Annotated in this window: 48 protein-coding genes and 1 tRNA gene (2 of these 49 cut by a window edge); 16 read left to right on the top strand and 33 right to left on the bottom strand. The window is 35.9% G+C overall.

What is annotated here, in order from left to right:
* A protein-coding gene (locus tag K5X82_11570) for a hydroxyisourate hydrolase (GenBank protein ID QZT35931.1) crosses the window boundary here: on the bottom strand, positions 1 to 225 show its 5' portion. It extends 210 nt beyond the left edge of the window; the window shows 225 of its 435 coding nt (coding positions 1–225); it begins with the start codon at positions 223 to 225; the stop codon falls past the left edge of the window.
* Positions 226 to 511: 286 nt separating this feature from the next.
* Positions 512 to 1,312: a hypothetical protein gene (locus K5X82_11565; GenBank protein ID QZT35930.1), complete on the bottom strand. Its 801-nt coding sequence runs from the start codon at positions 1,310 to 1,312 to the stop codon at positions 512 to 514.
* A gap of 899 nt (positions 1,313 to 2,211) precedes the next feature.
* Between K5X82_11565 and K5X82_11560 the strand changes: the two genes are divergently transcribed.
* Both K5X82_11560 and K5X82_11555 read left to right on the top strand, forming a co-directional pair.
* A complete protein-coding gene (locus K5X82_11560) occupies positions 2,212 to 2,406 on the top strand; it encodes a cold-shock protein (GenBank protein QZT35929.1) in 195 nt (64 codons plus the stop codon).
* Positions 2,407 to 2,759: 353 nt separating this feature from the next.
* On the top strand, positions 2,760 to 3,209 hold the full coding sequence (locus tag K5X82_11555; GenBank protein ID QZT35928.1) for a cold shock domain-containing protein: 450 nt from the start codon (positions 2,760 to 2,762) through the stop codon (positions 3,207 to 3,209).
* Between the two features lie 672 nt (positions 3,210 to 3,881).
* On the opposite strand, the gene K5X82_11550 is transcribed toward K5X82_11555, so the two are convergent.
* Both K5X82_11550 and K5X82_11545 read right to left on the bottom strand, forming a co-directional pair.
* A complete protein-coding gene (locus K5X82_11550) occupies positions 3,882 to 4,742 on the bottom strand; it encodes a hypothetical protein (GenBank protein ID QZT35927.1) in 861 nt (286 codons plus the stop codon).
* Between the two features lie 12 nt (positions 4,743 to 4,754).
* A complete protein-coding gene (locus tag K5X82_11545) occupies positions 4,755 to 5,195 on the bottom strand; it encodes an ATP-binding protein (GenBank protein QZT35926.1) in 441 nt (146 codons plus the stop codon).
* Between the two features lie 760 nt (positions 5,196 to 5,955).
* Between K5X82_11545 and K5X82_11540 the strand changes: the two genes are divergently transcribed.
* On the top strand, positions 5,956 to 6,249 hold the full coding sequence (locus K5X82_11540) for a hypothetical protein (GenBank protein ID QZT35925.1): 294 nt from the start codon (positions 5,956 to 5,958) through the stop codon (positions 6,247 to 6,249).
* 60 nt (positions 6,250 to 6,309) lie between these two features.
* On the opposite strand, the gene K5X82_11535 is transcribed toward K5X82_11540, so the two are convergent.
* The 5 genes from K5X82_11535 to K5X82_11515 all read right to left on the bottom strand — a co-directional run bounded on the left by K5X82_11535 (position 6,310) and on the right by K5X82_11515 (position 11,130).
* Complete coding sequence (locus K5X82_11535; protein QZT35924.1) at positions 6,310 to 7,155, bottom strand: DUF6430 domain-containing protein; 846 nt, start codon at positions 7,153 to 7,155, stop codon at positions 6,310 to 6,312.
* Between the two features lie 9 nt (positions 7,156 to 7,164).
* Complete coding sequence (locus tag K5X82_11530) at positions 7,165 to 7,737, bottom strand: TIR domain-containing protein (GenBank protein ID QZT35923.1); 573 nt, start codon at positions 7,735 to 7,737, stop codon at positions 7,165 to 7,167.
* Between the two features lie 884 nt (positions 7,738 to 8,621).
* Positions 8,622 to 9,608 carry a virulence RhuM family protein gene (locus K5X82_11525; GenBank protein ID QZT35922.1) on the bottom strand — a complete coding sequence of 329 codons (987 nt, stop codon included), beginning with the start codon at positions 9,606 to 9,608 and terminating at the stop codon, positions 8,622 to 8,624.
* The gene (locus K5X82_11520) at positions 9,605 to 10,084 is read right to left on the bottom strand and encodes an N-6 DNA methylase (protein QZT35921.1); all 480 of its coding nucleotides are present in this window, start codon (positions 10,082 to 10,084) and stop codon (positions 9,605 to 9,607) included. The genes K5X82_11525 and K5X82_11520 overlap by 4 nt, the downstream gene beginning before the upstream one ends.
* A 972-nt stretch (positions 10,085 to 11,056) precedes the next feature.
* Positions 11,057 to 11,130 (bottom strand) — tRNA-Ile (locus tag K5X82_11515).
* Positions 11,131 to 11,361: 231 nt separating this feature from the next.
* Between K5X82_11515 and K5X82_11510 the strand changes: the two genes are divergently transcribed.
* The 3 genes from K5X82_11510 to K5X82_11500 all read left to right on the top strand — a co-directional run bounded on the left by K5X82_11510 (position 11,362) and on the right by K5X82_11500 (position 13,790).
* Entirely contained in the window at positions 11,362 to 11,709 is a 348-nt protein-coding gene (locus K5X82_11510) for a LytTR family transcriptional regulator DNA-binding domain-containing protein (GenBank protein QZT35920.1), read from the top strand.
* A gap of 507 nt (positions 11,710 to 12,216) precedes the next feature.
* On the top strand, positions 12,217 to 12,840 hold the full coding sequence (locus tag K5X82_11505) for an HAD-IA family hydrolase (protein QZT35919.1): 624 nt from the start codon (positions 12,217 to 12,219) through the stop codon (positions 12,838 to 12,840).
* A 758-nt stretch (positions 12,841 to 13,598) separates the two neighbouring features.
* Positions 13,599 to 13,790 (top strand): hypothetical protein, encoded by a 192-nt coding sequence (locus K5X82_11500; GenBank protein ID QZT35918.1) that lies wholly within the window; start codon positions 13,599 to 13,601, stop codon positions 13,788 to 13,790.
* Positions 13,791 to 13,884: 94 nt separating this feature from the next.
* Here the strand turns inward: K5X82_11500 and ispG are convergent, their stop codons facing one another.
* Positions 13,885 to 15,741, bottom strand: a complete 1,857-nt coding sequence (gene ispG, locus K5X82_11495; GenBank protein QZT35917.1) for a (E)-4-hydroxy-3-methylbut-2-enyl-diphosphate synthase — start codon at positions 15,739 to 15,741, stop codon at positions 13,885 to 13,887.
* Positions 15,742 to 16,131: 390 nt separating this feature from the next.
* Between ispG and K5X82_11490 the strand changes: the two genes are divergently transcribed.
* Together K5X82_11490 and metK are read left to right on the top strand one after the other, a co-directional pair.
* Positions 16,132 to 17,037 (top strand): ATP-binding cassette domain-containing protein, encoded by a 906-nt coding sequence (locus K5X82_11490; protein ID QZT35916.1) that lies wholly within the window; start codon positions 16,132 to 16,134, stop codon positions 17,035 to 17,037.
* Positions 17,038 to 17,296: 259 nt separating this feature from the next.
* Positions 17,297 to 18,556 carry a methionine adenosyltransferase gene (gene metK, locus K5X82_11485; GenBank protein ID QZT35915.1) on the top strand — a complete coding sequence of 420 codons (1,260 nt, stop codon included), beginning with the start codon at positions 17,297 to 17,299 and terminating at the stop codon, positions 18,554 to 18,556.
* Between the two features lie 59 nt (positions 18,557 to 18,615).
* Here metK and K5X82_11480 read toward each other — a convergent pair whose 3' ends face one another.
* Positions 18,616 to 19,644 (bottom strand): NAD-dependent epimerase/dehydratase family protein, encoded by a 1,029-nt coding sequence (locus K5X82_11480; GenBank protein QZT35914.1) that lies wholly within the window; start codon positions 19,642 to 19,644, stop codon positions 18,616 to 18,618.
* Positions 19,645 to 19,900: 256 nt separating this feature from the next.
* On the opposite strand from K5X82_11480, the gene K5X82_11475 reads away from it, so the two are divergent.
* From K5X82_11475 to K5X82_11465, 3 genes are all read left to right on the top strand, one after another.
* Positions 19,901 to 20,482 carry a hypothetical protein gene (locus K5X82_11475; GenBank protein QZT35913.1) on the top strand — a complete coding sequence of 194 codons (582 nt, stop codon included), beginning with the start codon at positions 19,901 to 19,903 and terminating at the stop codon, positions 20,480 to 20,482.
* A gap of 104 nt (positions 20,483 to 20,586) precedes the next feature.
* Positions 20,587 to 21,000, top strand: coding sequence for an OsmC family peroxiredoxin (locus K5X82_11470; protein QZT39125.1), 414 nt, complete (start codon positions 20,587 to 20,589; stop codon positions 20,998 to 21,000).
* Between the two features lie 3 nt (positions 21,001 to 21,003).
* Entirely contained in the window at positions 21,004 to 21,444 is a 441-nt protein-coding gene (locus tag K5X82_11465) for a pyridoxamine 5'-phosphate oxidase family protein (protein QZT35912.1), read from the top strand.
* A gap of 81 nt (positions 21,445 to 21,525) precedes the next feature.
* On the opposite strand, the gene K5X82_11460 is transcribed toward K5X82_11465, so the two are convergent.
* Positions 21,526 to 22,500: an ROK family protein gene (locus K5X82_11460; protein QZT35911.1), complete on the bottom strand. Its 975-nt coding sequence runs from the start codon at positions 22,498 to 22,500 to the stop codon at positions 21,526 to 21,528.
* Between the two features lie 180 nt (positions 22,501 to 22,680).
* Here K5X82_11460 and K5X82_11455 point away from each other — a divergent pair, with 180 nt between their 5' ends.
* Positions 22,681 to 23,301, top strand: a complete 621-nt coding sequence (locus tag K5X82_11455) for an HAD family phosphatase (GenBank protein ID QZT35910.1) — start codon at positions 22,681 to 22,683, stop codon at positions 23,299 to 23,301.
* Positions 23,302 to 23,395: 94 nt separating this feature from the next.
* On the opposite strand, the gene K5X82_11450 is transcribed toward K5X82_11455, so the two are convergent.
* The 6 genes from K5X82_11450 to panC all read right to left on the bottom strand — a co-directional run bounded on the left by K5X82_11450 (position 23,396) and on the right by panC (position 30,393).
* Positions 23,396 to 24,532 (bottom strand): hypothetical protein, encoded by a 1,137-nt coding sequence (locus tag K5X82_11450; GenBank protein QZT35909.1) that lies wholly within the window; start codon positions 24,530 to 24,532, stop codon positions 23,396 to 23,398.
* Positions 24,533 to 24,923: 391 nt separating this feature from the next.
* Positions 24,924 to 25,217, bottom strand: coding sequence for a hypothetical protein (locus tag K5X82_11445; protein ID QZT35908.1), 294 nt, complete (start codon positions 25,215 to 25,217; stop codon positions 24,924 to 24,926).
* A 78-nt stretch (positions 25,218 to 25,295) separates the two neighbouring features.
* Complete coding sequence (locus K5X82_11440; protein QZT35907.1) at positions 25,296 to 27,134, bottom strand: Ig-like domain-containing protein; 1,839 nt, start codon at positions 27,132 to 27,134, stop codon at positions 25,296 to 25,298.
* Positions 27,135 to 27,594: 460 nt separating this feature from the next.
* On the bottom strand, positions 27,595 to 28,968 hold the full coding sequence (gene radA, locus K5X82_11435) for a DNA repair protein RadA (GenBank protein ID QZT35906.1): 1,374 nt from the start codon (positions 28,966 to 28,968) through the stop codon (positions 27,595 to 27,597).
* A 212-nt stretch (positions 28,969 to 29,180) separates the two neighbouring features.
* Positions 29,181 to 29,531, bottom strand: coding sequence for an aspartate 1-decarboxylase (locus K5X82_11430; GenBank protein QZT35905.1), 351 nt, complete (start codon positions 29,529 to 29,531; stop codon positions 29,181 to 29,183).
* 25 nt (positions 29,532 to 29,556) lie between these two features.
* A complete protein-coding gene (gene panC / locus K5X82_11425; GenBank protein ID QZT35904.1) occupies positions 29,557 to 30,393 on the bottom strand; it encodes a pantoate--beta-alanine ligase in 837 nt (278 codons plus the stop codon).
* Between the two features lie 214 nt (positions 30,394 to 30,607).
* Here panC and K5X82_11420 point away from each other — a divergent pair, with 214 nt between their 5' ends.
* The 3 genes from K5X82_11420 to glmS all read left to right on the top strand — a co-directional run bounded on the left by K5X82_11420 (position 30,608) and on the right by glmS (position 34,892).
* Entirely contained in the window at positions 30,608 to 31,426 is an 819-nt protein-coding gene (locus K5X82_11420) for a glycogen/starch synthase (protein ID QZT35903.1), read from the top strand.
* Positions 31,427 to 31,445: 19 nt separating this feature from the next.
* Positions 31,446 to 32,924, top strand: a complete 1,479-nt coding sequence (locus K5X82_11415) for a DUF4270 domain-containing protein (GenBank protein ID QZT35902.1) — start codon at positions 31,446 to 31,448, stop codon at positions 32,922 to 32,924.
* 129 nt (positions 32,925 to 33,053) lie between these two features.
* Positions 33,054 to 34,892: a glutamine--fructose-6-phosphate transaminase (isomerizing) gene (gene glmS, locus K5X82_11410; protein ID QZT35901.1), complete on the top strand. Its 1,839-nt coding sequence runs from the start codon at positions 33,054 to 33,056 to the stop codon at positions 34,890 to 34,892.
* 251 nt (positions 34,893 to 35,143) lie between these two features.
* Here the strand turns inward: glmS and K5X82_11405 are convergent, their stop codons facing one another.
* Entirely contained in the window at positions 35,144 to 36,427 is a 1,284-nt protein-coding gene (locus K5X82_11405; GenBank protein QZT35900.1) for an IS1380 family transposase, read from the bottom strand.
* Positions 36,428 to 36,567: 140 nt separating this feature from the next.
* Positions 36,568 to 37,644 carry a hypothetical protein gene (locus tag K5X82_11400; protein ID QZT35899.1) on the bottom strand — a complete coding sequence of 359 codons (1,077 nt, stop codon included), beginning with the start codon at positions 37,642 to 37,644 and terminating at the stop codon, positions 36,568 to 36,570.
* Positions 37,645 to 38,801: 1,157 nt separating this feature from the next.
* On the opposite strand from K5X82_11400, the gene K5X82_11395 reads away from it, so the two are divergent.
* A complete protein-coding gene (locus K5X82_11395) occupies positions 38,802 to 39,164 on the top strand; it encodes a hypothetical protein (protein ID QZT35898.1) in 363 nt (120 codons plus the stop codon).
* Between the two features lie 24 nt (positions 39,165 to 39,188).
* Here the strand turns inward: K5X82_11395 and K5X82_11390 are convergent, their stop codons facing one another.
* The 13 genes from K5X82_11390 to K5X82_11330 form a co-directional block, all read right to left on the bottom strand.
* Positions 39,189 to 41,339 carry a carboxypeptidase-like regulatory domain-containing protein gene (locus K5X82_11390; protein ID QZT35897.1) on the bottom strand — a complete coding sequence of 717 codons (2,151 nt, stop codon included), beginning with the start codon at positions 41,337 to 41,339 and terminating at the stop codon, positions 39,189 to 39,191.
* An 11-nt stretch (positions 41,340 to 41,350) separates the two neighbouring features.
* A complete protein-coding gene (locus K5X82_11385) occupies positions 41,351 to 43,687 on the bottom strand; it encodes a TonB-dependent receptor (protein QZT35896.1) in 2,337 nt (778 codons plus the stop codon).
* A complete protein-coding gene (locus K5X82_11380) occupies positions 43,684 to 44,415 on the bottom strand; it encodes a hypothetical protein (protein QZT35895.1) in 732 nt (243 codons plus the stop codon). Before K5X82_11380 ends, K5X82_11385 begins: the two co-directional genes overlap by 4 nt.
* 20 nt (positions 44,416 to 44,435) lie before the next feature.
* Positions 44,436 to 44,936 (bottom strand): hypothetical protein, encoded by a 501-nt coding sequence (locus K5X82_11375; GenBank protein ID QZT35894.1) that lies wholly within the window; start codon positions 44,934 to 44,936, stop codon positions 44,436 to 44,438.
* Positions 44,933 to 45,646 carry an ABC transporter permease gene (locus tag K5X82_11370; GenBank protein QZT35893.1) on the bottom strand — a complete coding sequence of 238 codons (714 nt, stop codon included), beginning with the start codon at positions 45,644 to 45,646 and terminating at the stop codon, positions 44,933 to 44,935. Before K5X82_11370 ends, K5X82_11375 begins: the two co-directional genes overlap by 4 nt.
* 2 nt (positions 45,647 to 45,648) lie before the next feature.
* Positions 45,649 to 46,515, bottom strand: coding sequence for an ABC transporter ATP-binding protein (locus K5X82_11365; protein QZT35892.1), 867 nt, complete (start codon positions 46,513 to 46,515; stop codon positions 45,649 to 45,651).
* Positions 46,516 to 46,525: 10 nt separating this feature from the next.
* A complete protein-coding gene (locus K5X82_11360; GenBank protein QZT35891.1) occupies positions 46,526 to 47,383 on the bottom strand; it encodes a SagB family peptide dehydrogenase in 858 nt (285 codons plus the stop codon).
* A gap of 12 nt (positions 47,384 to 47,395) precedes the next feature.
* Entirely contained in the window at positions 47,396 to 48,694 is a 1,299-nt protein-coding gene (locus tag K5X82_11355; GenBank protein ID QZT35890.1) for a YcaO-like family protein, read from the bottom strand.
* Between the two features lie 6 nt (positions 48,695 to 48,700).
* Positions 48,701 to 49,657, bottom strand: a complete 957-nt coding sequence (locus K5X82_11350) for a TOMM precursor leader peptide-binding protein (GenBank protein QZT35889.1) — start codon at positions 49,655 to 49,657, stop codon at positions 48,701 to 48,703.
* A gap of 727 nt (positions 49,658 to 50,384) precedes the next feature.
* Complete coding sequence (locus tag K5X82_11345) at positions 50,385 to 50,582, bottom strand: helix-turn-helix domain-containing protein (GenBank protein QZT35888.1); 198 nt, start codon at positions 50,580 to 50,582, stop codon at positions 50,385 to 50,387.
* Positions 50,583 to 51,593: 1,011 nt separating this feature from the next.
* Positions 51,594 to 53,966, bottom strand: a complete 2,373-nt coding sequence (locus K5X82_11340; protein ID QZT35887.1) for a TonB-dependent receptor — start codon at positions 53,964 to 53,966, stop codon at positions 51,594 to 51,596.
* Positions 53,967 to 54,016: 50 nt separating this feature from the next.
* Positions 54,017 to 55,216 carry a DUF4249 domain-containing protein gene (locus K5X82_11335; protein QZT35886.1) on the bottom strand — a complete coding sequence of 400 codons (1,200 nt, stop codon included), beginning with the start codon at positions 55,214 to 55,216 and terminating at the stop codon, positions 54,017 to 54,019.
* Between the two features lie 96 nt (positions 55,217 to 55,312).
* Positions 55,313 to 57,671, bottom strand: partial view of a TonB-dependent receptor gene (locus K5X82_11330; GenBank protein QZT35885.1) — the 3' portion only. It continues 53 nt past the right edge of the window; 2,359 of the gene's 2,412 nt are visible here — the last part of the coding sequence; the start codon falls outside the window, past its right edge; its stop codon occupies positions 55,313 to 55,315.

Raw genomic sequence — 57,671 nt, 5'->3', positions numbered from 1 at the left:
CCCTTCTCTATTTGTTACTTGTTCGTCAAGAAATTGCCATTTGTTTTGTATCGCAATTAGATTAGAGAGACGAATACGAAGTTTTTCTATGGGCTTTTGTTCGTCAAAGTCTTTGACTTCAATTATGAGAGCAGGACTAGAAGTTGTATTGTCTTCAACCTTTGTCTGTGCATTTAAGGTCATCAAAGAGAAGATCCCAATGATAAATAAAAACATATATTTCATAACTTCATTGTGTTGGTGTACATACCAATAACACAAATAAGAATGTAAAAAGGTTCGTTAATTAAGGTAAAATCACCTTAATTAAACGAACCTTCAAATTTAATTGGGGATATAATACCAATTAAATCATGAAATGGGCTATATCTTTGCTGTTGTTATTGTTTGTTTATCCTTCGTTAAAAGATATGACCGTAGGAAAGCGATGCTTCCATTTTGTACCATGTCTAAACAAAATATAACAATAAGTTTTGGATATCATTTCATAATTATATCGGGATAAGTATATTTAGTAGTTCTCTTTAAATTGGAACTTCAATACTTTTGATAGGGTGAAGATCATTTCTGTATGTTCGTCTAGAACTAATGATTTTTTCTTAGCAATAGCATTTGTTGCTCCTCCTGCTACAGCGCCGATTGCAGCACCGATTGCAGCACCTTTTCCTTTTTTCTTTGAAACCAATGCACCAACAGCAGCACCAACACCTGCACCAACACCCGCTTTGATTGCAGTGTTTGATGTTCTATTTTTTCCTTGAAAATGTAGCAAATCACTTCCAACAGCATACTTTTTCCCTTGGATTGTAATTTGAGTTAAAACAAGGTCTAGTTTTGAAACGCCACTCATTTTTTTCTCTTTTTGAATGGCTTTAACTACTGCCTTTGCTTGCGATCCTCTCGTAATAACGATTCCATTAGATGCAACGACATCCTTTTTTATATTTAAAAGGATCTCTTGTCCCTCAGTAAGGTCTTTCGTGTCAATTACGGCAGCAGATGTTGTTTTGATCTTTGTTCCTTCATTTAAGGTGATCGTTTTATCTTTTTTTTCAGGAGCTTTAACAGCAACCTTTTTTTTCTCTACTGGAGCAACCGGTTGCTTTTTAACTACTTTTTTAGCTGGCTTCTTTTTTTCGATTACGGGCTCTTTTTTAACTTCTACAGTTTTTGTTGCTACTTCTGCAGTTTCAGCCTCTTCAGTAATCTCTGTAGCCTCTTGCGTTACCTCTTCATTATTAGTTTTTTGCTTGTTTTTACATGAGTATGTAAGACCTGCAAACAATACAAGATAAAGTGCGAATTTCTTCATTTTAAAATTTGTTTTTATTGTAATGATGTCATGATGTGCAGATACAAAGGTATATTTTTTGTTGTCAAATATTATGTATCATTGAAACATCTAATGAATTAAATAGAGTAAAAATAAAAGGGAGCACTCATCAGAATGCTCCCTTTCACTGTTACGAATAACAGTTTATTAAAATCAAAGAGTAAGAGTATTAGGTTAAAAGAGTTTGATTTGGTTGCTTATGATGAAGCTTTTATTTGTAAGGAAAAGCAACATTTTAAATTTATTCACAACCAACATCGTTTGCTTTTTCAAATATAGAATATGACAATTTTATTGGTCAATTTTTTACATGAAACTCCATTTTTTGTTGATGAACATGACTTTTTACCTATTAAATATATGTTGCCATTACCCTCTCATTTAGTAATACTCGTTTACATTCTTGCTTGTCATGGGAGGATAGTTTACCCAATAATGTTCAACTTTGATATTCAATTTAAAGATTTAAATAAAAAAAACGTTTCAATTATTTTGTAAAAACGACTGTTTTTTTGTTGAGCTATTTTAATAAGATTGCCATTCATTCTGCCTTTAAATGGACAAGTAGCAGATACATTGTTGTTTAGATGTTGCATTTTCTTGTAAAAAGGTCAGGTGGAAACATTTGGTATCTTGATTTAATGTATTAACTTTGCGTCGTCCAGTAAAAGGATACCTATCAAAATAATTTAGGTGGTATTTATAGTATAATTGATTTTTTTTGAGTTCTGCTCTTCTTCGCAATTTTATTAAATCATTACTTTATTTTATTTAGTGTAGTGTATGAACAGTGAAAACTGTTTGAGAATAGGATTTGATTGATCTTATTCGATTTTTTGGATAGATAAAGTTTTTAACCATTTAAAGTAGCAGTAAAAATGCAAGAAGGTACAGTTAAGTTTTTCAACGAGACAAAAGGATTCGGTTTTATTAAATCATCAGAATCAGGAGAAGACATTTTCGTACACGTTTCAGGTCTTATCGATGAGATCCGTGAGGATGATAAAGTTGAATTCGAAGTTCAGCAAGGAAGAAAAGGTCTTAACGCTGTTAACGTTAAAGTGATCGACTAAGACGCGTTTGTAATAAAACGTAACCTTTGGTTATCATTAAAACTCAAAAGCATACTATTTTTATATATGCTTTTGGGTTGATAAATTTTTGTCGATATATGCAGATCCGTGATTTGCATTGTCGACACATATATCACCCCTGTCGACTTTATTTGGAGTTATTTTAGTCCTTCGTTCTGAAGGCTTTTAGGTTCTACCCTACTTGTAATATAGATTCGATTCGAATCACTTCTAGTTTTTTGTCTCCATATCTTACTTCTAGAATTCTCTTCGTAATAGTATTCACTGGTGCTTTAAGGTTTGAGTAATATGTATAATAATTGTTTTTAAACGAAAAAAATAAGCTTACATAAATGGCAAGATCCAAAGAATCATTCAATAAAAAAGAAGTAAGAAACAAGCAAGCAAAGAAACGTAAAGATAAAGAGCAACGTAAGCAAGAGAGAAAAGAGTCTGGTAAAAAATCATCTCTTGATGATATGATTGCTTGGGTGGATGAGAATGGAGTGATCACTTCTACGCAGCCAGATCCTACATTAAAGGAAGAAATCGATATTGAGAGTATCGAGATTGCTGTTCCTAAAGCAGAGTTCCGCGAGAAAAAAGGTAGACGTACTGGTAAGCTAAGTAACTTCGATACTAATAAAGGCTTTGGATTTATTGTTGACTCAGACACAAGAGATTCCATCTTTGTTCATATTAATGATTGTGAAGGTCCTTTAGAGCCAATTGGATGTAAAGTAGAGTTTGATACAGAAAAAGGCCTTAAAGGCTTAAAAGCTATCAACGTAAAGAAATTATAAGGAATAAACTTCCTACACTTTGTTGTTTATAATGCCGATGGTACCCTATGTTTTAGAGTAAACTTTTTGTTTACAAAGCATCGGATGTCAGCGGCATTGTTGGTTTATAACCTTTATTCTCTATGTGTTCATCAATGATGTCTAATGTTCTACTAGATAGATACTACATATGATATTGGTCAATCATATCAGATATTCCTATTTAAATAAACTCTCCTTGACGGCATTATGGCAATGATTACATTTACGGTTCATCCCTTGTATGATACTATTCTTTGATATATCTTTTCGTAACCGTTGTAATGTATTTGAATATCTCTATCTGAATGAGGTGGCACTCCTGCTTTATACCCTCTATTTAATGTAGTCATCTTCCACTCTTTTAGAACAGTCTATCTGTATAGGTTCCCTCCGTAGTTTGTTGATATTTCAAGGATACTTTGTTTAATATGTTCAATAGATGAATATTTTATAGTGATAATATCTTAAATTTATTCTACCGTCAATCTATTAGCGAATATACAATCATAATCTATATCTAAGGTTAATTCGGGGACCTCTCTCCATACAACCTAATTCAGTAGATGTTTGAATACAAATATGCGTTTCTTTTTTAAGTTAAAATATATGCGTCAATATTTGTTATCACGTACTTATTACATTAGGATAATATTATTTCACCCTATATCTCTGATTCTGGCTATTTGGCTTATCAGGTATTGTCATTTCAATAACACCTGCTTCGAGTGCTGGGGTTAGGTATGATTTTACGAAGTTCTTTTTATCTGAAAGTCCCATAGCTGTTTGTAATTCTGTTCGACTCATCTCTCCACTTAACACCTCAAGTAGTTTTTCCACTTGGGGGGTAACTTGGGGGATAGCTTGGGGGGTAACTTGGGGGATAGCTTTTTCCACTAGTGATTTTTTGAATGTCATGCGCAGGAAATTATCAGAAAATTTAAAACCATCTTTTGGATAAAATTCTAATATTCTTGGTATTCCTGAACCCAATTGTTCAACCATGCCAAGGTCTTTAAATACTCGCATCAATTCCTTATTCCTTGGCAGTGAATAGCCATCAAAAAATTCATCTTTTGATAATCCTGATACTAACCCACCAGCAGAAGTTATTTCTAGCCTATCATCATAGATTTCAAATTGCGGTGAGGCTTCATTTGAATAATCATTGTGAATGATGGCATTAATCACCGCTTCACGTAGGGCAATAGGATTCCACAAACGCTGTTCTTTACGTTCTTTTGAAGTTATTTCAGTGATTGTTTTATTTTCAAGTTCAAGCTTATCCAATACGCTTTTGGTGGCTTTAATTAGTGAGCAATGCCCATATTCATTACGCTCAATTAATTCGACCTTGTTAGTTCCTTTATATTTAGCAACCTTTATCGAATTACTATTTTCATCAGACAGTAAATAAGCCACATAGTTGTAACTATCATCTTCAAGCTTTAACTCTAAATTTTCAGCAAACTTGTCATTCAATGTTTTACCAACAGAATCATAGTAAATTCTCAACTGTCCGAATGCTTACTTCTTCTTATTAGATTTCATCTTACCGATAGAATGTCTTGTGCGAGAAGAAAATAAGGTTTCTATCATTGGGGTAGTCATTGGTTCGGCTGCTGTCCCAACACGTATAAAGCAACCTTTTTCACTCATGCCATTTTTCTTGAGATAATACGGCTTGTCAGAACCACTTGCTATATTTAGTTTGATGACATCTTTACCATCAATAGGTTCCCGAATAATATCAAATAACCCCAAACATGATGGCGAAATATTGTTACGTAAACGGTCTTTGATTTTCAACATCTCACTATCGGCAGAGTCAACACCAAACGTCATTCCATCATCAGCAATGCCAATGTAAATTTGACCACCCTCACGATAATTTAAGAATGCGACAACTTCTTTTTCAAGACTATCGGTTAGTTTTTCTTTTAATTCAACTCGATTTGACTCTTGCATATCACTTGGATTTTTAGTTACCTTGAAATAGATATTCCAGTGATACTGCAAGTTATGAATAATCTTTAAATGTGTGCGTTAAAATTTAATGTCAGATCAAAGATATTCGAATTGTTATTAGCTAATAAGATGGAGAGTGATATGTACAGAGATGATATATCCACGAAAACAATGCTCTGATCTTCAAAGTTCATTCAAAGGTATCACATGAATAACACAACAAGGTGATAAGCTAAATTAGACTATATCACTTGTATTTAGTTGAGTCATCGCGAGGGAGTCGTGAAATAAAAGGCAGTTGCAGATAGTTGTAGCTGCTTTTGTAGAATGGGCCTAGTTATTTTTAGTGACAAAGATACCTTAGTAATGAGTTTAGAATTTTAATAGAGTTACTCCCAATTAAAAAAGGTTTTCTTATTATCAGAATACATGTCAAGTTTCACAGGGTATAATCCTATATCATGTGATCTGTAACAACAGTTTCCTTCTTATTCAGCTGTGTAGTAAGGTCTATGTCGGTGAAAATATATCCTTTAAGAAATAGATTGATGGTATATGTATATTGTCTGTGTGTAATAAACAAGCTGTTGAAGCTTTTGTAGATGGTGATGAGCAAAAAGGATTTGCAATATCAAACAACTTGAATCACCCCAAACACCTCTAATAGACAAGACTTATGAATTATCAATTTAAATTTAAAGCCTTACGAGGTATAGAGACAAAACAGCAAATCAACTGAGAGAATGGAAAGTAAAAAGCCATGTTACCAATTGAAGAGAAGAAATATGATTTCTTACAATTTCGTTTTACTGGAAATTCTAAAAAATCATATCCCTATGCTTACATTCACTCAATAAAACAGCATGTTGATGAAAGCTACACCGACATCATAGAGTTTGAATATGCAAAGATTAACTTTAAATTGAAAGGGCAATGTCTCAACTCTCTTGATGAGAAAATCCAAAATCGCAAACTCAATGTAATTCACCTAACCACCGAAGAAGAAGCCACCTACCACCCTCATAAACCTTTGGTTTGGGAAGTAGAAGTTTAATGTTGAGTATGAGGCGATTGCGGACTACAACTGTTTAATATACTATTATTTTATGTGTAATTATTTCAACACATGCATTAAATGGTCTTTTATATCGTAAAGATTTATTCCAAAATTCTCAGCATCTTCTGGTCGAATTGTAATTACCAATTTATCTGTGAATTTTCCCTCAATCGATGCTTTTACAAAAGATTCTGCAATAAGAGCAATCATTTTCTTTCTTGTAGTTTGTAATCGACCTCTTCCTGTTCCAATAACAGGGACAGCTAATTCTTGTAACTCTCCTTTTTCACGAACATATCCCCATAAACCATTTAATGCATTCTTAATATCAGTTAATGTTGATGATGCATTTCCATTTTCTCCCATTGTAGCCATGGCAGTAAAGTAAAATGTTTTTCCGTGAGTATGTATTGGAATTGTTGTTCCCATTGGATAAGGAGGTGTTAAACCAATCTTATTAATTTTCTCATTTATACTATTAATGAGGCCGTTTTGATTTCCTGTGTAGTATTTTGCGGTAAACTGCCCTTGAAGACTATCAACTGCAATTTTACCCCCAGCTACATCAGCCTCAAAAATAGTGTTGGAACTAATCATTGTAGCTCCTCCCATTCCAAATAAGTCAGCGATTCGTACATCTATATTAAAATCATATTCTGGAAATGGAATTGAAATTGATTTTATTGGTCGACGAAGAATAATCGAGAGAATAATCGAGATTGCAATAAATATGAAAAATGCATAATAACTATATTCATCACGTGTATAAATCTTAAAGAAGTCTAGTGTTGATATTAGCAACCAAAGTAAACCATAAATTGCAAATATAGATTTTAAGCCATCAAACGAAAAAATATATCGCCAATATGCCATACTTGATATCGAGCTAAAGAAGTACTTCATAATTAAAAGTTAATCACAAGTATAAAAATAATCATTAGCTTTTGTTTTGGTTGAATATCTATAATCAGGATTACTCAGTGCTGCACGAATCAAATCCTTTTTATAAGGAATGTGTAAAACGGGTACCTTATATTTAGAATCTCTAAAAATTGGAACTTGATCCCACATATCTTCGATTTTTTTCTTAATTGTCTTTGAACTGCAATTAATAATATCACTCTTTTCCTTAAAATCAGGATATACAACAATTACAGGGATTTCATTTACATTTATTGCATGGTCTATTTCTTCACGAACGGCTTTAGAATTTTTGGTTTCCTTACTAAGAAAGAAAATTAAATTCTTAGACTTATTAATTCTATCTCTCAATCTAGGCTTTAAGGTGGTTTCCCAATCACTTGTATCACGTACATTATAATTTTTATCATGAGAATCCACAAAAGGGAAAGTTGAGTCTTTTCCTTTCCACGCTCTAAGCATGTTGTAATAAACAAAATCTTTTACTGCATGAGCTGTTAAATTTGAATCTGTTCCACGGTCTGTAACATAGAATGCACAATAATTTCCTGTTTTATTTGCCATATTTATCCTTTCAATTTTATATAGTTATTCGTCATACTAATACGATGTATCTTTTTATGTTTTAATTGCACCTAACAACTTAGTAACAACATTATTATTTGCGGATTTCTGAAATAACATCAACGTTGTTGTATATCTGTTATACTTATCATACCAATTTAAACACTATCAAGCAATAAAGGTACATAAATTAACATATTCCACAAATTGAACCATATTGACTGTCAATTCCAGAAAGAATAATATGATCATGGAAATCTATGTCTAGGACTTTTCCACCCTCTGTAAGCTTTTCTTGCAAGCGCTTGTCGTACTAACTAGGTTCAATATTTCCGCATGGGTGGTTATAAAAAAATGCAAAGATTTCCCTCAGATTTAAAGTGCAATGTCTGAATTCTCTTTATGAGAAATTCCAAAATCAAAAACTCAATGTAATTCGGCTGACCACCGAAGAAGAAGTCCCTTACCACCCCGAGAAACCACTGGTTTGGGAGGTAGGGGGTCGGCTACGTATATGAAATGTCTGGCATTTTGGAGAACAAACCTGTCAAACCACTACAATTTTAAAAGAGTGTCTACAGTCCAAAATTTTCCTTTAAAAACATGGCTTATGTATAGTTCCTTTTCTACCAATTCAAACACACTCTCCATTATATAAATATTCATTTACTGAAGTTATATATCCCCCATTTCCATAAACAGGTTTATTTCTTTTATTTAAGTGTTTGTAGTTTCTTCCATTCCCAATTGTTAGAACCTCTCCCAACTTCTTTACTTCCAGTTCGCAGGGATTTGTCCGATGGCTGTCTCTTTCATTTTATTGCATCATAATGCACTATTCCATTTTAGATTCTGAAACAAATTATTCAATGACATTAAAAAAACTACCTTTTGTTTTTTAATTGTTTCGAAGTTTGTTCAATTTGTTTGACAAAATCCTTCTCTACCTGTGTAACTCTGTCTCTCATCTTCTCTTTGTAAAGGATATATTCACCATGTGCTTTATCTACCGCTTGTTTATGGCTGATAGTCCCAGCATTTGCCAATATATTCTTGTTTGTTAAAGTTAAGAAGTTGTCTAATTGCTTAATCCAGTCTGCCATGTACATTGGTGTGCGGTCTAAAGCACGGATTTCAGCAATTTCAAGGAATGCGGTTACCATACGATTTAAGATGTCCAACTCTTCGGCAGTAAGGTAATTTTTTGCAATACGAACCTCATTTTTATTTGGAATATCCCCTTTAAAACTTGTTAATCCAAGGTGCTGTTTATCAGCATTCACTCTTCGGTAAATGGTTTCGGCTGCCGTCTCCCCATGACTTGCCCAGTGCATTTTGTTCTGAATGGTTTGAAAGAGTTTCACCGAAGCATCCGTTTTAGGGTCGTAATCAATACTTGTAGCATAAATATCAAGAACTTTGCGCCAGAATATTTTTTCGCTAGAGCGAATATCACGAATACGAGCCAGAAGTTCGTCAAAATAGTTGCCTCCACCAGCTTGTTTCAATAACTCATCGTTCATCGCAAAGCCTTTGATCAAATATTCTTTGATAAGTGCGGTAGCCCATTTTCTGAAGTGAACACCTCTGTGCGATTTTACACGATAACCAACAGAAATAATCACATCGAGATTATAGAAGTTAGTGGGTTTGGTAGAAAAATCGGAAATTCCGATTTTTCTCATAGAAAGTTCTTTATCAAGCTCTCCCTCCTTGTATATATTCAATATATGCTCATTGATGGTTGATTTTGATTTTTGAAACAACTCTCCAATTTGAACTTGATTCAACCAAACATTCTCATCTTCGAAGTGAGTTTCTATTTTGATTTTACCATCTTCGGTTTGGTAGATTAAAATTTCGTCTTTCATAATACTCTCAAATATTTCAAAAATGTCTGTAATTTGTTGTCAATCTCTGCTTCCCTTTTCTCTATATCAGCGATTTGTATTCGCACCTCCGCCAAATCAATGATTTCTTCAGGATGAGAGGTATTAGTGTAACGAGAGATATTTATATTGTAGTCGTTTTCTTTGATCTCGGCAATGTCCACAACTCGCATATATTTATCTATATATTGTGCCTTATCATTCTCTTTTCCATTTTTATCAAGCTTGGTTTCAATGCTTGTTTCGGCAGGTGTCCACCACTCTTTCATCGAAAAAGACGGATTGGCTATCACACGGTTATAGACTTCCATATTATTGTTCTCATCTTTGTGTTGTGGGGCAACTAAGGGACCTCCTTTACGAATGTCTACAGAAGAATCAATATATCCACGAAGAATATCTGCAGAGTCACAAAGCCAGCTTTTCAGCTCTTCTATGGTGAGTCTATTATGTGTCATGTGTAGTTTTTTATTGTAATAGACCAAATTTAGTAAATTAATTTGCTTCAAACGAACTTATATGTATGACATGATAAAGGTATTTTATTCGTTTTAAATAGCCAATACGAGGTTTGTTTAATCCAAGCCCAGTTCATAGAATAGTGTATATGTAATCTGTTTAAATGCGAACCAATCAAGGGTATTTCTCAAATCTTGGTCGTTGTTTGGGGTAAAATCATGGTCAAATCGCAACTCTTCAATTTCATCATAGTGATTATCGAAAATTGTATGAGTGGCGCAATAATAAACGAGTGATGAAACCATGTCTGAAATGCAACCATAATTCATAAGGTCTTTAAAGAAGTGCTAGGGACAATGATATTTGAGCGCTACTGCTATCACATGAGCAGTAATGTTGTTGATTTTGTAATTCTTCAAATTTAGATTGATGACTTTTTATGAGACTTTCTTCATTTGGTTATTGAATAAGGCATAGAAAGAGTCTGTATTGAGTGAAGAGGTCATGAGCAACACATTTAAGCGGTTAGTCTCATTGACTGCTGACTGGAAGAGCCTATGCCCGATAAATTAAATCACCAATTGATGTAAATTGTCATTAGTCAACGTGCGTATAGGAATTACACACTAACAAACACAGTAAATGAAGATCAAATCGAACGTTCGGATCTCAATTACGAAATCATTTTGCATTGCGAGCATCGATTGCTATATAAAACACCCCGCCATTCTACCTCCTGTGTGAAAGCATAAAATTTTATATGAACTAACTTTCATGTGCAATTGCAGGGCCTGTTTATAAAAATAGCATCGACTTCTTTGTGACCACTTGCACTGTAAGGTGCTAAACTCGATAGTCTAAACTTTTAAACCTAGGTGCTTGGATGTGCTACATTAGAACGATGGGGCATATTGTTTATCGTATGAGCATAAAAAAAGCAGCTACAAATAATTGTAACTGCTTTTTGGGAGTGGGCCCACCTGGGCTTGAACCAGGGACTCCCTGATTATGAGTCAGGTGCTCTAACCAACTGAGCTATAGGCCCGTTGCAAAAGGCTTTGTTGTTCACCTTTCGTATTGCAATATTACAGGTTTTGCGAGGATCTACAAAATATTTATAGGGGTTTTTTTGAAAAAAAATGAATAATATAATTATCTAGTTGATTACAAAATGGTTGCATTTTCTGTCTAAATAAGGTGGAATAGTATGTTTGTAGCATAGTTCTTGTTAACTTTGCAAATAAATCGTAAAAAGTATTGTTATCAAGGAGTAATTATGGTTCTAAATGTTTTAACACTGACGGGTTACCATGAGATCGATTTCTCATTGGTATACCATCTGAGTTATGCGAAGAATATTATAACGATCCAGGGGGACAGTTTTAAGTATATGACCAGAGGAAGTCTTTCAACGTGGGGGAAAAAGTTGAAAGGTATGTTTGTATCGATTGATAGAAATACAATGGTTAATGTACTTTATATAAAATCGTACGATCCTGAATCGTCGACACTTCAAATGCCAGGTGGACAAGAATTCAAAGTCTCAAGACGTAAACAATTGGATTTGAGGAATGCTATGTCTCATCTTTACCATGATATTATCCCTTTAAATCGAATTGAGTAGGTTTAGATTTGAATATTTAAGAGTATTCAATTTATTGGCACGAGTATATTGGTCATACCAATTTGCCGTTAAAGTAATTTATTGTCATGGTATAGGGATATACTACAGGCTGTTATTTGGGTGTGAAACCTCAATAACTAGATTTGTAGAGCAATTTTCTTTACTTAGATTCCCTAAGCAACGAATAAAGTTGTTTACTTCTTGTGAGGAAGCCGTATCCCCCTACGGCTTCTTTTTTTTGTTATTTTATTTCCATGAGGCAATAGTTGTAAATTGAAACATCATGATAATTGGTATTGGTCATACCAAAATACCATTTGTTCAAAAAGTATTGCATTTAAGGGCTCAAAAAAGATTTTGATTACACAAAGATTTTGAATTCCTCTATCTTAGCAGAGCAATTTTCTTTACTTAGATTCCCTAAACAACAAATCTTTGTTGTTTTACTCCTTGTTTAAGAAAGCTATAATCCCCCTTATAGCTTTCTTTTTTTTTATATTCACCCAGATGAAAAATAAATCCATAATATTCGTATTTGACTTAGGACGTGTTTTATTAAACATTGATCCAATTAAGTGTTATGAGTGCTTTCTTTCCTTAGGTATATCTAAGGAGTATGAATCTCGATTAAAAGAGTTGTTTCAAGAGTATGAATCAGGTCAATTGCATGAATCCCAGTTGCTAGATATCGTGAATGAAGAGACGAATAGCTCTTACGACTATGAAGCTTTTTGGTGTTGCTGGGATCAAATGATAATTGGTTTTATACCTGAAATGATTGATCGGTTAGAGCGATTAAAAGAGGATTATACTTGTGTATTGCTGAGTAATACGAATTCTCGTCATCAGAAGGTATTTGAAGAGCTGTTTATGAATACATTTGGATATCCTATGTCAGAAGCTTTTGATGCTCTTTTTTACTCTCACCAAATGTCATGTTCAAAACCATCTTCTGAGATATACCATATGGTTGAGAATAAAATTAAAGTAGATAACTCTAGATTCTATTTCTTTGATGACTTGAAGGATAATCTGAATAGCGCTAATGGTCTAGGATGGAATATCTACCATGTCACCCCTGATGTGACAGCCACTTTAGAATATATTGAACTACTAATTCAAGAATTTTAGTGGTTCGATCTTTTCGCAAGTAGTTGGTGGCAAATATTGACGTGTATATTTAAACCCAAGAAAGAAGCACTTATTTGTATTGAAAGATCTATTGGATTAGGTTATAAGACGAGAGATCTCCCAAATAATATTAGATTATAGATTGACGGTAGGATAAAAAATAATTTTAAGATATTATCGAGATAAGATATTCATCTATTTAACATTTTTGATGAACGAAGTATCAATGAAGTATCCTTGAAGTATCAACAAACTACGGAGGAAACCTATGTCATTCCACTACTGATAGCGTTTATTTGACACTCCCATCGCATTTATTTTACACTACCCACCACCATGAAGGTTTTGTATTATACTTACTTCTGTTGTGATAGATGAAAAGACATGTATTATACCATAACCAGAACTTGCGACTTCTATATGACTCTGCCCTGACTAACATGCTACCAACCCATGCCTTTCCCCTGTGATGGTTCGAAGTACGGTCAATGTTCATTCGAAGTTCATTCATCGATTTCCCATTTTGGGTGAGAGAGCTTCGTATGTACTTTAAACGATATATAAAAGAAGGCAGGGGATAGTAGCATGTTACCAAGGGAAAGGTAGTTTTAATGAGTACTCCACTTTGATACCCTGCTATTTCAAGCAATGATTTTTTACAGAGTAGTCTTACACCCAATGAAGATATCAATAAAATAAAAAAGTGGATCTCTCTTATACCAAGTGTTGAAAAAAACACTTTTGATTTAGATCGACTGATGAACAGTAGTATTGCCACAATTGAAAAGAGTGCGAGCCAAGAAGTGAAGGTTGTTTTTAAAAAACAACCGTTGTCTTTTAAAGACGTTGGACCAATATGGCTAAAAGAGAATCCGAGTAACTTTGCTAAAGAGGGAGTGATGACTAAAAAACTAAAAGAAACGATATTGAATAACATCAAAAATAAGTAAGTGTGAACTCTTTGTGTAATGATCTTTATAAGGAGTCTTTATACCTGAAATAAAAAAGGCTACCTCGTTTGAGGTAGCCCTTTTGACTTATATTTTACACGTTTGGTTCTCTCCAATCGCCATACTCTTTCATTAATTCAATCATCTCAGCTACTGCATCTTCACTAGGAATCATCTTTTTTACGAGACGTTGGCCTTTGTAAAGGTTTACTTTGCCCATACTTGATCCAACATACCCATAATCAACGTCGCCCATTTCACCTGGTCCATTTACAATACACCCCATCACTCCAATCTTTAAGTGATTTAAATGAGAAAAGTGTTTCTTGATTAAACCAACAGTACTTTGCAGTTCAAACAGCGTACGGCCACAACCAGGACATGAGACAAATTCAGTGCGAGTAACTCTCATACGACTAGCTTGTAAAAGACTATAAGATAAATTCTTAAGTTCACTATAGCCAATAGAACCGTTGTTTGAGATGAGAATACCGTCACAATATCCATCAATCATTAATTCTCCAAGGTCTGCAGCCGATTTGATACGAAGTTTATCCATATCGTTTTCGTTGTATCTGCAATGCAGCACTACAGGATTTTTGCATATGGCTGCATCTAACTCCATAAAGAAAGCACGCATTTCAGCTGTTGGATTCTGATTATTAGATTCCATCAGAATAATAACATTTCTCTCTCTCTTTAGTTTTTCAACAACTTCAGGGTTTTTCTCTTTGAAGAGATCATATTCCTTTTTGTTCATGCGAACAAAACGAGGCTTACGATGGTGAAAATCTTCATATAGATATTCGTGTAATGAAATGATAGGGAACTTCTCCCCTTCAATGTTGAAGATATCATTACCATCATAGAAATATTCAGGAATAGTATTGCCCCTGAAAGATCTTACCTCTTCTAATGAGCAACCGTTGAGAGATGCTACAACTACATTCTTTTGACGACCACCAATATTGCCAATAGGGCGTTGGGAACGTCTTTCATATTCGAAAGGGTTGGTTTGAGCAAACATAGGTGCATCAATTTTGTCGTGCCCCTTTCGTTGGTTGATGTAATTAATCAGAGCTTTGGCAAATTTCACCTCATTTTCAGGTTTCTCTGTAAGAGAAACACGAATAGTATCACCAATACCATCTGCAAGTAAAGTTCCTGAGCCAACAGCTGATTTTACTCGACCATCTTCTCCTTCACCTGCTTCAGTAACTCCGATATGGAATGGAAAGCTCATCTCCTCTAATCTCATTCGATAGTTCATCAAGCGAACGGTAAACACCATGATGCGAGTGTTGCTTGATTTGATAGAGATGACTACATTTTTAAAATCTTCTTTTTTACAGATACGTAAGAATTCCATTACTGACTCCACAATGCCGGCTGGGGTATCCCCATAGCGACTCATGATACGGTCAGATAGAGAGCCTTGGTTGGCTCCAATTCTAATAGCCGTGTTATGTGTTTTGCACTCTTCTAAAAAAGGAGCAAATTTCTCTTCAATCTTAGTAAGTTCCTCTTGGTACTCATCGTGTGTGTATTCAATTTTCTTGAATTTTGCACGAGGGTCATAGAAGTTCCCTGGGTTAATACGAACTTTAGAAACATGTTTTAAAGCTTCGTATGCCGCAGCAGGATTAAAGTGGATGTCAGCAATCAAAGGTGTTTTGATTCCTCTATCCAAAAGTGCCTGTTTTATGTTTTTTAGATTTTCGGCTTCTTTGATTCCTGGAACAGCCATGCGAACAAAGTCTGCTCCCTCTTTTACAATTCTTTCAATTTGCTCAACAGTTGCTTTCGTATCGTTGGTATCTGTATCCGTCATCGATTGTATACGAATAGGATTGTCTCCTCCAACCCCGATGCCCCCAATAATCACTTCAGAGGTCTTTTGCCTTTGAAATGTTGTTAAGCTTTTGACATAGTTGAAGTTTCTGTCTTTCATGGGTAATCAAATTTTCTCGGTACTTAAAGCTTTCTAAAGCCCAATATCTTGAATAGAAAGTTCAAAGATTTATTGCTATGAACATGTTAGATAATAACTGTCTCTCTCTTTGTTTATTATCTATAAGGCTGAAAACAAGACCAAATTAAAAATGATCGAAAAGTTTTATTTTGAGAATTTCGATTTAGCAAATTTAATCTTAAATTTTGGATTTCGATAATAATAGACCAATTGTTCTCTTATTTTTATGAGAAAAATCATCTTGTTTGAGTTGGAATACAATCATTGCGTTTATGTTTGTATTTTGTTTATGACAAAATGTTAGTTTTGGAGTTTCTTATGTTTATTTCTGTTTTTAATTGTATTTATTGATCAAAGGAAGGAGCGTTCATGTCTATAGAGGTTTGTGATGTTAAAAAGATTTTTTCGAAACAGTATGCGTTAGATGGAGTGAGTTTCTCTTTGAATGAAGGAGAAATCGTGGGTTTTTTGGGTCCCAATGGTGCTGGAAAATCTACGTTAATGAAAATTATAGGAGGGGCTATCTGTTCTACATCAGGAGAGGTTAAAGTTCTTGGAGTCGATGTCGATAAGAATCCTCGGGAGGTACAGAAGAATATTGGTTTTCTACCTGAACACAATCCACTATATGATGAACTTTATGTCAGAGAGTATCTTCGACACGTAGGAGAACTATATGGTGTAAAAGATCTGAAACGATCTGTGGAAGAGGTGGTGAAACGTTGTGGAATTACCAAAGAGGCACAAAAGAAGATAGGAACACTTTCAAAAGGTTATAAACAGAGGGTGGGACTTGCCCAAGCACTAATTCATGATCCGAAAGTGTTGATATTAGATGAACCAATGAATGGGCTAGATCCCAATCAGATCATCGAAATTAGAGAACTAATAAGAGAGGTGAGTCAAGGTAAGACGGTACTCTTTTCATCTCATATAATGCATGAGGTATCACAGATGTGTGATCGTGTTGTTATTATTGATAATGGAAAAGTGGTAGCTGATGATCAGTGTGATATTCTTCTTCAATCGAATAAAAATAGTAGTAAGCTTGCCGTTGTTTTTAAGCATTCATTGACTGAGGAAGATAAAGGTGCTTTAAGCCTCTTCTCACAAGTCTTGGAGAGAGATGGGTATTATGAACTTATAGGGTCTCCAACGGATAACTTTGAAGAGAAAGTTTTTCGATTTGCTGTGGAGAGAGATAATCCATTATTACAACTTAAAACCATCAAATCGGATCTTGAGGATGTCTTTAAGTCTCTGACTATTAGGTAATAGTTATAGTTTTGACTAAGGTGTCTTTAAATAGTGCTAATAGAAGTAATTTAGAAGATGTTTTTGCCTTTTATTTAAAATAAAAGGTTACTTTTGCAACCAATTATATAAATAGTGGACGGATTTGATTGATTGCAACCACAGAAAAAAATGCTAAAGCAATTGCTGATTTCTGCAACTTATCAATCATTTAATCCCATCCAAATTTTAATGTTTAATATTTTTGACCGACACGGAGTCGGCATTAAAATTTACTAATATGGGTTATTTATTTACCTCAGAATCGGTGTCTGAAGGACATCCTGACAAAGTTTCTGATCAAATATCAGACGCACTTCTTGATGCACTACTGGCTTATGATCCTAACTCAAAGGTAGCTATCGAAACAATGGTTACTACGGGTCAAGTAGTTGTTGCTGGAGAGGTGAAAACAGATACATATATTGACGTACAACGTCGTACTCGTGATGTGATCAATCGTATTGGTTACACCAAAAGTGAGTATAAGTTTGATGGTGATTCATGTGGAATTTTATCTGCAATTCATGAACAGTCAGACGATATTAACCGTGGCGTAGATCGTGAAGATCGTAAAAACCAGGGTGCAGGTGATCAAGGAATGATGTTTGGTTATGCGTCTACAGATACAGACGAATACATGCCTTTATCTCTTGAGTTATCACACAAATTACTTATTGAGCTAGCTGCAATTCGTAGAGAAGCGAAAGAGATGAGTTATTTGAGACCTGATTCGAAGTCACAGGTGACCATTGAGTATGATGAGCAAACACACCAGCCTATTCGTATTCATACGATTGTCATTTCGACGCAGCATGATGATTTTGATAGCAACGATGAGGTGATGTTAGGAAAGATTCGTGAAGATGTGAAGAATATACTTCTTCCAAGAACAATCGAAACTCTTCCTGCAAGAGTCCAATCTCTTTTTGATGAGGACATCATCTTACATGTGAACCCAACGGGTAAATTTGTTATTGGTGGTCCTCACGGTGATACGGGTCTAACAGGGCGTAAAATCATTGTAGACACCTATGGTGGTAAAGGAGCACACGGTGGTGGGGCATTTTCAGGAAAAGATCCATCGAAAGTAGACCGTTCAGCTGCATATGCTTCAAGACATATCGCAAAAAACTTGGTTGCAGCGGGTGTTTCTGAAGAGGTTTTGGTTCAACTCTCATATGCTATTGGAGTTGCTGAGCCTATCAATATTTTTGTGAATACTTATGGTCGTTCTAAAGTGTCACTTTCAGACAGTCAAATTGCAGAGAAGATTGCAGCTATTTTTGACTTAAGACCTTATGCTATTGAAGAGCGTTTAAAACTTCGTAATCCAATTTATGAAGAGTCTGCTGCTTATGGACATATGGGTAGAAAGCCTCAAATTGTAACAAAGAGATTCTCTTCTCCTTATGCTGTAGATAGAGAAGTCGAAGTTGAGCTATTTACATGGGAAAAACTTGACTATGTAGATCAAATTAAGGAGTCATTTGGACTTTAATTAATTGATCTAGTTAATAGATAAAAAGGGCTGTCTACTTAGTGTAGACAGCCCTTTCTTTATCTATTCTGATGTTCCCAAAGAAACTGCTTGGCAACTCTTTTTATTGCTTCGTCTATGCTACGATAGGTGAAGGGAATTGTTTCTGTTATAAGTTTCCCACTATAGTAGCTTCGGTTGGTTGCACTATTGATGGTTGATTTAGTAATTTTAGGTTGTCGTCTCATTAACATCGACAGGATACTTTCAAACCAATAAGCAATGGTGATTCCTCTACGAGATATTTTCCATTTGGGAGCTTGTGTGTTTATCTCTTTAGCAATTCTCGTAAAAAGATCTTTATATGCTAGGTTGTCGCTGTTAAGAACAAAACGTTTGCCATTAGCAGCCTCCCAGTGAGTTGAAACAAGAGATATCATCGCATCCACGCAGTCGAGCACATCCACAAAGCCTGTGCCTCCTTCCGTATAGAAATACATCTCTTCGGCAACAGATGAGAAGAATTGAGAACTACCACTTTGCCATGTTCCAGGACCTAAAATGATAGATGGGTTGACAATGACAATAGGTAGCCCCATCTCTTTGGCTCTCCATACTTCCATTTCTGATTGGAACTTACTAATACCGTAAGCATGTTTCGCTTTTTCTGTTTTCCAATAGTTTTCTTCGTCGGTATATTTTTTATCTTCTACTTTCTCCAATGCCGCGACTGAACTCACATGACAAAATTTCTTTACCCCAGCTTCAATAGAGAGATCTAGAAGGTTGGCTGTCCCTTCTCTATTGTTTACGATCATATCTATTTCGTCTTTCCTCCTAAATGACACAATTGCAGCAGTATGGTAAACGGTGTCCACATTGTGCAGTGCTTTAGCTAGTTGGTATGTATCTTTGAGATCTGCATCCACCCACTCTATTTTGTTTAGTAGAGTTTTGGCCTCTTCAGGATAAAAGAAATGAAAAAGGTTCTCTACAACTTGTAGAGAGCTATGTTTACGTTTGGTGGCCCTTACCATTGGTTCATTTTGGACCAACCTCATGAGTAAATGCGAACCTAACATGCCTGTGCCTCCTGTTACAAGTATCATATTTAGATTGTGTTATTTGTGTTCACTATTGCATGCATTAATTTCTGATTTCCAAAATAGTAAAAAAAATGTGATTGTCGTAAAAACATTAAATACAAGAGCTAAAATGTATTTAATGTTATGTAAGATAGTTTGTTTTTATTATATTTATTGACACTGACAATAAAATGAAGTCTTAAACAAATAGAATACATGGTGCTTTGCAGGTTTTCTACTTCATAACCGATTGAAACAATAACACTAAAACGGCTGCCTTATGAAAAGAATTGAATCACTGTTACTCATTGCCTTTGGGTTAACCTTTCTTCTACGTTTAAGTTTGATCCTTCCCTATCGCATGTATAGTGCATATGTTTTTCTAGCGCTATCGATCTTTTATCTCTTTTGGGGTATTGGTGCGATGAGAGAAATATCGGTAAAAGAGTATTTCATCAATTTCAAAAATAGAGAGATACATTGGAATGGCTTAAGTCAAGGAATAGGATGCTCCTTGGCAGCATTAGGTCTTTTTTGCATGGAGAATCTCACACCTGGTTATCGATTTATACTATGGTCAGGGGTGTTCTTTATTCTGCTTTCCTTTATTGTTGAAGTCTATAGATTTATGCATAACGAGATGAAGATTGGTCGAACTATTAGAAGGTCATTTATATGGCTGGCCTTGTGTTTCACGTTTCTCTCTTCATCAGAGGCCTTCTTAGTGAAAAGAATATACAAAGATCACCCAAGGTTACTTCAATTGTATGAAACACACACCAAGTATCCAGATAACGAAGCTTATCGAGAGATGTTTAAGAAAGAGTTTGATCGTGTAGAAGAGACGATGAGAAGACAATAAATAGATGATGGGCTCGTATCAAACTACATTTTTTATTGCTACTTTTATCCACAATACGATGAGTGTGTATTGAAAATAAAGTAATAATCCTCAAAATAGAGAAAATTATGATGACATCTACTTCCATTTATTTAGGAGATCTTAGAATCAAAAGCACCCATAATGCTTCAGGGGTAGAAATTCTATCGGATGCACCAGTGGATAACTGTGGTAAAGGAGAATCTTTCTCTGCTACAGACATGGTCGCGACAGCTTTTGCAAACTGTATGTTAATCATTATAGGTATTGGTGCTAGGGATCGTAATATTGATATAGAGGGAACGCTTGCCAAAGTGGAAAAAGTGATGGCTTCTGATCCTCGTCGAATTTATGAGATTAAAGTCGATGTATATTTTCCAGCAAAGCATTATACCGATGAAGAGAAAGCTTTTTTATCGGACAATCAACGCTCTTTCCCTGTGGGAGAAAGTTTACATCCAGATATTATTAAAACCATTAATTATCACTGGACAGTATAAAATATGAATGTAGTAGAGCCTTCAATTGTTGAATTTATTTCAGATCACCATGTGCTAACACTAGCTACATGTCAAGATGGAATGCCATGGGTGGCTAGTTGTTTTTATGTCTATAATGAAGAAGAGAATATTTTTCTTATAACGACTGATAAGGAAACCAAACATGGTAGTCAAGCACTTGCCAATAAGGACGTGGCGTTAAACATTGTGCTGGAAACAGAAAAGGTGGGGATGATCAGAGGACTACAGGTCTCCGCATCCATCTCTTGTATTGAAGCTACGATCTTCTCAAAATACAAAAGAATGTATCTAAAAAGGTTTCCATATGCCGTATTAAAACAGAGCGATTTATGGATAATCAAACCTCAGTTAATGAAATTGACAGACAATAGATTAGGCTTTGGTAAGAAGTTAATATGGTCCGCGTCGACTACAGCGTTATAATGCTTTTTGCAAAGAATAAAAATACAATAGGCTACCCCATAATGAGGTAGCCTATTTTTATCTTTAGAAAGAATGTTATTCTTATTTGCTCAATTCATTCCATACCAATGCTGATGCACCTACGATAGCTGCACTTCCTGACTTAAGTTCAGATGGTAAAATACGAACTTTGTTGGCGAAGATAGGAAGGAGGTACTCTTCCATCGCTTCTTTTGTTGGTCTGAAGATATAATCTCCTGCTGCAGTAGGACCACCAAACAAGAAGATTGCTTCAGGACTTAGATGATGAACAGTATCAGCTAATGCTCTACCTAATATGTTACCTGTACGCTCAAAAGCTTCAATAGCTATCTTATCTCCTCTTTCTGCCGCTTCAAACACCATTTTAGCATCAAGCTCATCAAAAGTGTACTTTGTAAGTTCACTTCCCCCACCGTTATAGTGTGCTAAAAGTTCAAATGCAGTACGTTTGATCCCTGGAGCGGAACAGTATGCTTCAAGGTGACCTGGTGTTCCACAACCACAAGCTCTACCATTAGGAACGACTACTGTGTGCCCAATTTCACCAGCAAAACCATCGTGTCCGTATACAAGATCTCCATTCACTACGATACCACTTCCAAGTCCCGTTCCTAGTGTGATCATCACAAAGTTCTTCATATTCTTTGCACCACCGTAGATCATCTCACCAATTGCTGCAGCATTTGCATCATTTGTAAGTGCTACGACAGGAAGATCAAATCTTTTCTTCACTAGTTCAACAAGAGGGACTACTCCTCTGAATGAAAGATTTGGAGCATATTCGATTGTTCCATTATAATAGTTTCCATTAGGAGCACCGATACCGATACCTAGAATCTCTATATCTGAACTCAACTGCTTTACGGATTCAATCATCTCTTGAACACCTGCAGAAAGGTCTGTGATATAACGATCAACATCACCATGTGAAGGGGTTGGAATATTGTTTTTAACCAATACTTGTCCCATTTCATCTACAACACCAAATACGGTGTTAGTACCTCCTATATCGATACCTATTGCAACTTTTTTCATAATTTTCTCTTTTCTGTAAATTCTGATGTGTTATATTTTCGCTTATCCTTAATTGGTTCTAATAATTAAGCCAAGCAGAACAAATATAAAAATTAAATGACATATCTCATTCGATCAGAGGGGATAAATCAAAGGATATTTGTAGATTGTGAGCTTAAATAACCCTAATGATGATCACGTATGATGATGAAATATTATCTCTTTGATATGGATGGTCTACTTTTAGATACAGAGTGGGCTTGGGAAGAGGCTATCGTAATTGAATTTGACCAGTTAGTACCCAGTTTTGATCGTAGTTTTTTTGATCACATAAGTGGTAAAGGAATCTTTGATATCACCAAAGAGTTTGTGGAAGACCATCAACTTAATCATTCATTTATTGAACTCGGTGAGAGCGTAATTGATAAAGTGATTGAACTATTCGTATCTAAACCCAAATGCATGAATGGAGCAAAGGAATTTGTTCAGAAAGCTAAGATGGAGGGTAATATTACATGCTTGGTATCGTCATCACCTAGAAGAGTAATTGATGCTTTTATTTCAAAAACAGGTATGGATGATCTATTTGGAATGATTACAGGAGGTGATGAGGTGGAGAAAGTAAAGCCTGACCCATCAATCTATTTAAAAGCTGTTGATAAATTGGGTGTTAATAAATCGAATATTGTTGTTTATGAGGATAGTATTCCAGGGGTATTGGCAGCGAAGGCAGCAGGGCTATTAACGGTAAAAGTTAATGCCAAGCAAACTTTTGATGCAGGGCAAGATGAATCTTATCAAAGCTTCATAGATCTACTTTGAGCAGTGTAATCTCCATGAATAAGTTAAGATGGAGAATAACTTATATTGAGTGTTAAGGGTTGCGACGACCTCTCTGCTTATTTATGGCTTTTTTCTATTGTACGTATGGGAATATCGCTTTGTGGTAATTTGTGTGTATATCCCATTGAAGAGTCTTGTAGTAGTACTCTTGAATATGATTTTTATACATTGGAACATAGCAGTTAATACCACAGATACCTTCTAGATTGATGGTGCCACTAAAGTGATTTGTATGTTTAGAATATAATACTAGCTTTTGTAATGGAGCTTTTAGGTCGTTATAGCTTTTGTCTCCATAGTACTGTTTTACCATATCCATAAAATCAAAACATGGATATTTAAGATTTAAGTTTATGATACTTTGGTTTAGGACATGAACTTGAGGTTGTGCCCCTATTACTCTTTTGAAATCATTCTGTAGTTTTGTAATTTGCTTTGTATCATAGAGCGCAATTGAAGCCGAGCGTTTCGATGGATTTTTCATGTTGTTATAGAAACTATAGAAAGCATCACAGACTTTTTCTAGTCGTTCTTCTATCGGACGCTTCTTGTCGAGTAATATTGGAGTAATCTCGCTGTATGGTAATCCTTCTGCAAGAATATCAGTAGGAGAAGCTACGATATAATCTGCCTTATCTTTTAATTGTGATATCACTTCAACACTTCCCATTAAACATGCATCAAAAATAATAGACCGGAACTTAACAGGAAGCGCCATAGCCAATTCATGAATATCAATCGATGAGGTGTGGTCTAGTCCGAATGATTTTGTTTGTACTCTATTAGACGGGAGCCAAGAAGTCCCATGAGACCAAAGAATCAAATCGTAGTTTGTAGACGGATATCGTTGAATGATGTCATTTAGAACACCATATAAGACAGATGGTGTGCCTGAATTCCTATTGGGGTATGTCTTTACTTTGTTTTGATATATACTTTTAGAAGTTGGATCATCTAATTGAAAAAGATAAGATTGGTCCTCTCCATTATCCAGAAAAACAATAACTCTTTGTCCTCTCTTTAACCCTTCGATAATACCATAGCTATTTTGTATGGCATAGTCTCTTAGATTATTATCGGCAGCCATATATACGATAAGTGTTTCGTCTGTTTGAGGCTGTGTTATGACATTGTTATCTTTTTGACATCCAGAGAATAGTATAAAAAAAAGAATGGAGAGTAGAAGGTATATGTTGGGTGTTCTAGCCATGGATCGTCTATCAATATGATGAAACCACAATATAGATTATTTCTTTTAATATAATATAAAATCAAGATATAAAGTGTGTTTGATATTCATATTACCATCTAATAATGAGTCTTTCATCTATCCTCTAATCAAATGAGCAGGTGTACTTTTTCCCTATGTTCTTTGCAATTCATCGCAAGACAAATTAATGCCCATTTATTTTTTGTCTTATCTAATCAAGGTGTAATCCCACTGGTTTATCTCTCATGAAAAAAACAATATATATTACTATCAACAAAATCAAAAAGAAAGGCCCCCATTGTAGTGAGAGCCTTTGCTTAAAGTATATTCAAAAACAGTGAATACTAATGATGAAGAAATTAAAGATGAGACTAACATCTCTAATCACTCATTAGTCAACCGTTTTAACCAATTCATTTAATTTAGTGTACGATTTATTTATTGTATCAATAAAATCGAGAATTAAACCTTTATAGTGCTTCTTTACAAGCTTAGGATTATTTTTCCCATCTGGGTGATTTGCTTTTTGAATAAAATCACATCTACGATTATCCAATTCAATGATGATCTCCCAAGCTGCCAACTGTGTCTTTTCATCATGAAACTCCATATAAAGGAAACAATCTTGGATTACCATATCTGCAACATAATCGATATCTTTCTTAAGTCTTCTGATACTTGCCATAACTAATACATTTTTATTTGTAATCACTAAATTGTCTGTTCTCGAATTTAAGAAACCCAATTGATTTTTACAATATCATTACTGATCTTTCTCAACATCTTTTTCAATCTTATCCGGATCTTTGATATCTTTTGTAAATTCAAGTGGATCTGGAAGCGTCCAAGATTTCTTATTATCCCAATTCGAACGAATCTTCATTATCTCTTGATAATATACAACACCTTCAGGCATGAGATGTTCTAAAAGATTACCAGTATCCCACTGTCCATTCTTATTTGTGTCATAAATTGCCTTAATCAAATACTTTGCTGGTTTTACATAAAAGAATTCGATCTCACCATCCTCTTCAATTGAAAGCTCATTGACAATGGTCTCCTCTTTATTGTCCTTAATTAGTTGAACTAATGTGGGGCCATTAACATTCTGTATCGAGAGTATGATCTTTCCGTAATACTCCTCCTTTTGGACATTGATATTCAGGTCTAGCGTATTACTAACAGCTTGGTAAATATTTTTTGTTGCTGCAGAATCTACTAGAAGTCTATAACTCTTTCCTGCTTCAATATCAAAGTCAATATAATATTTACGAATATCCAAAGAGTCTTGTCCCATCGTGAAATCCACAGGAATATCTAACGTATCTTCTTTGGTGGTTAAGTGAATAAACTCCTTAGATAGACCCAAGATAGGTTCTTTGCTTTCAATATATACAAACGTATAGGGATCGATCGTTTGATCTGCATTGGTACTCCAGTTAAAAACAGGAACTTTGTTTTCGTTATCTTCAATCTTTTTACGTCTCTTCCTTTTTACGACACGTTTCTTTGGTTTTAAAAGTTCCAATGTGTCGGTCTGTATCTTTGGTCGGTAGAGTGAGTCTGGGACAGTATAGGTTACAGCAAGAAGAATCGTATCCTTACTATAAATATTTGGGTCAGTTATCCAATAATTAATAGAGTCATTCTCAGCACTCGTTTCACTATAAAGCCATTTATCCATAGGAGTTTCAATATTTAGTGCTTCAATATTGAAGTTGTGATCAAGCGATTCTGTAAAGCCGATATAGAAATGAGTTGAATCGACTCTTTTGTAATCATTCATCGACTGCAAAAGAACTTTCTCTTGAAATTGAGATAGTAAAATAGGCTGGGGGCTGTAATATATAGTTCCTGATACTCTAAGGGTATCTAAACCTCTCACCATGATCTCTTCTTCAGGAACAAATTTTGCCGAAGGGGTGATCGTTGTTGGGTAAAAGGCATAAGGTTCACTATAGTTATTTAGTTTATAATCTCTATTTAAGTCTGAAGCTGCATATACGCGATAGGTCTCTGCACCCAACCCATCTACAATAAAGACACCCTCTTTGTTTGTTTTGGCAACAAAAGAAGGTCTTTGTTTTATGGAAGCACTGTCAGATAGATCTTTATATACAAAAACTGTAGCTCCTTCTATTGGTGTTAGATTAAATGCATCTCTCACCATTCCAGTGATACGCAGTGTATCAATGGTAGGACCTGTAGAGAATGATGTTCTAAAGTTATTAAACTTATTTCCTTCGTTATTATCTTCGATAACATCCTTAAAGTCAAGAGTGTATGTTGTGTTTTGTAACATGGTGTCCTGAAAAACAATGGTAAAAGATTTACCTCGTGTCTTGACATTAGGCATCTCTTTCTGTGGAGGTGAGATCACCATTTTCTGTCTAAGCTCAGACATATTGACGAATTCATTAAAGGTCACCTTAAATTCCTTCCCTTGGTAGTTTGTCTCTTTAACGGACGGAATCATTTCAGTTACTTGTGGAGGGATAGAGTCCTTATCTCCACCTGTTGGTTGTCCTACGTTAGCACATGAGGTAATGATCATGATAAATAGGACTGAAAACAATATTGTATATGAAAATTTGGTTTTCAATGTGTTGATATTTTAAAGAATGATTCTAATACTAATACAAATCTACAAAAAATAGGTTTCATTCTCTTATAGAGAAGACGAACTCCTTCTATTAAAACTAAGATGTATTTTTAAAATAAAAGATGATATTACTTCTTTTATTTATGAACTATTGGATGTCGCTTTAACGAAAATGGGTTTCATATATAGTTATCTATTCTGTAATAAAAATGGTTAGTTATGGTTTGTATTGTTGCAGGATAGTACAGAACACTATGTGAACTAAATATAAATAGGCTTATTATTTTAGAATAATAAGCCTATAATTGGCTACAATTGTTAAAAATAATATATTTGATTATGTAAATTATTAGTTAGTTTACAATTCACACAAACAAAAACATGATCTACAATTATGTAGACTGGTTGGGAAGAAACATTGAGTTTTCTTCCTTTTTTTATGTGGTGCAAATCGTGTGATTTATCCTGCAAATAGTGACTTTACTAGTTCGTCAATTCGTCTTACATTAAATATCTCTAATGATACCCCAAGGTTCTGTAGCTTAGAAGGATTAGATACGGAGGCATATATTCGCTTAAATCCAAGTTTGTCTGCTTCAATAATGCGTTGTTCAATACGTTGAACAGGACGAATTTCTCCGGTAAGTCCCACCTCTCCCGCAAAACAACATCGGGTATCAATTGCAAGATCAAAGCTAGAAGACAACACAGAGGTGATCACAGACAAATCCATTGCAGGATCTTGAATTTTTATACCACCAGCAATATTTAGAAATACATCTTTTGCCATCAGTCGAAATCCTGCTCGTTTTTCAAGTACAGCAAGAAGCATATTCAGTCGACGAATGTCAAACCCTGTAGAGGATCTCTGTGGTGTTCCATATGCGGCAGATGAAACAAGTGCTTGTACTTCTATCATAAACGATCTCATGCCATCTTGAATACAAGATATCGAAGTCCCGCTTAGTTGTATATCATGGTTAGACAAGAGTAGCTCTGAGGGATTTATTACTTCTCGCAGTCCTGTTTGTTCCATCTCAAATATTCCAAGTTCGGATGTGGATCCAAACCTATTTTTGGAACTTCGTAGAATCCGGAATAGGTGGTTTCGATCTCCTTCAAATTGCAATACTGTATCGACAATATGCTCTAATACTTTAGGGCCAGCCAACGAACCTTCTTTATTGATATGTCCAATAAGTAGGGTCGGTACTTGCATCGGTTTTACTGTCTTTAGAATTAAGTTGGCACACTCTCTAATTTGTCCCACACTTCCCGCTGCCGTCTCTAACATCTCTGTTACGACAGTTTGGATTGAGTCGATAATCAAGAAATCAGGTTTTTCTCTATCTACGTGTAGAAGAATCTTCTCCATACTCGTTTCACTCAAAAAAATACAATTGTCATCTTCATAACCAAGTCTCATTGCTCTCAGTTTCAACTGTTGAAGACTCTCTTCTCCTGAAACATAGAGAACTTTCTTATTTTTTAGACTTAGTGCTACCTGTAAAACAAGAGTAGACTTTCCTATGCCTGGTTCTCCCCCAAGAAGTGTGATACCTCCTGGAACAAATCCACCACCTAGCACCCTATTTAACTCTCCGTTACATGTATCTAATCTATCCGATTCGCGAATGCTGATCTCAGATAGTTTAAATGGACGAGCCTCTATATGACCTATTGAGGCAACAGGAATAACACTTGTTTTGCTCTTTGTTGAAACAACCTCTTCAACAAATGTATTCCACTCTCCGCAAGAGTTGCATCGACCAATCCATTTGGGAGAAGTAACGCCACAACTTTGACAAACAAATGTATGTTTCACTTTTGCCATAATATTCTACAATTCTTTATTTTAAAGATTATGCTATCAATATCTTTCGGCTGCTCTACCCTTTCTCTCTATTTTTATTAAATAGGTCATGGATTATGTGAATCGTTTTGTGAAAGAATAGGCGTCGATATTACATCTTATAAAAATAGCGAATACTTTTTAAAAGTATTCGCTATTGTATGTTTTAATAATCGTTGTATTCTTGTTCAATACTATACCAATGCATTGGTGTTTTCATCAGGAAAAACAAGTGAAGGTTCCCATGTCTTTGCCTCCTCGAATTCCATTAGAGCATACGAAATGATGATAATGATATCTCCCATTGCAACTTTTCTTGCAGCAGGTCCATTCAAACAGATCTCACCAGACCCTCTTTCTCCACGAATACAGTAGGTCTCTAGGCGCTCTCCATTATTAATATTAACAATTTGCACCTTCTCATTTTCAATAAGATTTGCTGCATCCATCAAATCCTCATCGATCGTAATGCTTCCTACATAGTTAAGGTCTGCATTGGTTACCTTGGCACGGTGGATCTTAGATTTACATACTTGAATTTGCATCGCTTTTTTTCTTTGTCTTGTGTTATTAAAAAACAATATTATCGATTAATCGTACCGCTCCAGCCTGTACCGCAATACATCCAACGGCATTTTCCGCCTCTTCCCATTTCTTGATAGGTTGTAACGTACGATTATTTACAATGGAAAAGTACTCCACTTCAAGAAGTGAAGACTCATTGATCTTATCTATAGTTTTTTGAATGGTTTCTTTTACTGTTAATTCTCTACTGAACTTTACCGCTTCTAACAAGGCCTTGTAAATATTGGGGGCTTCAAGACGATGTTCTGGTGTTAGAAGAGTGTTTCGACTACTTTTTGCTAATCCGTCATCTTCACGAATAATATCACAAGATACGATTTCAACAGAGAGCTCTAAAAGTGCTACCAGCTTTTGAATGATAGCCACTTGTTGAAAATCTTTCATGCCGAAATATGCACGGTGTGGGCGAACATAGTCAAATAGTTTGCTTACCACTTGGCCTACTCCATTAAAATGTCCAGGGCGCATCTCTCCTTCCATGACAGTTTCAAGGTCACCAAAATCAAATGATCTTTGATCTGGTTCTGGATACATCTCCTTCACTTCTGGGGCAAAAACCATATCACAACCAGCTGCTTCTAGTAGTGCAATATCTGCCTCAAGTGTTCTAGGATAGGTCTCTAAGTCGTTTGAATTGTTAAACTGTGTTGGATTAACAAAAATGGATACGACAGTATAGTTATTTTCTTTCACAGAACGTTGCACTAGAGACAAATGGCCTTCGTGTAACGCTCCCATGGTAGGAACAAATCCAATAGTTCCTTCGGTACGCTTTTCCTCTAGGATAGCGTTCATGGATTGCTTGGTCTTCTCGATCCTCATTTCGAATAATTAAAAACGATCTGTAACAAATGTAAAGCTTTATGTTTGTTGCTGATAACCAGCACTAAAGAAGCTCGTCCATTTGGAGGGGCAAAGTAACAAAAATTATTACATCCAAAAAAGCATCCAGCCTTTCAAATAACTACGGTAAACAATAAAACGTTGATTCATTGTCATTTTTTCCTTATATTTGTATCATAAATTTGACATTGAAATGGAAAAGAAAAAAGTTCTATTTATCTCTCAGGAAATAACACCTTATCTCCCTGAATCGGAATTATCTAAGATTGGAAGAAACCTGCCTCAAGGCATTCAAGAACAAGGAAAAGAAATTCGTACCTTCATGCCTCGCTATGGATGTATCAACGAAAGAAGAAATCAACTGCATGAAGTGATCCGTCTTTCGGGTATGAATCTAGTTGTTAATGATGCGGACCACCCTCTTATTATCAAGGTGGCTTCAATCCAAGCAGCAAGAATGCAGGTTTATTTCATTGATAACGAGGACTACTTCCAACGTAAGTCTACTTTAGTAGATAAAGATGGAAAAGAGTTTGAGGACAACGATGAAAGAGCTATTTTCTTTGCTAGAGGTGTACTGGAAACAGTAATCAAACTAAGATGGGCTCCTGATGTGATCCATTGTCAAGGATGGTTTACAGGTTTAGTAGCAGTATTCTTGAAGCACATGTATAAGGATAATCCTCTTTTGGCAGATACAAAAATTGTATATTCTCCTTTCTCTACTGAGTTTGAAACTCCATTAGATGTAGAGCTGAAGAAGAAGCTGATGGACGATGAAATTCCTGAATCTGCATTAGATCACATCGAAAATCCTACTTATGTGAACTATAATAAGTTGGTCGTAGATCATGTTGACGGTGTTATTAAAGGTAGTGAAAATATCAATGAAGAACTTGAAGAATATATCAAGGCTTCTGGTAAACCGTTCTTACCTTTTCAGGATGAGGAAAAATATGTCGAAGAATTTAACCAATTTTATGACAAATTTTTACTAAATTCCGCCGAATAAACTTAAAACGGAAATAGCTTTGAAGACTATAAAAAGAATTAAAAGCAAAGTTCAAATCCTGTTATTATTGTTTATAACAGGATTTGTTCTTTTTGCTTGCCAAGAAAAAAATACAGGCTTAGGGCTGGAACTCGTTCCTTCTGATGAGCAGATTCAAGTGATGGTAGTTGAAGATGAAAACACTTCGGATTCTTATTATGAACTTGACTCGCCTATTCGTGTGGATGAACCGAGTAATTGTGTGTTTGGAGTTTTGAATGACCCTGTATTTGGGCAAACCAAAGCATCCATTGCCACACAGATGCGTTTGATTAGTAAACCTCAGGTTAACGGTACTTCTGTGCTCGACTCTGCTGTTTTTTTGCTTAGCTATCGTTCCGTATACGGTGATACGTTAACTCCTCAAACCATTGTAGTAAAAGAGCTAAAGGATGAGCTTTATAAAGACAAGTCGTATATGTCTTCTTTTGATGTAAGTACATTAGCTTCTGACAATGTAATTGGAACAGGAACTTTTACTCCAAGTTTCGCTCCTTCTGGTTCCGATACACTTACTCAGGTTGCAAGAGTCCCAGTAAATGCGGCTTTTGCACAAAAGATTTTAGATTTGTGGGATAAGACTGCTGATGATGGAAAACTAGTTTTTGATCACGATGATCTTTTCTTAAAAGAGTTTAAAGGTGTATATGTCGAACCTGCTGATATCCCTTCAAACAGAAAAGGGGCATTGTTAAAAACGAACTCTTCTTATAGTAAAGGTTCTGGATCCGGTTCATACACCGTAGATTTACGTTTGCGTATGTATATCTATGCGAAAACGAAGGTTGATGATACTACAACAGATGATCCTAACGACACGAAGGAGGAGCAGAAAGTAATATCGATGTACTCTACATCATATTCTGCTACGGTTCCTAAGATGGTGCACGACTATAGCAGTGTGGCACTAAATACAGATATAGGCAATACCAAGAGTACGGCTAAGAGAATGTATATTCAGCCTAACGAAGGGCTTCGTTCTGTAGTAAAGGTGAATAAGTTAGCTGATCTTAGACAGAAATGGACTGTTGATAAACAGTTGATTGACCCTAATGCTCCAAGTGATGACTTGTATAAAAACGATAAGATTTTTATTACCAATTCATCAATGAAGATCTATGTAGATACGTTGGCTTCAGACTATAAGACTCTAGGTATTCCAAGCATACTTACGCTTCGTTATCTTGCTAAAGACTCTGAAGAGGGAGATCTACGTGAGAATGGGAGCAACTACATTTCTGGTGCATTTGATAGAAACACTTCGTCATATGTTTTTGATATGACAAAACATGTGATTAACTATCTTCATGATAAAGTAGATAGCGAAGATCTTTATGTGATTCCTTATTACAGAGTAGGAAGCACGAATAGAGCTGTCCTATTTAGTAATGATAGTGACAAAGGTATTGACTTCAAAGTGACTTATATACAGCGTGGTGCTGTAGATAGCAACAAGTAATTATTATACTAAGGGCCCTACTCTATTTTGTTAGTGTAGGGCCCTTAATCTATACCTACAAATCCTTTTTGAATCCCCCTCATTTTAAAAATTGCTTTTTACCTCCAACCTAAATTAAATAAATAGCTTATGTGTGGAATTGTTGGATATATAGGTGATAAAAATGCCTATCCAATACTAATTAACGGACTAAAACGCCTTGAGTATAGAGGCTATGACTCTTCAGGTATTGCCCTCTCTAATGGATCAACAAGAATCTTTAAGAAACAGGGTAAAATCGTAAATCTTGAAAACTTTATTGCTGATAAAAAACTAGATGGTAATATTGGAATTGCTCACACAAGATGGGCTACACATGGAGAGCCTAGTGATGAAAATGCCCACCCTCATCAATCACAAAACGGAAAAATTACACTTGTTCACAATGGTATCATTGAAAACTATGCCCAGATCAAAGAACGACTGATCGAAAAGGGATACCAATTTCAATCACAAACGGATACTGAAGTACTTGCGAACCTTATCGAGTATGTATATCTAAATATGGACAAACCATGTTTAGAAGAAGCTGTACGAATCTCACTAAACAAAGTGGTTGGAGCCTATGGTATTATTGTGATGTGTGACGATGAGCCTAAACGTTTGGTCGCTTCTCGCAAAGGAAGCCCTCTAGTGATTGGTGTTGGTGATCGTGAATATTTCATCGGATCAGATGCAACACCCTTGATTGAGTACACCAACCAGATGATCTATCTCCAAGATTTTAATATTGCAGTAATTGAGAAAAACAGCTTTACCTTGAAGACCATCGACAACGATCCTGTAACTCCAGAGATTAAAGAGGTGGACTTAAATGTGGATCAGTTAGATAAGGCTGGTTACGATCACTTCATGTTAAAAGAGGTCTATGAACAGCCAACTACCATTGAGCAATCTTTCAAAGGAAGAATATCTGCCGATGGAAAATCGATTAAACTAGGTGGTCTAATCGATGTGATGCCACAACTAATCAAGGCACCTCGAATTATCATCTTGGGATGTGGTACATCATGGCATGCCGGATTGGTAGCTGAATATCTAATTGAAGAGTATTGTAAAATACCTGTAGAGGTTGAATATGCGTCGGAATTTAGATATCGCAATCCTGTAATCAATAAAGGGGATGTGATCATTGCAGTGTCTCAAAGTGGTGAAACAGCCGATACACTTGCTGCAATTAAGAAAGCGAAAGAAGATGGAGCCATTATTCTTGGCGTATGCAATGTTGTTGGATCAAGTATTCCTAGAGAGACCCATGCTGGAGTTTACACCCATGCTGGTGTAGAAATTGGAGTCGCTTCAACTAAAGCATTTACTGCCCAAGTTACCGTATTGACTCTAATGGCACTTCAAATTGCAAAAGAGAAAGGTACCATCGCCCAAAGTGAGTATGAGATTTTAATTCAAGAACTGACCGAAGTGCCTAACAAAGTACGTATTGCACTTGCGAAAGAGGATAAGATTAAGGCTATCGCTGATAAATATAGCGAAGCAATTAATGCGCTCTACTTAGGACGTGGCTATCTCTTCCCAGTAGCGCTAGAGGGGGCACTGAAGTTGAAAGAGATCTCATATATCCATGCCGAAGGATATGCCGCTGGTGAGATGAAACATGGTCCTATCGCTTTAGTCGATGACAATCTTCCTGTAGTAGCAGTGGCTCCTAAAGACCATTACTACGAGAAAGTCGTGAGTAACATACAAGAGGTGAAAGCCCGTAAAGGAAATGTAATCGCAGTCCTTAACGAAGGCGATCATAACCTGAAAGAGATGGTCAACGATTTTATAGAGATACCTAATTGTCATGTGGCCATATCTCCACTTGTTGCAGTGGTGCCATTACAGTTACTTGCATATCATATCGCCTTAAACAAAGGGTGCGATGTTGATCAGCCACGTAACTTAGCGAAATCAGTTACAGTAGAGTAACATTAATTCCATTATAGAAGGCCATGCTAAGAAGATTAGTATGGCCTTTTACATATGTACCTAAAATACGCAGATGTTTTTCTTGCATACCTCAAATCTTTATTATGGGGTAATATCCTGATTTTAAGCCTGCATTTGGAGATACTACGTGCTACATCTATGAATTTAGACCTTTGATAGACACAACTTCCCTTACCCACTTATGTCTTAAGGCTAATGAGGGAGAGCCAATACCAGTTCCGTTTATCATTCTATCCAGTCTTTGTAGATTTAATTAGTTTCTTATTGTTTGTTGCTAAATGAACAATCACTCTTCGCCCACTTTTGGTAATCTTAGCTGCCACCGTAACAAAGCGAAATATAAATGCTTTGAGTCTACTTGTTGTCTTTAACCCGTCGACTAAATCAGCAAACTTTGATATTATGTATCGATATAGAATGTGTGCTACAGCCATTATTATCAAGTAAACAGTGTTCTCTTCTAAGTTGCTGTGAGGCATTGATTTCCAATTAAAATCATTGTTCTGAATATCAAAAACCTTCTCGCTAGCTCCACGTTGATTGTAGAATATAATAGCTTGTTCTTCTGTAATATCCCAATCATTGGTTACTATAAACTGATAACTCTTCGCATCATTGGTTATCAATGACATTTGATTGGACTTATTGGGTTTTCGGTATGCGATGATTCTATGTGTATATTGACCAAATTCATATTTGAAGCTATTGACTTCATATGCTTGATTATTTATCTCACAACAAGACCAATTATCTGTTTTTGATGCTTTTGATAGTAATACGTTAGAGTGAGAGGCTCTAATCGAAAATAGAATACCCTCTTGATGAAAGTAGTCTGTAACCTCTTTGATATATGAACCACAGTCCATTCTTGCATATCGTAATTTTACACCTTTGGATGCCAACAACTCTAATGCTCGTTTATGGGTCTCTAATTGAGCCGTTTTAACATGACAATTTCCATTTCGTCCTTCAATATATACAGGAATGTTACCTATGGTTGCGACTCCTGGGAAGTATCCTTCTGTCTTCTTATAGCTATATTCTGCATCACTCTTTTGAGTGGGAATAAACTGGTGATCAAAATCATAGATAAGATCAGAAGCATTAGGATCTAACTGTTTAAACTTAATAGCACTAGCCAACAAGAATTTATTCATTAGTGTGTTAACATTTATCTTTTGGCCTTTAATTGTAGTCTTTCCTTCGATAATCTCACATGGAGTAGAAAGCTCCACATCTCCTCTTAGAATGGTATCAGCAGAAGGGATAGAAATTGATCTCAAGTTATTCAATGTATTATCCCGAAGATAGTTAATATCTTCCGTCGCACTACCTCCACAAAAAGTAGTGTATACGCGTGGTAATAACAAATCAGAGAACTTATAGATACACTTTGGGTCTCGGTCTACTAATTGCTCATTAATAAATTGAATAATGCCGTTTGAAATTAGCAAATCATGAATTAAATATATCCCACCAAATGGTGTCACCTTTGAATTAAAATCTTTGATCATTCACCTAAATAGGTGATTTTTCTGAATATATAAAAGCCTTACTATGCATTGTCTTACTGATGTTTACTTAAAATTAATACAATACACGTGCGGATTCAAGGATGTATTAAAATGGAATTACGACACATTCAAACACACTACTACTTTAAGAACTCATGTTCTTCTTGGAATATCCTTTCTGAAGCAGCCCAAGCACTTTTTGGGTCACTCCTGTCTAGGGTATGCAGATGTTCATAGAGAATCTCCGCAATCTCATCCGTATCTTCCCCGTAACGATAGAAATACTCTTTCATCAATGAGCGTGAACTGTTTACCTCCTTATACATATCATATTTTCGATCACATTGCGCGATTAATTCTCGCAAAGAAGGTACTGACTTATGTACCTTCAGAGAGGTGGTCGAAAGCCCTTTTATCCCCTCCTTTACCTTGTCAATATGAAATGATTGTCCCATTAATGCAGGCTCCCATACTCGAATAGCTCCTTTGCCACCATTCATCTCGTTCAATAACTGATTGGTAAATAGCGTTGGATTTAGTTTACTTAAGCTCTCCCCATATGAAGCTTCCCATTCTCCCGAAATACCGATATATAACGTATCATCACTTTTAGGAATCACCATCACTACACAGCTTCGAAAGCGTATGTATAGCGGAGATGGAATTGATGATTGGGATATGATGATAGGATCTCCCAACATCCCCCTATAAGCACCTTGTAATTCTACTGTATTATCATCGGCCACCTCTATTTTGGCCCCCAATTCATTAAGTTGTCTTAAGAGTAGAATTATCAAACGACTCCAATCCATTCGATATTCTGTCGACAAGGTCGCATGTGGAAATATAGAAAAATCAAAAGCATCAAAATCCTTTAGCTTGTCTGATCGTAATGGATAAGCCTCTTCATCGTCCGTCTCACTCATAAACATTTGAAATCCTGAAGACGAAAGTTTTGACTTGAAAGAGGAGTGGTGAATCGATACTACACGCTGAGGTAGAATCAGATGTGGTGCCATATATCTCATGTTCCTAATCTCTTTCATCAAGCTCCTACACGCTGGAATATCCCTGATGTTCTGAGGAAAAAGATTGGTATAGAGATATTCCGATGTTCTCAATAGACCATAGGGCTGTGATATCACAACCTCTTTTCCTTCAGAAAGTTGATCTAACAGGTCGATATAGTCCTTAATATGAAACGTTGTAGTTTTCATGAGTGGAAAAATTCATTTGTAATGTCTTACTCCAATAATATATATAATCTTTCAATTCTTACGAATAGATTCTGTCTGGACATCGTGAAAAATGACTCAATATGAATTTTAAAATGCAGTATTAACAAGAAATAAGCTAAAAATCACAGACATTTCTATATGCTATTGGTATCATGCAAAGGTACAATAAAAAATAGCCTGTCGAAAATAGTACTTTTTCACTATCGTATAACCCACTTTATGGACTCGAACATACTACTCTCTCATCAATTATAATCATTCTTGTTGTGCCTCTGTTTGTATTTACTTTCCACTAATTAAAACTGAAACTGGCTCTTTCCGGAACTTGGTGGGGTGACCATATTAAATAGAACAATGCTTACATACCATTATCACATCCGACCACATCAATATCACCTTACTCTTACCAACAAGCTACTTGCTCCTGCTTTTCCCCTGAGATGGCTCGAAGTTCATTCAAAGTTCACTCGAAGTTCATTCATCGATTTCCCATTTTGGGTGAGGGAATTTCGAATATACTTGGAATGATACCCAAGAAAAATCAGGTGATAATAGCATGTTAGTCAGGTGATGGGGGTTTTAAGAGTTCTTTATGAATCTCTATTTATCTAAAAGGTCATCATCTCACAGGTTGTATCCTTTAGGATACTATTTCAATGATTCGTGATCTTCTTCAATCTTGAATGTGTTGTTCAATAATTACACTGCTTTAATAGGCATCTAAACTCTTCTATGTTACTCGTTTTGGTGAAGGCAATATGTGGCATGGAGAATACAGGAGTGTGATTGCAATCGATTCTGTTTCCGAGCTGGAGCTGCGTGTTCCTAAGGGGTACATAAAGAATGAATTACCCTATTTAGGTCGTTCACTGTTCTTATGATAATATTATAATAACGGGTTCAAAAAGCTTAAACCTACAATGAACGATGGTTTGTTTATCGTATATTTGATTGGAGAAAATAGCGTTGTATTGATGATTTGGTTGCAACTCCGTATGGGTATCCCACCAAATATCTGAAAGAGTCAATTTCAGTTTTGTTTTAGTTTTTTAATTGTATTTACTATATTGTAGATCCATTGAAGAGATAGGAGTAATATCTTTTAAAGATTGTATTTTGACCTAAATTAAATGTATATGAAGAAAGATCCTAATTTTAATCTAAAGAATTTTGGTATTTGGATAGTTGTTTTTGGTGTGATTATGGCACTTTATGCTTGGAAAGAGGATCAAGGTTTTATAGGGAATGTGATTATGTCTACGATATTTGTTTTTCCGACTATGTTTCCCAAAGGTAAGCGAAAGGTGTTGAATAGTGAACGAATTATGTTTATTAGTGGCACGGTGTCTTTGCTTATCTTTTATTCTATTGCAACTTTCCATGCATATGATTTATATGCAACAATCGTGTATATTGTTTTGTGTTATGTTTTATGGTTTAGGATCTATAAACGTGATAGAAATGAGAATCCGAATCATTCAGACCTTGGTGTATTTTAAATCATCTACTATTTGTGACAGGAACTACTTCTTGTAGTTCCATCGCCAAACGACTCCTGCATAGAATGTTCTAAGCGTGTAGTAGCTTTCATATTGATGTTGAAAGGTTGGGTCGTAATAGATGGAGGCTGTGTTTTTCTGGTTTAGGAGATTATTTATTGTGGCAAAACAGATAATGGTATGTCTCTTGATAGGGATATATTGACTTAGCATCAGGTCACAACGTTGATAGTTGTTAAACCTCTCTGTATTGTACGTGGATTGATAGATTGGCACCTCTATGCCATGTATTGTTTGATGATCAGTAATAGCAGTATAAGGAGAACCCTCTCGGGCTTGATAGGATAGGGTTACTGAGAGGCCATGGCGGTTGGTGTATTGAAGAGAGCTCTTTATAAAGAAGCTTAAATCTTTATATCCATCATACTTTTTTCCATCTACTTCAATCTGGTCTTGGATCCAGCTGTTGGCCAAGTGGGCCATGAAGTTAGATCCAATATTCTGTTTCCATGAGAACTCTACTCCTTGTATGTTCTGTTTGTCGATAGGTTGGTTATACTGGATGTAGCTTCCCCCCTTCTCTTCTTTGATAAAGTATGCGGCACCAATAGTGGTTTGATTATTTGTATAGGTATAATCTACGGCGATCTGTTTACTCTCCTGTTGGTCAAACTGATAATGATAGTAGGAGGATGGCAGTGTATTATAGTATTTACCTCCACTGATCAGTAGATGATTTTTGGATGTGATATCTATACTTACGGCAGATTGAACTGAGGTGTAGTTGTTGTGGTAATTAATGGGTCTACGAAGCCCTATACTGAAAGATATATTTTTATTAAGTGAAAGGTTCGCAAAACCATAATATTCGCTCTTACGGTCTTTCGTGTCAATTAAAGCATTTGGATCTTTCTGTCCTTTCCATATCATATTCATCCAGAAGCTGTTTTTGCTTGTTTCGGAATAATTTTGTTCCAGATGTGATACTCCTGTCTGAAGTGAAAGCCATCTATTTGGTTGGAATTTTATATCCCCTCCAACAAATAGGTTGGATGTTGTGGCGTCGGAAGTCATGGTGTCAAATTGATAGGATTTATCCGATGTATCATATCCAAAATGTCCTTCTATCTTCCATTTGTTTTTACTCCATGATAGAGATTGTATATCAAACCAACGTTTGCTTCCACTCTTTACATTGCCAGATATGTTTACTTGATGGTCTGTTCCTTCATATCCTTCGTCTAGGTAGTAGTGGTATAAACTGTACTCTAGGTTGGGCGAAAGTTGCAGGTGGCTATATACTCCGATGTCTTTGCTGTCGAACGATTTGGTATCTGGCAACTGCTCTTGTTGTATCGATAGGTATATATTGGAGAATTGAAGGTTGCCATATAGTTGGATAAAATTTTTATCTCCTTTGATTTTCTGAGAGAGGAGAAAACCTGTATTGAGTATTCCAGCGGAGAGTTGTAGCTGATTCTCTTCAAGGTTCTTTTGAGTTTGAATATCTATCATTCCAGCACTGACATCTCCGTGGGTGAGAGGTGGATTACTTGCATAGATATACTGCTCATTGATTAATTCGGTGTTGAATATGCTAAAAAACCCTTGATTGCTAAGGTTGGTGGATCTTACGGGGTTGTAAATAGGAACACCATTAAGAAACACACGGCTTCGAGCGTCATCGCTACCACGTAGAGATGGATTGGCAGTTTCATCGGTTGAAGTAGATGCGGGTAAACTGGTTACCGATTTCAGTGCATCACCTTGAGAAACGGGATTAAGATATATCTCCATCTTATCCACCTTTTTTACTGAGAACTTCTTTGATATAGGGTCTTTCATCAACACACGTACTTCATCTAACTCTTGTACATTGTTTTGTAGTGTGATGCGTAGCGGACTATTTTCGATAGATTGACATGAAATAATATGTGTTTTATAGCCAATGTATGAGAATGCAAGACTATCGTTGGCACTGGTTTGGTTTAATGAAAAGTTACCTTCGAAATCGGTTACACTCCCTTTCGTTGGATCGGATAACGGATATACATTAACGGCAAAGAGTGGTTGGTTATTCTTATCAACCACTTTTCCTTGCCATGTTTTTTGCGCCCACAAAGAGAGTGGAGCGATAAAAAAACAGAGGAGTATATAAGCGTGATATCGATTCATAGGTAAAGGATTTAGAATAGAACTTTAAATGTGTACATCGGAAAGAACATGGTTTGGTAATAGTTAATGTATCTGCCTGCTGCTATATCATATCTTTGATAGTCAATGTTTTTATGGTTGGTGATGTTTTGTAGATCCACAGCAAACTCAAGATATACCTTTGAGAGGTTCTGTCGATAGTATAGTTTGAGGTCTGTTCTGAAATAGTTGTTATACCTCTGTTCATAAGCATGTGTTCCATCCAATATGATGGTATTGGTCTCTTTTGATACTTTTTCATCTATTGGTATATATGGTCTACCTCCTGCAAAAGTCACTTTTAAGTCGGCGCCAATAGCAAAGGTGGAGGTGGTCCATAGTTCATATCCTCCTAATAGGTTGAGCATATATTTGGCATCAAAAGCACTACTCCTCCATTTCTGTTCAAGTGTCTGGTATTGGGATCGAAAAAGGGTTCCCGTAATCATATAGTAGTAGTTGTTCTGCATGTACTTCTCTAGTGTCATCTCTACACCATAGTTTCTTCCCAATCCCTCATTAACGAGATTGTCTTTGGCTGGAATATAGTCGGCAGCTCCCGTATTTATGAGAGAAAATATGGAGTTCGGATTGTTTTCCACAGGAGTATTAAACAGGTGTTGATAATATGCTTCTACCTTTAAATTCAGATAGGTACTTAAGTTTTGATTATAACTTAGTACAAAATGATCGGCCTTGGATAGATCTAAGTTTTTGTTGGGTAGTGATTGATCAAGTGACTCCGTAAAATAGGTAGTGAATGGCTGTATTTGGGCATGTCTGCCATATGCTAATGAGACATAACTACGAGTTCCTGTTTGCAGTTTTAGTGCTGCTCTAGGTTCTATACTATAACTATTGTTGTATAGAAGATATTGGTAGTTTAATCCTAAAGTTGCTTGTAGTGTAGGGGTGATCTTGATGGCATCTTGGATGTAGATGCGAAAAAGGTGTAGCCAATCTTTATGGTTGGTAAGTGGTCGGAACTGTAAAGATGCATCATGGCCTGATTGTTTTAAATGGGCATCGTAACTATCCCATTTGACGCCCATGCGTAGTAGATGGTTTTGATAGTTGTTGAATTGATAGTCTAGTGCTGTTGCATATCTCTTCTGGGTAGAGTTTTCGTCCCATTCGGGTGTTCTATGATCACTCTCTTTATTGAACCATTCGGAAGTTGTTTTCACTCCATTGTCTAGGTAAGATGCTCTCCAAGTGATATGATTTTGGTTGTTCCATTGGTACTTTATGCTGGCTCCCTGAAAGAGCATGTCGGCACTTGTATTGAGATATTGTCCCTTAGTAGCAATGGCCGAGAGGTTGTTGTGATCATCTCGCGTAAATGAGCTGTTACCTACCAACGTAAGTAAAGATAGATCTATTTTTTCACCTAGAGGTATTACTAATTTAGAGGTGAAATCTTGGTATTTAGGATCTATCTTGGTATTCATCCCTAGTTTTTTCATGACATCTAGAAATGAGTATCTATAGCAGACCATATAACTTCCATTTTTACTAATTGGGCCTTTGGCTCCTGCTTCGAATCCATTCCATCCGACCTGTCCCCAGAACTGATTCTTAGGTTGTCTGTTCTCGAAAGAGAGATCGAAAACTCCAGCAAGTGCATTGCTGTATTCTGCAGGGAAAGCGGCAGTAAGGAAGTCAGAGTTTGTCATTAGGTTCATATTGAGTAGTGTCACCCTATTGCCTGTTAATCCGATACCTCCATAGTGATTTGGATTAGGTATTTCATAACCATCCACTTTCCACTGTACACCAATAGGGGAGTTTCCACGAATGATCAGATCATTGCGTTCGTCTTGGGCAGCATTGACCCCAGCGTAGCTTTGTGCCATACGAGCTGGATCACCTAATGTGCCTGCATATCTGTTTGCTTCTTCCACAGAGAACATACGACCACTGGCATAAGCCATCTTGTTTTGGGCTTCACTCTTTGGAACTGAACTTTTTACGACCACCTCGTCAATAAGATTTTCCGGTCTCAAGTCGAGAGACCATACGACTTGCTTGGGTTGGGCGGTGTTTAAAAGAAGTGTCTCTATGGTTGACTTATAGCTAATATGAGATAGTATAATGTGTTGTCTCCCAATTGGAACACTAATTTTGAAGTGTCCGATAGAATCCGATTTTACAGACTCTTCTTGCATCCCCTTGACTGCAATCTCGACATCTTCTATCGGACTTGATGTGATATTGTCGACAATGGTTCCTTCGATCCACTGTGTAGGTCTATTTTCTCGTTTCTGCCCCCATGCTGAAACTGTTATTAATAGTAGTGATAAACATGCAATTCCTCTCCATCTACTCATGCTCCCTCTAGTTTCTTAAATTGATAATTATTCGGATATTTCTTTAATGCATTATGTAATGTTTTTTTTGCTTTCAGCTCTTCACCAGTCTGTTGGTATAGCCTGATGAGTAGCTCATAGGCTTCCTGTTCTCCCCATGAAGGGGTGAAAGGGTTGGCTTGCCTGTTTTGACTCAGCTCTATTACTTTGAGAAGCCACTTTTCAGCATCTTTATTCTTACGCATGGATGAGGGAGTATAGAATTCATGACTGCCTCTTGCATAATAACCTCTAGGGTTATTGGGTTCCATCTTTATCGCTTTCTTGGCAAAACCAATAGCATCTCTTGATATGAAAATGACACTAAAGCGATTGAAGTTTATACTATAACTGCGAACGAGTGCCATTAAGGCATAGGATTCAGAATTTTTTTGATTGGCCTTATCTAATGTCTTATATGCGTTATTTATGCACTCTTTGGCCCCTTTTTTATCTCCATTGGTCTGTTTTATGATAGACTGAAAATATTGTAGATATCCTTGCCAATATAGATTGAGGTCGACAGGTTGTTTCTTATATTCTAGTCGAAGTCTCTCGATTAGTGGCAATAGGTTTTTGTCATTTTTTTCTTTAAAACAACTAGCAATAGTACTGTCTGCTTTCTCTTGTATTTGGAACATACAGCTTGTTTCTTTGTCTGTATGTTGTCCTAAAGAGATAAAAGTCGATAGGCATAAAAAAAATGCCATTATGATATGAGTCTGTTTTTTCATGACATTGAGACAAATAGTTTTCCATATTTAATTAGACTCACTACTAGTATTGTCCATAGGGTAAAATGAATGTACCACTGTATTGAAAATTGATGGTCTTTGATCACCCTATTGTATTCTGATTCATGAGGATTAATTAATCCCTTCTTACGTATCTTTATCGCAATCAAAGCGATGGTGATATCAGAATAGAAAGGGTTGGCTTCTAAGGCAAGTTCTAGTATAAATGCCCACATGATGAAAGGGTAAGAAAGAAAACCTAGAGACCATAGTACAACACACCATATCAAGGTGGATATCATTCCTGCCGAGAGGTATATAAACCTTTGTGTATCGTTTGAAGGTCGCTCCGTAGAGACATATAGATGTGGATATGGTTTCGATTTTATTCCAAAGTCTATAATTGGCAGTCCCATTAGTTTTGCTGATATAACATGCCCAAGCTCATGAAGCAGCATGATAACTGCTGTTACCATCAGTATCTTAACTACGATCATCTGCGATATTTGATTTTTTTGAACAAAAAGGAGAATAGAATGATTGGTATGATCAGCCATAACAATAGACTAATAGAGAACTTTCCTGTACGCAACAGTTCTAACACTGGATTTAGAGGAAGGACACTTGATATAGTACTCATCACCTTATTAAAATCACCAACAACATAAAAGGCATTACTTGTAAATAGTACGATAAAGTATATCAAGTTCATCATGCTAAAATTGGACTCCTGTTTTAATCCGATGAATGTGACAGACAAACCAACAAATGAGAAAGTTGTTATACCAATAAGTATTCCAATAAATATCTGCCCTGTCTGAAGTAGTGAAGGTAGATAACCAAAACTAAGATATGAGGCTATGGATAGAAGCATAAAGGTCATGCATAGCATACAAAACCGATTGATTATTAGCCCCATAAAATGGAATAGGATATTGAAAGGCATCTTCCTGAGGTAGTGTAAAAGTCCTGTGCTATAATAACTTTTTACCACGGGACCTACTGCGAATAGTCCATCGCTAGCGATGGTGGAACCTATCACTCCTGTGAATAGAAATGCTACATACTCTTCATCTCCTTGAGACCAAAGGTTGGTAAAAACAAGAAAGAGGAAGATAGGAAAAACCAAAGAAAAGAACGCAGACTGTTTGACACGTAGCGAAGCTTTAATTTGGTAGAATATGGAGTAAAAAATAATCTTAGCCATAGTTATCTTAGTTTATTGCCTTCAAAAAGATAGGCATCGATAATCGTTACATCTTGGATTGAGTAGTTCATTTGGTGTTTTGTCACTAAATCAAGAGCTCCATTTTCAGGAGACTGTAGTAGATGGATCTCTTCATCTAAAAGGTAGTGTTGTTGTGTCTTTAGCTCTTCCATTAATAGTTCACTCTTTGCACTACTACTGATTACTACCTTTTTGTTATCGAATTGAGATAGAATATTCTTAGGAGAGTCAACTTGGCCTATAATATGCCCTTGATGAATAAAGGCAACCTTGGTTGCAACATGTTGTACTTCTTTCCAATGGTGAGTAGAGAAGAATATGGTTTGACTCTCATTTTTTAATGTTTTCCACATCAACTCTATCATTGGAGGGTCAAGGTTGGCAAAGGGCTCGTCAAGAATCAATAACTCTTTCGGAGTAAGTATTGATAGGAGCAGACAGAGTCGTTTTTTTTCTCCATGAGATAGCTTCTCTACAAGAGACTTTCGGATCTCCGTGAGCTGGAAAAGACGATAGTACCTCTTCTCGATCTCCTTAAATGAGGTTCTGTAAATGGCACAAAAATATTTGATGGTTTCGTCTACAGTGAATACCATAAAGAGAGGCAGCTTATCATATACAACCCCTACGTTATCGAATTTTGGACTTATCTTATTGCTGTAGATCACCTCTCCTTTTGATGGAGATATATCTTTAAGTACAAGATCAATTAGGGTAGATTTCCCAGATCCATTGACACCAAGTAGTGCAAAAATATCACCTTCGTTAATCTCTAGATCGACACCTTTCAGGATCTCTTTATTCGAAACTTTATAATGAAGGTCTTTTATTTGTATCATCTTTTCCATATGCCATCGATTATTTTGTTTTACCTCCAAATACAATCACATTATTTATGGACTCGAAGACTCCATCTATTCCAATAAATGAGTTGACTTTGTCATCTAAATATCCACCAAGAATACAGGAGCCAAGGTCTAATGCTTCGCCTAGTATTGATAGTGTTTGTGCAACCTCACCACTCTCTTGGAGCATGAATCGATATCCCCTTTCACCATATTTGATGATAGAGCGCTCTACAACTCCTGTGAGGAGTACAACCATCGATGCGTCTTTAATCTGTACATATGGCTCTGCTTGTATTATGTTGGCAAGATCTTGTTTAAAATCACCCTCTTTGAGACATTCCAATTGATTGATATCGGAACGATAGTGATAAAGTCCAGATGGGATATGTGCATTTTGAATAACAAGGTATGCCTCTAGTGGAAATAGACCTCCACCCGATGGAACATTTCTTAAGCCCATATGTGCATCTCGACCAACATTATTTAGCTTTTGTTGGTTGCTTACTCCATATGAGTTATAGAGTAATGTGGTAATCTCACTTAGAGAGATCTTGTATGTATCATTGTATTGACGTACACTCCTCCTTTGGTTTAGAACCGAGATTAAGTCTTTTTTTAGAGGCGTGTTTTTGTAGTCATTCAGGTCAATACGAGTTGTGTTTGGATAGCATTTATAAGGTTGATATGCTCTTTTATTAACAAACTCGTTATTGAATCCCATGATCTTTTGACCTTCAATACGTGCCGAATATGTGGTAAATTTGCTGTTTTCGTGATATAACATGGCCAAAGAGTTTTCGATATTACGTTTGCCGTACATACCTCCATCTTTCTCTTGATACCTGTTTCTTATTTCTTTGATATTCATAGGTTGTCACTTTTAAGGGAATGGATGTGGAAATGGATTTAAATTATCAAAATCATTAGCGTTATATCCCATTGCATTGGGTACTTCATAGAGGCGTTTTCCACCATGATAATATAGTAAGTAAGCCCCTGCAAGCTGTATTAGTTGAGGTACGAATACTTTGATGCTATAGAATCCTATTTGTCTAAGATCTGGAGTGGTAAGGTCCTTTACCAATACATTGTATCCTTTTTTCTTTAAGACTTTGGTAACCTCTCGTATGGTCTTTATATCATTGGTTGAGGGTACTTCATTAAAATCAATTTCGAATGATTCAGGAGCATCTGTCCAACGATTGAACTCTCCCCATAAGTCAGGTCTTTTGACATATAGAAGGGAGTGGTCATCGAAATCGAAAAGTTTGGTGAAATCATCATCTGGTTCCCAATCGTTTCGAGACTCTAAGGAGTATCTAAAGAATGGGATTGCTTGCCCTACTTCATGTATTGTTTTCTTTACGGCTTCTCCAAAAGTTGTTCTAGTAGATCCTCCAATAGCAACAAATTTACCAAACTCAGTCTCTCCAAAGCAGATCCCAAATACAGAAGGTACTCCTAGGTCATAGGTCATGTTGAAGAAGTGCCACTCATATTTAGTAGGGAAATTATCATCAAGATATCTTTGAATATCATCATCGATAACAATCTTTGGTGGAACAATCTTTTGTGACCACGTAATAACGAAGCTGTCTCTTTCTAACACCTCCATGAGTCCAGTTAAAATGGCCTTATGATAGTTGGTGTGTGCTGCCAATCCTGTAGAGGTGTTCATGGTAATGAACTTAGGGTCTTTACGGAAAGGCATATATATGAATTGTCCAGGAATCCACTTCTCTTCCCCATCGGTAAGGTCGTAGGTCGGAAACCACCTTACCTCAGTATCTTCTGTGAAAGGAACAACAGGCATCCCTCTCTCTTCAAATGTCTTGTACTGGCTGTGGTGAAAAAGAGCAAACTCGCTCGGATTAATACCATTTTTATCTAAATCTTTATAACTGCTGAAGATCTCTTCTTCTGGGTTATGAAAGGTCGGTGCATAACGCTCTACGGTTTCACCAATAGTTCCAAGCATCGCCTCTTCCCACTCTGTAGCACATCCTGCACTTTGTCCTCCAAAAGATTCGGCGTTCAAATATCGAGTATCTGAAGGAAGTATTCCCCACCCCTGTAGTTTGGGATCTCCATTGAGTCTGGTTGAGCTTACGACGTGTTGAAGTATTCCTACTTCCGACGATATTGTTTTTAATACATTAACAAGTGTTGTAACAGCCATATCTTACTATTTAAGGGTGATTGGTTCAAGCCAAGGGGCTGTATTATATTTTAGTTCAGGCTTACAAGATTCACAATATGGCTTTTTTAGAAGTGCATGATGTTCTGACTGTAAGGTCATGAAATTGATATCAATAATGTTTCTCCACGTATTGGGAAGTGCCCATGTGTCAAAGAAATTCAATACTTCGGTCATTGCGATATTTGCAATGATGTTTTCAGCAATAAGCATATTTGGAATCTGCTCCCTTACACTCCCTTTTTGATGTGTTTTTAAATGGGTTTCATAACTACTTAAGTAGTCTGGGTAGTCGTGTGCACTTTTATATCTGCTGATAAGACATTCGTAACATCCAGTCTCTTTTCCATAAAAAAGAGGTCCGATCTTTAATGACATCTCTTCAATACCTCCTATAAATAGCCATGGTGTATGACTTTTTAATGCAAATTTGTTGATCTGCTCGAGATGAAAAGGTGACCAATGGGATGCATCAACAAGAATGAAATCAAATTCGTTGATAATATTCTCTATCTTTTGTTTCGGAGAGTAGTCAAAGGTTTTTATGCTTTTAAATTTATGCTCTTTGGCTAACCGCTTTATTTTATCGGTGATATCTCCTTCTCCAATTATGGCAAGCTTTTTATCATGTGTGCCATTGGGAATGTATTCCGCTTCTGTGGATGTCGGATCTAAATCGGTCATCATTTCATAGGATAGCAGCTGGTACTCTTTAAGAATTGATAGAACCTCTAAGATCTTTGCATCGTCTTGATGCGTTTTTGATAACTTTCCCTTAAGCGCTTTAAGATTTAAAGATGGTTTGTTTTGCAACTCTTGTACTATATCTAGAAAGATCTTTTCTTTCTCCTCTTCATCAAACTCTAATAAATAGGTTTGTGTTTTTGTCCTAAGCTGATAACACTGATGTGTTTCATCTTTAAAGATATCGTACTTGTTCATCATAGTCTTAGATTTAGTGTGTGGGATTCTGTTCTTTGGGCCTATACTCATATAACCTAAATATTGGTTATTTGTCGGTCACAAAGACAATAAGTATATAGAATTAATAGTTATCTTGTTGTAGATAACTTAATGTGAAAAGGTTAATTAGCTAGAATTGTATCGTGAACTATTTTATATAATAAAAGAGATTTGTTTAGGCGTCCTTACAAAAGAGTACACCTTTTGTAAGGACTAAGTTTTGTTATGCATTTGTTGTTACAGATACACAACAACTACAACAACAACTACAACAACATCCCGCAGCAGCTACATACTCTTTGCGGTTTTGCTTGCTTGATAATTTAGTTACTTTCATAATTATTCAAGTTTAATTAGGCTACTTTTAAGAGGTGTCGCCAGACTCTCTATCATTAACTATTACAAATTAAAGAGGTAGGGGGGACAAAAAATGTCCCCCTCCTTCTTTTTCATGTAAAAAATGTTCTCTAGAGCTTAATTATTATAAAGATTAATTCTAAATCTTTACAGTAGATCATTTTTATCATCCACAGTTTCGATACTGTTTTGACCTTGTCTACCATTACTTTAGAGAAAGATTTATTCTATAACAAGTTGTTAATCACAATATCAGTTTGTGTTGTTGCTACATTTTAAATATCAGATATTCCCCCTCTTTAGGTCTTGATATTTTATAAATGATTGAATGTTATAAAATAAGATTACTTGTTCATTCTAGATAGAATCGTTTGGAAGATGGACAGTATGAGATATTGTGTCCTTCATGTCTAAGTTGAGATAGCATTCTTTTCACAGTTCTTCTACTACATTGAAACTTTTCTGCTACATCTTGAAGTGCGAAACATCTTCCTTTTGTTACTAACTCTAGCAGGTGTTCTAACTTTTCTTTATGTTCTAGAAATGTCATAGGGCAATACTTTTTAGATTGTCATAGATAGGGTTTTGTTTAGATTCATAAAAAAAGCAATTGGTCGCTCCTATTTTAATAATTGAATTTTATAAAGGGTTTTATGATCAAATGATTACAATAATAGTAAAAAAAGATTTAATTCGGAATGATAAAGATTTGTGTAAGAGGTTGTATTTTAGTTGCTATAGTGTAAGATATTTGTTGGCAAATAGTTTCCTTTGCGCAAATTTGTACGGTAATCAATATTGCACAGTGGGTTAGCTTTTGTGCAATGTGTAATGATGAGCTCTTAATTTATAAATAGAATTAGTGTGAAGAGTTTAAAAACACTGTTTTTATGCTGTATAATATAATATCTAATGCTGATTCGTATGACAATGATTGATGTGAATATCTTAACTTGAGAAAAAAGAGCTTGTTTGCTTTAAAATATCTACATCTTAACAACTATTTGGGAGATTGATATCCCAAATGATTGTTAAGATGTAGATAGGATTGTGATTATGAATATGTATATATTCGATTATAGATTGACCGTGAGCTAAAAAAAAGCCTTATGATATTATCATCATAGGATATTCATTTATTTAACATTTTTGATGAATCAAGTATCAACAAACTACGGAGAAAACCTATGGATATCCACTATAAGTTGTGCATTTTAATAATATCTTGGGATTGAATGTCATCAAGAAAACATTATCTGGTTGCCTTTATCAAGCATGTAAGCAAAATTGTTGGTAATAGCGCACTTCTTTTTACGTGGAGCTGTAAAATAGGTGTTGGGAGAGGGTAAAGTAATGGAATAAATATACACTCGGCAACTCAAGGCATATATCTTATTACACTATTTCGGCTAGAACTAAATGAACTTGGAAATTTAATGGAAGCGTAATCAATATGTCATTCATTATATGTAATAGTGCTAAGTGTACTAATTATTTCGTGTTTACTATCTATTGGGTGTTTATATCGCATGAATTTATGATTCATGCGACATAACTGATATTACTTAAAGTTGAAACGATAGGTTATACTTGGAATAATGCTAAAGATTGAATATTCTCTAATACGGATTCTCTCTGCATCAGGATAATCAATAAGATAATTATATGGGTTTTTTCTATTATACACATTGTAGACTCCGAAAGTCCATGTTCTTGTACCTTTACGCCTCTCTTTATTGAAAGAGATAGATAGATCCAAACGATGATAGCTATTCATTCGTTGGTTATTGATACTTGAAACAACGTACCCCTTTCTGCTAGAATCCCAGAAGTCTTTTACTATTTTAGATGAAAAGTAACTTTCAGGGACGGTGAATGGGTAACCTGTAGAGTGAATATAGTTTAATCCAATATTTACTTTTTTCGAAAAGTTGTGTTGTGCTACCACTTTAAAATCATGGGTTCGATCGTAGCGATATGAGTACCATTGTCCATTGTTTAACTGATCAAATTGGCGTTCATTTCTACTGTATGTGTAAGAGATCCAACCTCTTGTTTTTCCTTCTCTTTTGCGAATTAAGAAATCTATTCCTGATGCTCTTCCTTGTCCAGTAGTGATTTCGTCTTCCCAATGGGATGATGAATCATAATAACCATAGCGATACTCTATTTGATTTTCTAGTTTTTTAGTCCATCCTTCTGCTGAGAATAACCATTGTGGAGATAATTGTATGGATAGACCGACTGTTAATTGTTGACTTTTCCCTGGGCTTACCTTATCTGTAGCGGGGACCCAAATGGATGCTCCTAGATCAAGGCTATTCTGGGCTAGTAGGTGAATTGGTTGCTGCATATAGTCGTATGATGCCTTTAATGAAAGAAAATGCGTAGGCATGAAGCGCAAGGAGATGCGGGGTTGATAGCTATGGAAGGTGGTGTTTTGGGTGTGATATAATGAATATCTCAGCCCGACCCTTGCTTTAATATTCTTCACGGGGTCCACTTCCCATTCTATTGATGAGCCAAGCTCTTTGGTAGAGAGATCATCAGATCCTTGTTCGATAGTTTGAGATGTCCCATTATTGCTTGAATTTTGTTCTCTCTTTCCAGGTGTAAATTGGTGATATATACCTGTTAGCTCCCAATTTATCTTACTCTTTTCCGAGGCCAGCCAGTGTCCATCATATTTTAACCCCCAGTCCGTTACGATAGATGAATATTCTGTTTTATAGGAACTTGTATTATTATATTGACTAGCTTGTTCACTTTCATTAGTTGTCATGTATTTGTATTGTGCCATGTAAACTCTAAAATTACTGTAGTAGTTAGAAGAGTGTATATGGTTCCATCTTAATGAGGCCGAAGTGTTCCCCCATTGTATGTCCTGTCCATAGTTAAAGAACTGACTGTTATCATTTTTTTTCTCCTCAAACTCTGACCCAGAACGATCTTTTCCTTTATAGAAGCTAGCAAATAGTTTGGATTTGGGAGATAATTGATAGGTTAATTTGCCAGTTACATCATAGAAAAATAGTTTGAGTTTGGTCATTTTGTCCTCCCACTCACCACTACTAAAGTTGTTTTGATTCTTAATGAATGGACCTGCTAGAATATCAAAGTAAGTTCTTCTTCCTGTAATTATAAATGCTCCTTTCCCTTTGTTGATAGGTCCTTCGATTAATGCTTTGCTCGATATGGTTCCTATAGAGATATCTCCAGTGAAATGATTTCTATTTCCCTCTTTCATAGAAACATCCACTACAGATGATAGACGTCCACCATATTGTGCTGGAAATCCTCCTTTATAAAAATCTACATTAGAGATGGCTTCTGGAGTAAATACAGAGAAAAGTCCTAAAATATGAGAAGCATTATAGATTGGTACTCCATCAATTAGAAATAGGTTTTGATCTGGGCTTCCTCCTCTTACGACAAGTGAACTGCTCCCTTCAGATCCACTTGTTACTCCAGGCAGCATCTGTAGTGCTTTCACTATATCTTTTTCACCACCTAAAGAGGGCAACGACTGAAGTTCAATAGGAGAAATGGAGTGTGCACTAGTCTGGATGCTTCGAATACTTGTAATTTTGTGTTCCCCTTCTATCTTGACTTCCTTTGTTGTAATCGTCTTAGGAGTGATTAGTATGTTTATTGGGTTGTTATCCGTATAACTTACGGTAATCTCTTTTGTGGAGTAGCCAATAGATCTAATAACGAGTGTTATTTTGTTCGCTGGTAAAAACATTGAGAAATATCCTTCGGAATTTGTGGCGCATCCTTTAGAACTTGATGGATCAAATATTGTCGCTCCAACAATTGGTTCTTTACTTACTTCGTCTTTTATAAACCCAGATATTGTGGTGGACTGTGCCGACACATTAAGAGATAGCGCGAAGGAGATGATGGTGAATATATATAGATGTAATGTTTTCATAAATGATTCATGTATGAGTGAAAAATAGGACAGTATAATGAAGTTTGTTATTAAATTCCAAATTCAAATAGAGGGACCTTTTGTGTGCTTTTTGCTCCAAATACACCTACTCCATTGATAATATTTCCTTGTAACGGGACGAGAGGCGGAAACATATCATCGTCAGAACCAGCTTGCTTTCTTACTCCTTTTTCATATTCATACAGACTGTATGAAAGGTAGGAGATCATCATGTTTGCTTCCTGCTTATTGATTATTTTTTTGATGTTTTCCTCACTACTCTTTATTGGTCTCATTCCATAGTGGTATTCGGAGTAAATAGTAATCTCATCATCGTTATAGTGTTTTAAACTACCTGTGAGACCATTACTGTTAGATGTAGTTTTTTCGAAGAAAGCATCATAACTTCTTACTTTCCTTTTGTTTCTATCATAGTCATCTATATGGTAATAATAGTGGATTGGGAGGATATCTTCAAGGCTTTTGAAATAAGCAATCTCTAATGCGCTATTCGTGTTTGGTTCTGAAGGGAAGAACTTGGGGTCAATTCGAGTGGTAAAGAGTGCGACATTGTTCGAAATACAATTAATGGAGGATTGATTTATTTTACGATGTCCATAACTATATATCTCTTTAATCTCATCAATAAATATCTGAGGTTCATTTCGGTCGATTAGTTTTTGTACTGTGGTCTCATCAATTAAGACATGGCTAAAGTATCTTTCTTCTACAATGCTTGTGATATTTACTCCATACCTCTTTAATGTACTTGTTGGACTAAGTTTAAAAGAATATTTGAAGGCCTCCATCTTAGAATACTCATCTTCTTTAAATGTTAATTTATCGGTGTATAGTTTGAAATCCTTAATACTTGGAGTAAGCGGAACCGTACACTCAGAATAAATTGCTGGTTTATTTGGTAACTCGATATTTAAAACATAGTGTGATCCTGCTTTAGGAGAGATCTCGCTAAAAAAACATTCTAAATCAGCGTTGTATTCGAGGGTAATATCGTGTGTCGTATCTTCTGTTATGGTAATGCTTTTGGGTGTAGGAATATTCGGAGCTATTGAAGATTGATTAAATTTTGCAGTTTCAGAGAGGTAGAGTTTTATTGGTTCATTTGGGGATAATACACACTCGACTAGAGGTTGTGAGATACTATCCTTGATAAACTCGTTGGTTACATCCTTTTTACAGCTTACAAAAGCTAATGATGCAAATAATAATGTAATAGTAGTTTTCTTCATAAATAATTGTAAATCAAACAACTTACAGATCAACCATGGATAGTTGATCTGGAAGTTATTTAAATGAGTTTTAGAATAAGATTAGATCAATTGTGCTTATTTGAAGTTGAAACGATAAGTCACACTCGGAATAATACTAAAAAGAGAATATTCACGTATTCTTAGTCTGTGTTTATCCCAAGTATAGTCAACAGTATAGTTAAATGGATTTTTTCTTGCATATATATTATAGACTCCGAATGACCATGTTCTTGTTCCTCTTTTTCGCTCTTTTCGTAAGGATATAGAACAGTCGAGACGATGATAACTCCTCATACGATTACTATTAACTTCAGGTACTACAGCAATTTTAGCATCATTAGACATAAAGTCAGATTGAACTAAATTAGTACGGTAAAAGCTTTTTGGAATTGTAAATGGGTAGCCAGATGAGAGTAGATAATTTGCTCCGAGACTTACTTTCTTAGAAAAAGTATGTTGCATTACGACTTTTAAGTCATGGGTTCTGTCGTATCGATATGGATACCACTTTTTGTTGTTCAGTTCATCATATTGACGTTCATTTCTACTCAATGTATAGGATATCCATCCTGTCGTTTTACCTGTTCTTTTTCGTAAGAGGACATCTAATCCATAAGCTCGTCCTTTTCCAGAAGTGACTTCATCTTGCCAGTTTTCAGAGCTATCGAAAGAGCCATAACGGAATTCTATTTGATTCTTTAATCTTTTACCCCAACCCTCTACTGTCAACATCCACTGGGGAGATAGCTGTAGGGAAGTACCAATAGTGATCTGTTGACTTCTTCCAGGAGATAATTTTGATGTTGCAGGTACCCAAATAGAGGTTCCCATTGTAAAACTATTTTGTGCAAGAAGGTGGATTGGCTGTTGCATCTGATCATAAGATGCTTTAAATGATAGTTTGTCATTTGCAAGATACCGAATGGATAGACGAGGTTCAATACTCTGGAATGTTTTATTGTCCGTATGATAGAGTGAATAACGAAGTCCAACACTTGTCTTCCATCTATCCGTTGCATTTAATTCCCATTGTAAGAATCCATTGATTTCACTTGTATTTTGTTCCGGAGCTCCCTTTACGAAAGTATCTGCCTCATTGTTGTTGATCAAGTCTTGGGTAGTCTTTCCTGGTGTAAATTGATGATAAATGGCACTCGCTCCCCATGTAATATTACTTGATTGATTAAGTACATGGTGTTGGTCATACTTTATCCCCCAATCTACAACTTTAGATAGGTATTGCACTGTATTTGAATTGTCATCAATGTTTCCCTTCGTCTTATCTGTATAGGTATATTTGGATGTCAGGTTGGTTTCATAGTTGTATCTGCTAGTATAAAATGAGAGGTTCGCATAGTTTCTGCTAGAGAATAGATGATTAAATCTTAAAGATGTAGTTAAATTTCCCCATTGTATATCATTATCGTTGGAATATACCTGTGTATAATCTTCGGTTTCCATATCTTCATGAATTGTTCCGCCAGTGACGTCTGTTCCATTGTATACACTTAAAAAGGCTTTGGTATTGCTACCAATTTGATAGGTTAGCTTTCCTGTGATGTCGTAGAAGTATAGTTTGAAATCAGATACGCTGGTGGCATCCATTTCACTATTACCTTCATCGGATTGATATTTTAGGAAGGGGGCCAACAAAAGATCAAGGTAGGTTCTACGTGCCGATATAAAGAAAGCACCTTTGCCTTTATTGATGGGGCCTTCTAAAATACCTTTACTTGATATGGTCCCAATAGAAATATCCCCTGTGATATGATCACGATTCCCCTCTTTCATTGATATATCTACCACCGAGGATAACCGCCCTCCATAATTGGAAGAGAACCCTCCCTTATAGAAGTCTACATTATTTACCGCTTCAGGGGTGAAAATAGAGAAGAGTCCAAGGACATGCGATGCATTATAGATCGGAACTCCGTCAATAAGGAATAGGTTTTGATCAGGGCTACCACCTCTTACGACTAGGTCGCTACTTCCTTCAGACCCTCCTGTAACTCCTGGAAGCATTTGAATGGCTTTGATAATATCTTTCTCTCCCCCTAAGGATGGTAAGTATTCTATTTCTATTGGAGAAATGGAGTGTGCACTTGTCTGTGTGCTTCTTAAGCTATTAATAGCTCTCGCTCCTTCTACTTGTACTTCCCCTGTTGTGATCGATATTGGTGTTAAGCTTATGTTTAAACGTTGATTCGAAGAAGGGGTAATGATGATTTCTCGAGTTTGATAGCCAATACATCTGATATCTAAAGTAACTTGTTGCTTAGAGGTCAAGATTAATAAAAAATAACCTTCAGAATTGGTGGCAGATCCTCGTTTTATCTCTTTGGCATAGATCGTAGCTCCTATGATTGGCTCCTTTGTTTCCACATCTCTAATGATCCCTGAGATATCATTCTTTTGAGCAGATACTTGTAGTATA

Source organism: Prolixibacteraceae bacterium, from assembly GCA_019856515.1.
Classification (GTDB): Bacteria; Bacteroidota; Bacteroidia; order Bacteroidales; family Prolixibacteraceae; genus Halosquirtibacter; species Halosquirtibacter xylanolyticus.
Note: the sequence above shows the minus strand (reverse complement) of the source record. Positions and strands in the feature narration are given on the sequence as shown.

Coding starts and splice junctions, on each gene's coding strand:
- K5X82_11490 (QZT35916.1), top strand. CDS start 16,132: ATGTCTATAGAGGTTTGTGATGTTAAAAAGATTTTTTCGAAACAGTAT.
- K5X82_11430 (QZT35905.1), bottom strand. CDS start 29,531: ATGCAAATTCAAGTATGTAAATCTAAGATCCACCGTGCCAAGGTAACC.
- K5X82_11355 (QZT35890.1), bottom strand. CDS start 48,694: ATGGCTGTTACAACACTTGTTAATGTATTAAAAACAATATCGTCGGAA.
- K5X82_11335 (QZT35886.1), bottom strand. CDS start 55,216: ATGAAGAAAACTACTATTACATTATTATTTGCATCATTAGCTTTTGTA.
- K5X82_11345 (QZT35888.1), bottom strand. CDS start 50,582: ATGACATTTCTAGAACATAAAGAAAAGTTAGAACACCTGCTAGAGTTA.
- K5X82_11560 (QZT35929.1), top strand. CDS start 2,212: ATGCAAGAAGGTACAGTTAAGTTTTTCAACGAGACAAAAGGATTCGGT.
- K5X82_11565 (QZT35930.1), bottom strand. CDS start 1,312: ATGAAGAAATTCGCACTTTATCTTGTATTGTTTGCAGGTCTTACATAC.
- K5X82_11535 (QZT35924.1), bottom strand. CDS start 7,155: ATGAAGTACTTCTTTAGCTCGATATCAAGTATGGCATATTGGCGATAT.
- panC (QZT35904.1), bottom strand. CDS start 30,393: ATGAGGATCGAGAAGACCAAGCAATCCATGAACGCTATCCTAGAGGAA.
- K5X82_11350 (QZT35889.1), bottom strand. CDS start 49,657: ATGATGAACAAGTACGATATCTTTAAAGATGAAACACATCAGTGTTAT.
- K5X82_11510 (QZT35920.1), top strand. CDS start 11,362: ATGGTTCTAAATGTTTTAACACTGACGGGTTACCATGAGATCGATTTC.
- K5X82_11455 (QZT35910.1), top strand. CDS start 22,681: ATGATGATGAAATATTATCTCTTTGATATGGATGGTCTACTTTTAGAT.
- K5X82_11555 (QZT35928.1), top strand. CDS start 2,760: ATGGCAAGATCCAAAGAATCATTCAATAAAAAAGAAGTAAGAAACAAG.
- K5X82_11505 (QZT35919.1), top strand. CDS start 12,217: ATGAAAAATAAATCCATAATATTCGTATTTGACTTAGGACGTGTTTTA.
- K5X82_11390 (QZT35897.1), bottom strand. CDS start 41,339: ATGAATCGATATCACGCTTATATACTCCTCTGTTTTTTTATCGCTCCA.
- K5X82_11445 (QZT35908.1), bottom strand. CDS start 25,217: ATGGCAAGTATCAGAAGACTTAAGAAAGATATCGATTATGTTGCAGAT.
- K5X82_11380 (QZT35895.1), bottom strand. CDS start 44,415: ATGGCATTTTTTTTATGCCTATCGACTTTTATCTCTTTAGGACAACAT.
- K5X82_11365 (QZT35892.1), bottom strand. CDS start 46,515: ATGGAAAAGATGATACAAATAAAAGACCTTCATTATAAAGTTTCGAAT.
- K5X82_11460 (QZT35911.1), bottom strand. CDS start 22,500: ATGAAAAAAGTTGCAATAGGTATCGATATAGGAGGTACTAACACCGTA.
- K5X82_11400 (QZT35899.1), bottom strand. CDS start 37,644: ATGAAAACTACAACGTTTCATATTAAGGACTATATCGACCTGTTAGAT.
- K5X82_11370 (QZT35893.1), bottom strand. CDS start 45,646: ATGGCTAAGATTATTTTTTACTCCATATTCTACCAAATTAAAGCTTCG.
- K5X82_11375 (QZT35894.1), bottom strand. CDS start 44,936: ATGATCGTAGTTAAGATACTGATGGTAACAGCAGTTATCATGCTGCTT.
- K5X82_11450 (QZT35909.1), bottom strand. CDS start 24,532: ATGGCTAGAACACCCAACATATACCTTCTACTCTCCATTCTTTTTTTT.
- K5X82_11405 (QZT35900.1), bottom strand. CDS start 36,427: ATGATCAAAGATTTTAATTCAAAGGTGACACCATTTGGTGGGATATAT.
- K5X82_11475 (QZT35913.1), top strand. CDS start 19,901: ATGAAAAGAATTGAATCACTGTTACTCATTGCCTTTGGGTTAACCTTT.
- K5X82_11385 (QZT35896.1), bottom strand. CDS start 43,687: ATGAGTAGATGGAGAGGAATTGCATGTTTATCACTACTATTAATAACA.
- glmS (QZT35901.1), top strand. CDS start 33,054: ATGTGTGGAATTGTTGGATATATAGGTGATAAAAATGCCTATCCAATA.
- K5X82_11520 (QZT35921.1), bottom strand. CDS start 10,084: ATGACACATAATAGACTCACCATAGAAGAGCTGAAAAGCTGGCTTTGT.
- radA (QZT35906.1), bottom strand. CDS start 28,968: ATGGCAAAAGTGAAACATACATTTGTTTGTCAAAGTTGTGGCGTTACT.
- K5X82_11395 (QZT35898.1), top strand. CDS start 38,802: ATGAAGAAAGATCCTAATTTTAATCTAAAGAATTTTGGTATTTGGATA.
- K5X82_11480 (QZT35914.1), bottom strand. CDS start 19,644: ATGATACTTGTAACAGGAGGCACAGGCATGTTAGGTTCGCATTTACTC.
- K5X82_11340 (QZT35887.1), bottom strand. CDS start 53,966: ATGAAAACATTACATCTATATATATTCACCATCATCTCCTTCGCGCTA.
- metK (QZT35915.1), top strand. CDS start 17,297: ATGGGTTATTTATTTACCTCAGAATCGGTGTCTGAAGGACATCCTGAC.
- K5X82_11360 (QZT35891.1), bottom strand. CDS start 47,383: ATGAATATCAAAGAAATAAGAAACAGGTATCAAGAGAAAGATGGAGGT.
- K5X82_11420 (QZT35903.1), top strand. CDS start 30,608: ATGGAAAAGAAAAAAGTTCTATTTATCTCTCAGGAAATAACACCTTAT.
- K5X82_11500 (QZT35918.1), top strand. CDS start 13,599: ATGAACAGTAGTATTGCCACAATTGAAAAGAGTGCGAGCCAAGAAGTG.
- K5X82_11540 (QZT35925.1), top strand. CDS start 5,956: ATGTTACCAATTGAAGAGAAGAAATATGATTTCTTACAATTTCGTTTT.
- K5X82_11525 (QZT35922.1), bottom strand. CDS start 9,608: ATGAAAGACGAAATTTTAATCTACCAAACCGAAGATGGTAAAATCAAA.
- K5X82_11545 (QZT35926.1), bottom strand. CDS start 5,195: ATGCAAGAGTCAAATCGAGTTGAATTAAAAGAAAAACTAACCGATAGT.
- ispG (QZT35917.1), bottom strand. CDS start 15,741: ATGAAAGACAGAAACTTCAACTATGTCAAAAGCTTAACAACATTTCAA.
- K5X82_11465 (QZT35912.1), top strand. CDS start 21,004: ATGAATGTAGTAGAGCCTTCAATTGTTGAATTTATTTCAGATCACCAT.
- K5X82_11530 (QZT35923.1), bottom strand. CDS start 7,737: ATGGCAAATAAAACAGGAAATTATTGTGCATTCTATGTTACAGACCGT.